The 54,971-nt window shown below is 64.0% G+C and carries 45 protein-coding genes; 23 read left to right on the plus strand and 22 right to left on the minus strand.

The window, feature by feature from the left end:
- Window positions 1-104: 104 nt before the first annotated feature.
- Together F0185_RS31790 and F0185_RS31795 are read right to left on the minus strand one after the other, a co-directional pair.
- Window positions 105-1,490, minus strand: a complete 1,386-nt coding sequence (locus F0185_RS31790; protein WP_167232360.1) for a YfcC family protein — start codon at window positions 1,488-1,490, stop codon at window positions 105-107.
- A complete protein-coding gene (locus F0185_RS31795; protein WP_167232362.1) occupies window positions 1,487-2,605 on the minus strand; it encodes a succinylglutamate desuccinylase/aspartoacylase family protein in 1,119 nt (372 codons plus the stop codon). Before F0185_RS31795 ends, F0185_RS31790 begins: the two co-directional genes overlap by 4 nt.
- Window positions 2,606-2,712: 107 nt before the next feature.
- Between F0185_RS31795 and F0185_RS31800 the strand changes: the two genes are divergently transcribed.
- Entirely contained in the window at window positions 2,713-4,035 is a 1,323-nt protein-coding gene (locus tag F0185_RS31800; RefSeq protein ID WP_229477292.1) for a cyanophycinase, read from the plus strand.
- Between the two features lie 3 nt (window positions 4,036-4,038).
- Here F0185_RS31800 and F0185_RS31805 read toward each other — a convergent pair whose 3' ends face one another.
- The 3 genes from F0185_RS31805 to F0185_RS31815 form a co-directional block, all read right to left on the minus strand.
- Window positions 4,039-5,184: an acetyltransferase domain-containing protein gene (locus F0185_RS31805; protein WP_167232364.1), complete on the minus strand. Its 1,146-nt coding sequence runs from the start codon at window positions 5,182-5,184 to the stop codon at window positions 4,039-4,041.
- A 7-nt stretch (window positions 5,185-5,191) separates the two neighbouring features.
- A complete protein-coding gene (locus F0185_RS31810) occupies window positions 5,192-7,297 on the minus strand; it encodes a TonB-dependent siderophore receptor (protein WP_167232366.1) in 2,106 nt (701 codons plus the stop codon).
- 146 nt (window positions 7,298-7,443) lie between these two features.
- Window positions 7,444-7,872: a Fur family transcriptional regulator gene (locus tag F0185_RS31815; RefSeq protein ID WP_167232368.1), complete on the minus strand. Its 429-nt coding sequence runs from the start codon at window positions 7,870-7,872 to the stop codon at window positions 7,444-7,446.
- Window positions 7,873-7,980: 108 nt separating this feature from the next.
- Here F0185_RS31815 and F0185_RS31820 point away from each other — a divergent pair, with 108 nt between their 5' ends.
- Window positions 7,981-9,411 carry an IgA Peptidase M64 gene (locus F0185_RS31820; RefSeq protein ID WP_370664100.1) on the plus strand — a complete coding sequence of 477 codons (1,431 nt, stop codon included), beginning with the start codon at window positions 7,981-7,983 and terminating at the stop codon, window positions 9,409-9,411.
- A 240-nt stretch (window positions 9,412-9,651) separates the two neighbouring features.
- Window positions 9,652-10,128 carry a hypothetical protein gene (locus F0185_RS31825; protein ID WP_167232370.1) on the plus strand — a complete coding sequence of 159 codons (477 nt, stop codon included), beginning with the start codon at window positions 9,652-9,654 and terminating at the stop codon, window positions 10,126-10,128.
- Between the two features lie 163 nt (window positions 10,129-10,291).
- Here F0185_RS31825 and parC read toward each other — a convergent pair whose 3' ends face one another.
- From parC to F0185_RS31845, 4 genes are all read right to left on the minus strand, one after another.
- Window positions 10,292-12,613 carry a DNA topoisomerase IV subunit A gene (parC, locus tag F0185_RS31830; protein WP_167232372.1) on the minus strand — a complete coding sequence of 774 codons (2,322 nt, stop codon included), beginning with the start codon at window positions 12,611-12,613 and terminating at the stop codon, window positions 10,292-10,294.
- Window positions 12,614-12,692: 79 nt separating this feature from the next.
- A complete protein-coding gene (locus F0185_RS34535; RefSeq protein ID WP_167232374.1) occupies window positions 12,693-13,769 on the minus strand; it encodes a hypothetical protein in 1,077 nt (358 codons plus the stop codon).
- Window positions 13,766-15,475, minus strand: a complete 1,710-nt coding sequence (locus F0185_RS31840; protein WP_167232376.1) for a molecular chaperone HscC — start codon at window positions 15,473-15,475, stop codon at window positions 13,766-13,768. The genes F0185_RS34535 and F0185_RS31840 overlap by 4 nt, the downstream gene beginning before the upstream one ends.
- A gap of 370 nt (window positions 15,476-15,845) precedes the next feature.
- The gene (locus F0185_RS31845) at window positions 15,846-17,843 is read right to left on the minus strand and encodes a DNA topoisomerase IV subunit B (RefSeq protein ID WP_166887286.1); all 1,998 of its coding nucleotides are present in this window, start codon (window positions 17,841-17,843) and stop codon (window positions 15,846-15,848) included.
- Window positions 17,844-18,039: 196 nt separating this feature from the next.
- Here F0185_RS31845 and F0185_RS31850 point away from each other — a divergent pair, with 196 nt between their 5' ends.
- Together F0185_RS31850 and F0185_RS31855 are read left to right on the plus strand one after the other, a co-directional pair.
- Window positions 18,040-18,831 carry a response regulator gene (locus F0185_RS31850; RefSeq protein WP_229477293.1) on the plus strand — a complete coding sequence of 264 codons (792 nt, stop codon included), beginning with the start codon at window positions 18,040-18,042 and terminating at the stop codon, window positions 18,829-18,831.
- A gap of 68 nt (window positions 18,832-18,899) precedes the next feature.
- Window positions 18,900-19,910 (plus strand): gamma-glutamyl-gamma-aminobutyrate hydrolase family protein, encoded by a 1,011-nt coding sequence (locus F0185_RS31855; protein ID WP_167232380.1) that lies wholly within the window; start codon window positions 18,900-18,902, stop codon window positions 19,908-19,910.
- 82 nt (window positions 19,911-19,992) lie between these two features.
- On the opposite strand, the gene F0185_RS31860 is transcribed toward F0185_RS31855, so the two are convergent.
- The 5 genes from F0185_RS31860 to F0185_RS31880 form a co-directional block, all read right to left on the minus strand.
- Entirely contained in the window at window positions 19,993-21,114 is a 1,122-nt protein-coding gene (locus F0185_RS31860) for a YbdK family carboxylate-amine ligase (RefSeq protein WP_167232382.1), read from the minus strand.
- Window position 21,115: 1 nt separating this feature from the next.
- Complete coding sequence (locus F0185_RS31865) at window positions 21,116-22,297, minus strand: cation:proton antiporter (protein ID WP_167232384.1); 1,182 nt, start codon at window positions 22,295-22,297, stop codon at window positions 21,116-21,118.
- A gap of 129 nt (window positions 22,298-22,426) precedes the next feature.
- Complete coding sequence (locus tag F0185_RS31870; protein WP_167232386.1) at window positions 22,427-23,596, minus strand: vWA domain-containing protein; 1,170 nt, start codon at window positions 23,594-23,596, stop codon at window positions 22,427-22,429.
- A 1-nt stretch (window position 23,597) separates the two neighbouring features.
- On the minus strand, window positions 23,598-24,185 hold the full coding sequence (locus F0185_RS31875) for a GNAT family N-acetyltransferase (RefSeq protein WP_167232388.1): 588 nt from the start codon (window positions 24,183-24,185) through the stop codon (window positions 23,598-23,600).
- Complete coding sequence (locus tag F0185_RS31880) at window positions 24,185-25,051, minus strand: AAA family ATPase (RefSeq protein ID WP_167232390.1); 867 nt, start codon at window positions 25,049-25,051, stop codon at window positions 24,185-24,187. Before F0185_RS31880 ends, F0185_RS31875 begins: the two co-directional genes overlap by 1 nt.
- Window positions 25,052-25,227: 176 nt before the next feature.
- On the opposite strand from F0185_RS31880, the gene F0185_RS31885 reads away from it, so the two are divergent.
- The 5 genes from F0185_RS31885 (at window position 25,228) to F0185_RS31905 (ending at window position 30,218) form a co-directional block, all read left to right on the plus strand.
- Window positions 25,228-25,548: a c-type cytochrome gene (locus F0185_RS31885; RefSeq protein WP_126076226.1), complete on the plus strand. Its 321-nt coding sequence runs from the start codon at window positions 25,228-25,230 to the stop codon at window positions 25,546-25,548.
- A 10-nt stretch (window positions 25,549-25,558) separates the two neighbouring features.
- Window positions 25,559-25,900 carry a c-type cytochrome gene (locus tag F0185_RS31890; protein WP_167232393.1) on the plus strand — a complete coding sequence of 114 codons (342 nt, stop codon included), beginning with the start codon at window positions 25,559-25,561 and terminating at the stop codon, window positions 25,898-25,900.
- A gap of 96 nt (window positions 25,901-25,996) precedes the next feature.
- Window positions 25,997-27,517, plus strand: coding sequence for a SulP family inorganic anion transporter (locus tag F0185_RS31895; RefSeq protein WP_167232395.1), 1,521 nt, complete (start codon window positions 25,997-25,999; stop codon window positions 27,515-27,517).
- A 5-nt stretch (window positions 27,518-27,522) separates the two neighbouring features.
- On the plus strand, window positions 27,523-28,692 hold the full coding sequence (locus F0185_RS31900) for a helix-turn-helix domain-containing protein (RefSeq protein ID WP_167232397.1): 1,170 nt from the start codon (window positions 27,523-27,525) through the stop codon (window positions 28,690-28,692).
- A gap of 50 nt (window positions 28,693-28,742) precedes the next feature.
- Window positions 28,743-30,218, plus strand: coding sequence for an amidohydrolase family protein (locus F0185_RS31905; RefSeq protein ID WP_167232399.1), 1,476 nt, complete (start codon window positions 28,743-28,745; stop codon window positions 30,216-30,218).
- A 17-nt stretch (window positions 30,219-30,235) separates the two neighbouring features.
- Here the strand turns inward: F0185_RS31905 and F0185_RS31910 are convergent, their stop codons facing one another.
- The 3 genes from F0185_RS31910 to F0185_RS31920 all read right to left on the minus strand — a co-directional run bounded on the left by F0185_RS31910 (window position 30,236) and on the right by F0185_RS31920 (window position 33,112).
- Window positions 30,236-30,661 carry a DUF1841 family protein gene (locus tag F0185_RS31910; protein ID WP_166871871.1) on the minus strand — a complete coding sequence of 142 codons (426 nt, stop codon included), beginning with the start codon at window positions 30,659-30,661 and terminating at the stop codon, window positions 30,236-30,238.
- A 231-nt stretch (window positions 30,662-30,892) separates the two neighbouring features.
- Window positions 30,893-32,416: an aspartyl protease family protein gene (locus F0185_RS31915; RefSeq protein WP_167232401.1), complete on the minus strand. Its 1,524-nt coding sequence runs from the start codon at window positions 32,414-32,416 to the stop codon at window positions 30,893-30,895.
- A gap of 87 nt (window positions 32,417-32,503) precedes the next feature.
- Window positions 32,504-33,112: an RNA pyrophosphohydrolase gene (locus F0185_RS31920; RefSeq protein ID WP_167232403.1), complete on the minus strand. Its 609-nt coding sequence runs from the start codon at window positions 33,110-33,112 to the stop codon at window positions 32,504-32,506.
- Window positions 33,113-33,316: 204 nt separating this feature from the next.
- Between F0185_RS31920 and F0185_RS31925 the strand changes: the two genes are divergently transcribed.
- From F0185_RS31925 to F0185_RS31940, 4 genes are all read left to right on the plus strand, one after another.
- Entirely contained in the window at window positions 33,317-35,050 is a 1,734-nt protein-coding gene (locus F0185_RS31925) for a proline--tRNA ligase (RefSeq protein ID WP_167232405.1), read from the plus strand.
- A gap of 11 nt (window positions 35,051-35,061) precedes the next feature.
- Window positions 35,062-35,667 (plus strand): lytic transglycosylase domain-containing protein, encoded by a 606-nt coding sequence (locus F0185_RS31930; protein ID WP_166887583.1) that lies wholly within the window; start codon window positions 35,062-35,064, stop codon window positions 35,665-35,667.
- A 433-nt stretch (window positions 35,668-36,100) separates the two neighbouring features.
- On the plus strand, window positions 36,101-37,534 hold the full coding sequence (locus F0185_RS31935; RefSeq protein WP_167232407.1) for an alkaline phosphatase: 1,434 nt from the start codon (window positions 36,101-36,103) through the stop codon (window positions 37,532-37,534).
- Between the two features lie 40 nt (window positions 37,535-37,574).
- A complete protein-coding gene (locus tag F0185_RS31940) occupies window positions 37,575-38,963 on the plus strand; it encodes an alkaline phosphatase (protein WP_167232409.1) in 1,389 nt (462 codons plus the stop codon).
- Window positions 38,964-39,046: 83 nt separating this feature from the next.
- Here the strand turns inward: F0185_RS31940 and F0185_RS31945 are convergent, their stop codons facing one another.
- Together F0185_RS31945 and ffh are read right to left on the minus strand one after the other, a co-directional pair.
- On the minus strand, window positions 39,047-39,460 hold the full coding sequence (locus F0185_RS31945; protein WP_099875175.1) for an SWIB/MDM2 domain-containing protein: 414 nt from the start codon (window positions 39,458-39,460) through the stop codon (window positions 39,047-39,049).
- Between the two features lie 293 nt (window positions 39,461-39,753).
- Window positions 39,754-41,124, minus strand: a complete 1,371-nt coding sequence (ffh, locus tag F0185_RS31950; RefSeq protein WP_167232411.1) for a signal recognition particle protein — start codon at window positions 41,122-41,124, stop codon at window positions 39,754-39,756.
- A 289-nt stretch (window positions 41,125-41,413) separates the two neighbouring features.
- Here ffh and F0185_RS31955 point away from each other — a divergent pair, with 289 nt between their 5' ends.
- From F0185_RS31955 to F0185_RS31985, 7 genes are all read left to right on the plus strand, one after another.
- Window positions 41,414-42,400, plus strand: coding sequence for an ABC transporter substrate-binding protein (locus F0185_RS31955; protein WP_167232413.1), 987 nt, complete (start codon window positions 41,414-41,416; stop codon window positions 42,398-42,400).
- Between the two features lie 122 nt (window positions 42,401-42,522).
- Window positions 42,523-43,326, plus strand: coding sequence for a cytochrome C assembly family protein (locus F0185_RS31960; RefSeq protein ID WP_166887209.1), 804 nt, complete (start codon window positions 42,523-42,525; stop codon window positions 43,324-43,326).
- On the plus strand, window positions 43,323-43,589 hold the full coding sequence (locus F0185_RS31965; RefSeq protein WP_167232415.1) for a PP0621 family protein: 267 nt from the start codon (window positions 43,323-43,325) through the stop codon (window positions 43,587-43,589). The genes F0185_RS31960 and F0185_RS31965 overlap by 4 nt, the downstream gene beginning before the upstream one ends.
- Window positions 43,590-43,592: 3 nt before the next feature.
- Complete coding sequence (locus F0185_RS31970; protein ID WP_167232417.1) at window positions 43,593-45,323, plus strand: sensor histidine kinase; 1,731 nt, start codon at window positions 43,593-43,595, stop codon at window positions 45,321-45,323.
- Window positions 45,320-46,750: a sigma-54-dependent transcriptional regulator gene (locus F0185_RS31975; protein ID WP_167232419.1), complete on the plus strand. Its 1,431-nt coding sequence runs from the start codon at window positions 45,320-45,322 to the stop codon at window positions 46,748-46,750. The genes F0185_RS31970 and F0185_RS31975 overlap by 4 nt, the downstream gene beginning before the upstream one ends.
- 733 nt (window positions 46,751-47,483) lie before the next feature.
- Window positions 47,484-50,441, plus strand: coding sequence for a ribonucleoside-diphosphate reductase subunit alpha (locus F0185_RS31980; RefSeq protein WP_167232421.1), 2,958 nt, complete (start codon window positions 47,484-47,486; stop codon window positions 50,439-50,441).
- Window positions 50,442-50,516: 75 nt separating this feature from the next.
- Entirely contained in the window at window positions 50,517-51,641 is a 1,125-nt protein-coding gene (locus F0185_RS31985) for a ribonucleotide-diphosphate reductase subunit beta (protein ID WP_167232423.1), read from the plus strand.
- Window positions 51,642-51,721: 80 nt separating this feature from the next.
- Here the strand turns inward: F0185_RS31985 and F0185_RS31990 are convergent, their stop codons facing one another.
- The 3 genes from F0185_RS31990 to F0185_RS35260 all read right to left on the minus strand — a co-directional run bounded on the left by F0185_RS31990 (window position 51,722) and on the right by F0185_RS35260 (window position 53,918).
- Complete coding sequence (locus F0185_RS31990; RefSeq protein WP_167232425.1) at window positions 51,722-52,201, minus strand: cache domain-containing protein; 480 nt, start codon at window positions 52,199-52,201, stop codon at window positions 51,722-51,724.
- A 776-nt stretch (window positions 52,202-52,977) separates the two neighbouring features.
- Window positions 52,978-53,769 (minus strand): hypothetical protein, encoded by a 792-nt coding sequence (locus tag F0185_RS31995; RefSeq protein WP_167232427.1) that lies wholly within the window; start codon window positions 53,767-53,769, stop codon window positions 52,978-52,980.
- A 26-nt stretch (window positions 53,770-53,795) separates the two neighbouring features.
- A complete protein-coding gene (locus F0185_RS35260) occupies window positions 53,796-53,918 on the minus strand; it encodes a hypothetical protein (protein ID WP_267876037.1) in 123 nt (40 codons plus the stop codon).
- 107 nt (window positions 53,919-54,025) lie between these two features.
- On the opposite strand from F0185_RS35260, the gene F0185_RS32000 reads away from it, so the two are divergent.
- Both F0185_RS32000 and F0185_RS32005 read left to right on the plus strand, forming a co-directional pair.
- The gene (locus F0185_RS32000) at window positions 54,026-54,556 is read left to right on the plus strand and encodes a YggT family protein (RefSeq protein ID WP_368737893.1); all 531 of its coding nucleotides are present in this window, start codon (window positions 54,026-54,028) and stop codon (window positions 54,554-54,556) included.
- Window positions 54,553-54,852, plus strand: coding sequence for a DUF167 domain-containing protein (locus F0185_RS32005; RefSeq protein WP_167232429.1), 300 nt, complete (start codon window positions 54,553-54,555; stop codon window positions 54,850-54,852). The genes F0185_RS32000 and F0185_RS32005 overlap by 4 nt, the downstream gene beginning before the upstream one ends.
- The last annotated feature ends 119 nt before the right edge of the window (window positions 54,853-54,971 follow it).

Raw genomic sequence — 54,971 nt, forward strand, 5'->3', positions numbered from 1 at the left:
TAAAGCGCCGCCGTTCCCGCGAAGGCGGGAACCCAAGTGTGTCGCGCCGCCCGAGACTGCGGTACGAACTTGGGTTCCCGCCTTCGCGGGAACGACGATGCGCCTTAACTCCAATTCGTCAACGCCGGCGGAATCAGCAACAGCAGCGCCATCACAAAATACGCCAGTTGCAGCGGCACCATCCACTTGGCCCAGGTAATCCACGGAATGCGCGCCAGTGCCAGCACGCCCACCGTCACGCCCGACGTCGGAATCATCGGCAAGGTCAGTTCGCCCAACTGGAACGCCAGCACCGCGGTCTGCCTCGAAATACCCACCAGATCGGCCAGCGGCGCCATGATCGGCATGGTCAGCGCAGCCTGCCCGGTCCCGGAGTGGAGGAAGAAGTTAATCACCGTCTGGATAATGAACATCTTCTGCGCCGCGAATACCGGATTGGCCGACTGCACCAGCGGCACCAGCGCGTGCAGCATGGTGTCGATGATCTTGGCATCCTGCGCCAGGATCATGGTGCCGCGCGCGAGCGCAATCACCAGCGCGGTGCCGACCAGGTCGCGCGCGCCGTGCAGGAAGGCCGCCACGAATTCGTCGCTGTCGAGCCGTCCGATCACGCCGACCACGATCGCCATCACCATGAACAGCGCGGCAATCTCGTTGATGTACCAGCCGAAGTGGATCACGCCGACCACCATGGCCGTCATGAAGCCGATGAACAGCAGCAGCACGATCGCGTGGGTGGGCGTCATGCCGGCCAGGTTGGCCAGGGCGGCGCTGTTTTCCTTGCGCTTTTCGATATCGAGCGCGTAGGAGGGGCTGCGGGTCGGATCCTTTTTGATGCGCGCCGCGTACCACATCAGGAACCCGATGGTGAGGGCGGTGGCCACGAACCAGACGATGAGGCGGTAGCCGATCCCCGAGAACATCTGGATCCCGGCGATTTTCTGCGCCACGCCGACGTTGAACGGGTTTAAGAACGCCGCCGCGAAGCCCACCTGCGCGCTCAGGAACGGAATCGATACGCCGATGATCGAGTCGTAGCCCAGCGCGAGCGCCAGCGGCACGAAAATGAGCACGAACGGAATCGACTCCTCGCTCATGCCGAAGGTGGCGCCCCCCAGCGAGAAGATGGTCACGAACACCGGAATGAGCATCACGCGCACGAAGGCCGAGTGGGTATGCGCGCGCGCCACGCTACGGATCATGGCGTCGATCGCCTCGGTCTTTTGCAGCACCGCAAACGCGCCGCCGACGATCAGCACGAAGCCGATGATCTGGGCCGCCTCGACGAAGCCTTTGATCGGCGCCATCATCAGCGCCACGAAGCCTTGCGGATTACTCTGCACGTACTGGAAGGACGCCGGGTCGATGCGCGGCTTGCCGTCGACCATGATGGTGCCGTACTGGCCACCCGGCACCAGCCAGGTGGCCACGGCGATCATCGCCAGGATCAGGAACAGCAGGACGAAGGTATTGGGGATGCGCAGTTTCATTGGCTGAGCAGCTTTCCGGCGCGGTAGGCCACGGCGCCGGCGACCTTACCGACCGCCATGCCGCGCAGCAGATGGCGGTGCGCGGTGCGCGCGAAAAACACGCCGTCGACAGTGCAGCGCAAGGTGGTGGTGCGCCCGCTGCTTGGCTCGACCAGGTCGGCGATGGCGTCGCCGGCCACCACCTTTTCGCCCAACTGCTTGAGGAACACCAGCACGCCGGCATGCGGCGCGGCGATCGGTTCCACCCCTTCGAGCGGGGTCGGTGCGCACAGGGGGGCGGGCAATGGGGCCAGCGGCATATCGAGCACGCCCGCATGCGCCAAAAACCGCAGCAGGGCGCGCGCGTCGCCCCCGGCCAGATCGTAGTTCACATCGCGCTCGCCGCGCAGTTCCACGGTGGTCGACAGGCAGGCTGGCGGAATCGGAAAAGCCGGGCCGAAGTGCGCCGCCAGGTCCCACCACAGGCGCGAACACGCTTCGTCGAACGGCTCGCCGCCTGCTTCCAGCGCCAGCAGCACGCTGTGCGCCTGCATCAGCGCGGCCAGCGGCGCCACCGCGTCGGCCAGCGGGGTGCCTGCGTAAATATGCAGCACCGCCTCGTTATCGCAATGCAGGTCGAGCACGATGTCGGCGTCGATCGCCATCCCGAGCAGGATTTTCTTGAGCGTGTCGGCGTCGGTTTTCGGCTCCCAGGTGGCGACCGAGTCGCGCGCGTGGGCGCGGATCAGGGCCACGTTGGCATCTTGGTCCGGACCGAGTAAACCTGCCAGCGAGGTTTTCAGGTCCTCCGCCACGTGCTTGTAGGCGCGGTTGAAATTGGTCCCGGTGGACAGGTCGAAACGGCCGAACGGCGCGCCGTGGATGGCTTGCGCCAGCCCGATCGGATTGGCCGCCGGGACCAGGATGATCTCGCCGCGGATCTTGCCGGCCGCGTCCAGCGCCTCCAGCTCTTTGCGCAGGAACTGCGCCACCAGCATGGGCGGCACTTCGTCGGCGTGCAGGGCGGCCTGGATATAGACCTTCTTGCCGGCGCCCGGCGTACCGAAATGAAAACTGGTCAGTTGCGAGGACATGCTGCTGTCCTCAAGGGAGATGCGGTGGGTGTTTGCTTGCATGATCGGGACCGTGAAATGAAGTCAGCCGGAAGTGTGGCATAAAAAACCGCCGCCGCGCCGGGTGCCTTTCTGGAATACGACATATTATTTCTGAGCGGGGTATCATCTTGCCTGCAACTAACATCGGCTGCGCGCTGGCCTGTATTCGCCTGCGCAGCCCGACCTACCGAATAAAGGAAGAACCACCGATGCTGAACCTGGCCCGCCGATACTTACAGTTCCTGTTGCTCGTCCTGCTGGCGGCGGGTCAGGCGCAGGCAGCGACAGCGGCCGCGCCGACCATCCCGCCGGGCGGGCCGAAAGGCTCGCTGGTGATCATCGGCGGCGCGCTGCGCGGCGAGAACGCGGCGGTGTGGAAGCGCATCGTGGAACTGGCGGGCGGCCCGGGTGCGCGCATCGCCGTCTTCGGCTCGGCCTCGGCCAGCCCGGACGTCGCGGGCAAGAACAATATCGAAGTGCTCAACTCCTACGGCGCGGACGCTTTTTTCGTTCCCGTGGCCGTCAAGCTCGAAGGCAGCGACTACCGCATCGCCGCCAACGACCAGGCCATTGCGGACGCGGTGCGCCATGCCGATGGCGCCTATTTCGTCGGCGGCAACCAGGCCCGCATCACCGAAGCGCTGCGTAAAAAAGACGGCAGCAGCACCCGCGTGCTCGATGCGCTGTGGGCCATGTACCGTAACGGCGGCGTCATCGCCGGCACCAGCGCCGGCGCGGCGATCATGAGCGAGACCATGTTCTACGACGCCAGTTCGGTGCTCTCGACCCTCAAGCGCGGCGTGGCCGACGGCATGGAACTGTCGCCGGGCCTGGGTTTTGTGGGCAAGGATGTGTTTGTGGACCAGCACTTGCTGGTGCGCGGGCGCTTCGGGCGCATGCTGCCGGCCATGCTGGCCAAGGGCTACAAGACGGGACTGGGGATCGACGAAAACACCTCGATGATCATTCATGGCAACCGCGATGTGGAAGTGCTCGGCTACAAGGGCGCGCTGCTGATCGACTTGAGCGGCGCCACCTTCACGCCGGGCGACTTCAACGTCAGTAACGCCAGGCTCAGTTACCTCGATAACGGCGACCGCTTCAATCTGCAGAATGGGGTATTTACGCCGTCGCCCGAAAAGCTGGCCAACAAGCTCGATCCGGCCAAGCCGTATTATCGCGGCCCGCTGTTCTTTGCCGATATTCTCGGTAACACGACCGTGGTGGACCTGATGCACCGCCTGATCGACAGCGACCAGGCCGACGCCATCGGCCTGACCCTGGGCAGCCCGCGCGACCTGCAGCCGGAACTCGGCTTTGAATTCCGCTTCAGCCGCACCAAGGAAAGCATCGGCTACGTGTCCGCCATTTCGGATATGAACTCGGTCTTCAACATCCGCCTCGACGTGCTGCCGATCCTGATCCGCCAGCCGCTGTACCAGTACAAGTAAACGCTACAGGTAGCGCACCCAGGCCTGGGTGCTCGCCCGCTTGTAGCGCCCGAACCAGCGGCACGGATAGTACAGCGCCGCGATGACCGCCACCGACCAAAGCCACACTTCCCCGATTCCGCCCGCCTGGTGCGCCTGCCCGCCGGAGAGGGCGGCCGTCAGTCCGCGCAGCGCGAGCAGCAGGTACAGGTGGGACAGATAGTAGAACAGGGGTGCGCCGCCGAAGGTGGCGCAAAAGGCCACCACGCGTTCGTTGGCCACTTCCAGCCACGCCAACGCGATCAACCCAACCCCGAGCGTCATCAGCAAAAAGTTGAACGAGGGCGGGTACTTGGTCAGGTTCAGGAACGACATGACCGTGTGCAGCGGGTCGGCCTGCACGGTCCACGGCAACGCCTCGCCATAGATGTTAAAGCCGCGCAGCAGGGCAAGCAGCGACAGGCAGGCCGCACCCGCCAGCAGCAGGATGCGGCGCCGCGCGCTTGGCTCCACCTTGTTCGAGAACAGCGGGCCGGCCGCGTAGCCGAGCAAGATCACCCCGATCCACGCCAGCAGCGGATAACTGATCTTGACCCGCACCGGGCCTTCGTTCACCAGGAAGCCGCGTTGTTCGAGCACCGTCCAGGCGCCGTGCGCCAGGCTGCCCGGTTCCAGGCCGGGGAAGGACAAGGCGTTGTGGCCGGCGACGATCACGCCGCCGAGCAGCGCGAGCCAGCGCAGCGGCAGTTTGTGCAGCAGGGCCAGCGCGATCATCGACAGGCCGATGACCCAGATCACCTGCAAATACAGCACCGGCGGCGGAAAGTGGCCCGACCACGCAAAACTGACGAACACCAGTTCCAGCACGATCAAGAACAGGCCGCGCTTGAGCAGGAAGCCGCGCGGGCTGCGCGGGCCGGACGCCGGATTGGCGTACAGCCAGGCCGACAGGCCGGTCAGGAACACGAACATCGGCGCGCAGAAGTGCGCCGCCACGCGGCTGAAGAATAGCGACGGCTCGGTCGTGGCCAGGTCGATCGGGTCGCTGACCTGACGGTGCAAGAAGAAGGTTTCGCGCGCGTGGTCGAGCGTCATGATCAGGATGATCAGGCCGCGCATCGCGTCGATGGCGGCGATGCGCCTGGCTGGCGATGCGGCAAGGGTGGTCATGGCGCCCTCAGAAGCTGTAGCTGGCCGTCAGCGTGGCGGCGCGCTCGGCGCCCGGCGCCACCCACACCTGGTTGTACGAGCTCTTATAGTAAGCCTTGTTAAACAGGTTGTCGATATTGAGGGCGATGCGCAGCTTGCGGTACGGCGTCCAGGCCGCCACCAGCTTGACGGTGGTGTAGGCGGGTAGTTCGAAGCTGCTCGAGGCGGCCACGTCGCCCATGCGCTTGCCCACGTAGCTGGCGCCGCCCCCGATACTGGCGCCGGCGTCGCCCAGCGTGAAGTTCGACACCAGCAGCACGTTGGCGCTGTGGCGCGCCACGTTCGGGAAGCGGCTGCCGGTGCGGATGGTCTTGTCGCCCCTGGTGACGGTGGCGTCGGTCCAGGCGTAGGCGGCGGACAGCTGCAGGCCGCGCGCCACCGCGCCCGAGACATCGAACTCCAGGCCGCGGCTGCCCACTTCCCCGGCGGGGATCGCAAAGTCGGCGTTGGCGGGATTGGTGGTCAGGACGTTCTTCTTGTCGATCTTGTACAGGGCGACGGTGCCGCTGAGTTTTCCGTCCAGGGCGTCGGCTTTGGCACCCAGCTCATACGACAGGCTCTTTTCGGCTTCGAACGCGCTGTTGTCGATGCTGATGCCGCTGTTCGGGCGGTAGGCGCGCGCCGCCGTGGCGTACAGCGACAGCGCCTTGGTCGGCTGGTACACCAGGCCCGCGCGCGGACTGCTGGCTTGCAGGCTTTGCGCGCTGCTCGCGCTGTTCGCTTTAAGGCGATTATTGGTAACGCTTTGGTCGGCGCTGTCGTAGCGCACGCCCAGCAGGGCTTTCCACTCGCTTGTGAGGTCGATCTGGTCTTGCGCGTAAAAGCCGTGCGCGCGCTGGCGTTCGAGCGTATCGATCGACAGTGTCAAAGGATCGGCCACGGCGCCGTAGACCGGCTGGAAAATATCGATCGCGTACGGATTAGCGTTCGAAGGATTGCGGCGCAGCTGCACGCGGCGGTCGTCGAAGCGGTAGGCGTCGACGCCGAACAGCACACTGTGGCGCAGGCCACCGGTGGTCAGCTTGCCGAGCAGTTCGACGCGGCCCGACATATCGGTCGCCGAAAAATCGCGGTGGCGGCGCTGGCGGCGCAAGGTGCGCCCGTCGGCCAGCAGGTTGTTGGCCTCCGTCGAAAAGCCGACCAGTTCACTGTCGCGGTACGACAGGCCCGATTGCAGCGACCAGTCGTCGTTCATCGCATGCTGCACGAACAACTGCTGCCCGAGCGACTTGACGGTGACCCGGCCGTCGCCCGGCTCGCCAAGGAAGCGCGATACCGGCAGCGCACCGAGCTTGCCGTTCACCGCCGGCAGGCCGCGGTCGAACGGGGCTTTTTGCTCGGTCGCTTCGATCTCGTACGAGACCGTGGTGTGCTCCCCCGCCAGCCACACGAACGAGGGCGACAGCAGCAGCGTGTCGCGGCGGGCGGTGTCGCGAAAACTGTCGCCTTGCTGCCAGGCGGCGTTGAAGCGGTAGGCCAGGGTGTCGCTCACGGGACCGGTGACGTCCGCCGCCGCGCGGTACGTATTGAAGCTGCCCACCGAGGCGCTGACGCTGCGCTGCGGGACGAAACGGGGCTTTTTGGTGACGATGTTGACCGTGCCTCCCGGCTCGCCACGGCCGTACAGGGCGGCGGAAGGGCCTTTGAGCACTTCGACCGACTGCGTGCTGGCGGTGTCGCGCAAGCCGTTGTAACCGCGGCTGGAACTGAAACCATTGACCAGGAAATCGGAGCCGAAATTGGGGTCGCCCGTGAAGCCGCGCATGGCGTAGCTGTCCCACAGGCCGCCCAGGTCACTCTGGCGCGCAATGCCGCTGGCCAGGTCGAGCGCCCCGGCCAGGGTGCTCACGCCGGCGTCGCGCAGCACTTCGCTGGTGAGCACGCGCACGCTTTGCGGCAGGTCCAGGAGCCGCGCATCGGTCTTGGTCGCGCCGGTGGCCGACAGGCTGCGATAGTGCTCGCGCTGGCCGCCGATGACGACCGTGTCGGTGGGCGCGGGGGCGGCGTCGGCGGCGATGGCCGCCAGCGGCGTGATACTGGCGAGGAGGGCGACGGTGGCGGTTTTGATGTACATGCGTGGATTTCTTCAGGCGTGGGAGGGCCGGGCAAGGCGGGGGGGTAATGCAACTGAGTTGCTATAATAGGTCGGATGCCTCTTTAATGCAATAGGGTTGCGTTAGTACTCCGGCCGATGCCGGCGGCGACACGGTGAAACCGGTGTTACTTGTTCGCGTTACAGATATTGCAGACGCCCTTGATCAGGAAGTCGACCTGCTGGCTGGTAAAGCCGGTGGGCAGGGTAATTTGCGCAGGCAGGGCGATGTCGGTAAAACAGGTCACCATCTCGCAGCGGGTGCACTGGAAATGCGCGTGCTGGTGCCCGTGCTGGCCGGCGCCGGCATTGAAGCGCCAGACCTGGTCGGCGCCGGCGATGCGGTGCACCAATTCGTGTTCGGTCAGCCATTCGAGCACCCGGTACAGGGTGACCGAATCGAGCGCGTCGCCGGCCAGGCCTTCCTGGATGTCGTGGTGGGTCAGGGGCTTGTTTTGCGCCAGCAGGTACGCCAGCACGCGCGAGCGCGGCTTGGTAAGGCGCGCGCCCGTATCGCGGATCAGTGACTCTGCCTGGCTTTCAATCGTTGTGACCATCTTGGCTGGGATTTCAAAGGAAGCGACATGCTACCACGCAGGCGCTGGCCGCAACCACAGCGCCCAGGTTTACAATGCGGGACGATCCACGCTTGCAAGGAAACCGCCATGCCGCTGTCCCCGTTTCGTTTCATGCGCCGCGCCGCCGGCTTGCTGGCGCTGGCCGCCGCCGTCCAGGCGCAGGCCCAGCCGCCGGCCACGGTCCGCGTCGACTACCAGCACAGCGGCAATGCGCTGCTTGAGCAGTACGCGCTCGAACGCGTGCTGATCGAACCGCTGCCGTGGCCCGGCGACCTGTCGCAAAATCTCGACACCAGCAACCGTGGCCAGAACATGGTCGAAGTGGTCGACGCCAAAACCGGCGACCTGCTGTATTCGCGCGGCTTCTCCACCATTTTCGGCGAATGGCGCACCACCGAGGAAGCCAATCGCATCAGCCGCGGCTTCCAGGAGTCGGTGCGCTTTCCGGCGTTCGGCAAACCGGTCAAGGTGCGGGTGCTCAAGCGCGACGAGCGCAATCAGTTTTCGGTCGTGTGGAGCGTCGAGGTGGACCCGGACGCGCCGGACGTGGTGCGCAAACAGGCGCCGGCGCCGGCCAGGCCGATCCCGATCCGCGTCAACGGGCCGTCGCCGGCCAAGGTCGACCTGCTGGTCATGGGCGACGGCTACAGCGCCGGCGAGATGAAAAAATTCGAGGCCGATGCGCGCCGCCTGGCCGATCATCTGTTTACCGTCTCGCCGTTCAAGGAGCGCGCCGGCGACTTCAATGTATGGGGCATCGCGGTGCCGACCATCGAGTCCGGCGTCTCGCGCCCCTCGACCGGCGTGCACCACGCGTCCGCACTGGGCACGCGCTACGACATCTTTGGCAGCGAGCGTTACGTGCTCACGCTGGACAACCGCGCGCTGCGCGACATCGCCCAGCATGCGCCGTACGAGTTCATCGAAATCCTGGTCAATAACGATACCTACGGCGGCGGCGGCATCTTCGGCCAGTTCAGCACCGCGGCGGCCGGCAATGACTGGGCCAATTACCTGTTCGTGCACGAATTCGGCCACCATTTCGCCGGCCTGGCCGACGAGTACTACACCTCGCCCGTGGCTTACCAATCGAGCTCCGGGCGCATGGAGCCGTGGGAGCCGAATGTGACGGCGCTGCGCGACCCGTCCAAACTGAAATGGCAGCGCCACGTCAAGGCTGGCACGCCGCTGCCGACGGCGTGGCCGAAAGCGCAGTACGAAGAGTACGCGCGCGCCTACCAGAAGCGCCGCGCCGCCCTGCGCGCCGCCAACCGGCCCGAGTCCGAGATGAGCGCGCTGTTCCGCGAAGACCTGACCCACACCAATACCCTGTTCGCCAAGGCCACCCACCGGCACGACGTGGGCGCCTTCGAAGGGGCCAATTACGAGGCGACCGGCTATTACCGGTCGGAAATGCAGTGTTTGATGTTCGACCGAAGTGCAAGATTCTGTAACGTCTGTAACGATGGCATCACCACGATCATCGATTTGTACGCAAAGAAGGGGGCTGGAAAATAGGCTGGGGCCTGCAACGGCGGGCGATCCGCGCATTGCGAGGTTCGGTTCGCCCAATTGTAAGTTGCTTTTTGTTAGCTTTATTCTGCGTGCGCTAGCGAACAGACCACCTGTCCAGTAAGACATATTCTGGACACCGTTCCTTGACGAACTATAAAGTTGAGAACGATAGATGGCGAACGGACTTCGGTCCAAAACGTCCACGAATAAGAAACCCCAACCATTCTTCTAAAGGACTACACCATGAACAAATTACTCGTTACCCTGATCGCCGGCCTGTTCGCTACTTCGGTTTACGCACAAGCACCAGCAGCAACCCCAGCGGTTGTGAAAGCTGAAGCCACCGCCAACAAGGACATCGCCAAAGCCGAAGCCAAGGAAGCTAAAGTGATTGCCAAGTCGGATGAAAAAGTAACCAAAGCATCCGCTGACGCTACCGAGAAAAAGACCAAAGCCCACTCGAAAGCCGTCAAAGCGCACGCTGAAGCGACCACCGACGTGGCTAAAGCCGATCCGGAAGACAAAATGAAAGCCGAAGCCAAGGCCGAGAAAAAAGTCGCCAAAGCCAATCTGAAAGCCGAGAAAAAAATGATCAAGGCCGACGAAAAAGCTGAAAAAGTTGCTGTAGAAGCCGGCGCCGACAAGGCAACCGCTGCTGCAAAAACCCACGAAGCGAAAGTTGAAGCCGTTTCGGACGTGAAAAAAGCTGCTGCTAAGTAATTATCCAGTTCACCCTCTTGCAGGGTGATGGATGTGAAAGCGGGGCAAGCGTTGTTTGATTGGGGTCTGACCTCAATTAAGCAACACTTGCCCCGCTTTTGTTCGTGTACGTCCTTCCCGCTTGCGCGGGAAGCGGTCTCCGGCGGTGCCGGAGACGACGCTATCAGCCGATCGGTGTCAGCGACATCACCTTGATCTTGGCTGCCAGCGCCTTGCCCTTGCGCGCCCGCTTGCCGAAGTGGACCGCCAGGCCGGATGCCGACAAGTCGACCGCGCGCGGCTTGGCGCCCGCCCAGGTTCCGTGTACGGTCACGCCTTTTTGCGAAATCGGCTGCACCGCCAGCAGCTTTTCCTTCTCATCGAGCTCGATCAGGATCACGCCACGCCCGCCGTTGGTCAAGGTCTTGAGTTCATCCATCCCGAACACCAGCAGCTTGCCGTTTTCTGTCAGGCAGGCCACCGCGCTCGCATTGGCCGCGATCACGCGCGGCGGCAGCGGTTGTGCGCCTTCGTCGAGCGTGATGAAGGACTTGCCGCCTTTGAGCCGGCTGACCATGTCGCCCGCCTTGGCCGCAAAACCATAACCGGCGTTCGACGCCATCAGCAGCATGGTCTGGGCGCTGCCCGCAAAAAAGTGCGGGATGCGCGCGCCGTTCGGCACATCGACCAGGGTGGTAATCGGCACGCCATCGCCGCGCGCTCCCGGCAAGGCCGCCACCGGCACCGAATACACCTTGCCGTTGTCGCCGAAGCCGAGCAGGATGTCGGTGGTGCGGCATTCAAAGGCCGCGTACAGCGAGTCGCCCGCCTTGAAGGTGAACTGCGCCACGTCGTGTCCCACGCCGGTACGCGCGCGCACCCAGCCTTTGTCGGACACGATCACCGTCACCGGCTCGTCCACCACTTTTTGCTCGGCCACCGCGCGCTGCGCTTCTTCGATCAAGGTGCGGCGCGCGTCGCCGAACTGCTTGGCGTCGCTTTCGATCTCGCGGATGATCAGGCGCTTCATGGTCGACGGGTTCTCGAGGATGTCGCGCAGGCTGCCTTCTTCCTTGCGCAGTTCCGCCAGCGCCTGCTGGATCTTGATCGTCTCCAGGCGCGCCAGCTGGCGCAGGCGCAGTTCCAGGATGTCTTCGGCCTGGATGTCGGAGAGATTGAATTCGGCGATTAGCGCTTCCTTCGGCTCGTCCGAATTGCGGATGATGTGGATCACCTTGTCGATATTGAGCAGGACCGCTTCGCGTCCTTCCAGGATATGAATGCGGTCGTTGACCTTGCCCAGCCTGAATTCGGTCCGGCGGCGCACCGTCACGAAGCGGAAATCGATCCACTCCTGCAGGATTTCGGTCAGCCCCTTCTGGCGCGGCCGGCCATCGCCGCCGATCATCACCAGGTTGATCGAGCTGGACGACTCGAGCGAGGTATGCGCCAGCAGCATCAGCATGAATTCGGTCTGGTCCTGGTTTTTCGACTTCGGCTCGAACACCAGGCGCACGGCGGCGGCGCGGCCCGATTCGTCGCGGATCGCGTCGAGCGAACCGAGAAAGGTCTGTTTCATGGCCAGTTGCTCGGGCGAGAGCGCTTTTTTACCGAGCTTGATTTTCGGGTTGGTCAGCTCTTCGATCTCTTCGAGCACCTTTTGCGACGACACGCCCGGCGGCAGTTCCGACACCACCGCCTGCCACTGGCCGCGCGCCAGTTCTTCGATCTTCCAGCGCGCGCGCACCTTCATCGACCCGCGTCCGCTGGCGTACATGTCGGCGATCTGCCCCGGCGGCGTGATGATCTGGCCGCCGCCCGGGAAATCCGGCCCCGGAATAATCGCCATCAGTTCGGCGTGGGTGATCTTCGGATTGCGGATCATGGCCACCGTGGCGCGCGCCACTTCGGTCAGGTTGTGCGAGGCGATTTCGGTCGCCAGGCCGACCGCGATGCCCGAGGCGCCGTTCAACAGCACCATCGGCAGGCGCGCCGGCAGCGTTTTCGGTTCGGCGTGTTCACCGTCGTAGTTGGGCTGGAAGTCGACCGTGCCTTCGTCGATTTCTTCGAGCAGCAGCTTGCCGATGGGCGTCAGGCGCGCCTCGGTGTAGCGCATCGCCGCCGCGCCGTCGCCATCGCGCGAGCCGAAGTTACCCTGGCCGTCGATCAGCGGGTAGCGCAGCGAAAAGTCCTGCGCCATGCGCACCAGCGCGTCGTAGATCGACTGGTCGCCGTGCGGGTGCAGTTTTCCCATGACGTCGCCGACTACGGCGGCCGACTTGCTTGGCTTGGCGCTCGCGCCCAGTTTCAGCTCGTTCATGCGGTACAAAATGCGGCGCTGCACGGGCTTTTGGCCGTCGCACACGTCGGGCAGGGCGCGGCCCTTGACGACCGAGACGGCGTAATCGAGATAGGCGCGCTCGGCGAAGGTCGACAGGGTCAGCGTTTCGGTGTCTTCCGGCGGTGGCGGCGGTGGCGGGTCAAACAGATTGGTTTGTGAGGACATGTACGTAGGTGCTTATGCGTAGGTGCTAAGTAAAAAAGGAGTGTGTTGGTTCGGGTGCCTGCGTGGCGGGGGGCGACTCTTACGCCGACCAGCCCCTGCCGCGGACCACGGCGACCCAGTGTTCGACGATATCGGCATCGAGTTTGAGGTCGAGCATGTCGCCATGGTAGCAGTGGACATGTTCGAGCAGTTCGCGCATGCGCTCCGTGAAGGCGGCGTCCGGATACCTGCCGATGACGCCGCGCGGGTCGCCATCGAGCAGTGCGCGCACCACCTCGTCTTCCAGCGCGAGCTGGCAAAAGTGGGCGTACGAGCGCTGGGCGCGCAGGCGCGCCAGCATCATGCCGGTTTCGTCGGGCATCTGGCGGCCCACGAAGCCGGCGTCGTCGACCCAGTTGAAATGGCCCGCCATCGCCTCGCGGAAGTCGTCTTCGCAGCCTTCGCCGGCGCAGTACTGCACGGCGCACTCTTCGAAGTGGTCGCGCACGTCGATGTTGAGCAGTTCCTCGCCGGCGAACAGCTGCGCCAGATGCTCGCGCGGGTTGCTGTGCGCGCGCGTCAGGAACGCGGCCCAGACGCGGCGCGCCTGGATGATCGTGGTGTCGGGACCGGCGCCGGGCAGGGGCGCCGGCAGGATCTCGGGCAGGCGATATTGCTCGGGCTTCGGACGCGGGCGCGGCGGCGGCGCGGGCGGCTCGAACGCCGGCGCGGGTGGTTCGAACGCCGGCGCCGGGGCCGACGCTTCGGGCGGCGGCGCGGACGGATCGACTTCGTAGCAAGCGCTGTAGACCGGCGCATCCGGATCGAATTCGTAGGCGGCCACGTACACCGGCGCCTCGTCTGGCGGCGGCGCCGGTGCGGGCGGCGCGTCCGGATCGAACTCGTAGGCCGCCACGTAGACCGGCTGCTCGCGATCGTCCTGGCCTTGCCCGGTCTCGCGCGCCTCGACGCGCGGGGCCGGCTGCTCGTCGTCCGGCCAGTCCAGGTCATTGGCCTGGCGCGCCAGTTGCAGCGCGGCCTGGTAAGCGTCGTTGAGAACCTGGAAGGCGACCGGATCGTCCTCGGGACGGGTGACCTTCAGCCTGGCCGCGTAGGCGCGCTTGATCGCGCGCTCATCGCGGCTGGCCGTCATTCCGAGCACGCTCCAGACGTTCATAAAAAGGAACTCCCGCCCAGCTCACGCATGACTTTTGTCAGCGTTTCGTGGGCGCGCCGCATGGCCGTGGGCTGCTGCGTATTGAGCACGCCCGTAAAGGCGGCGATATGCTCGGCCAGGTAGGCGCGTTCCTGGCCCAGCAACTGCTCGTAGAGGCGGTCGGCCTGGGCCAGCAGGGTGCGGTTTTCGATCTTGTCGCGCGGGTGGATTTTCAGTTCGTTCAGTTCGGCCAGGCGCTTGGCTACTTCGGCCTGGGTCATCACGCCGGCGTTCTCGGTGATGACCAGGGTGTGCTTCTCCAGGCTTGGCTGGAGCGTGATTTCCGCTTCCAGCACGCCGCTGATGTCATACGTGAAGCGCACGTCGGCACTGACTTCGCCCGAGCGTTTCGACTCGATCGGGAAGGCCAGCTTGCCGAGAAAAACATTGTCCGACACGCGGCGCGACTCGCCCTGGTAGACATGCACCACCAGTTCTTTCTGGTAGTCGTTGATGGTGGTGATCGACTCCACGCGCGAGACCGGCACGGTCGAATTGCGCTCGATGATGGGCAGGTAATGGCCGCCCTCGTACTGGTTCGGACCGATTTCGCGTGCGATCGAGATACCCAGCGAATAGGGCGCCACGTCGGTCATCACCACTTCGGCAAGGGCCGCGTCGCGCGCCATCAGGCCGGCCTGCACGGCCGCGCCCAGCGCGATGGCCTGGTCGGGATCGAGATTGATCGACGGGAAGCGCCCGAACATGCGCGAGACCATCTTGCGCACCAGCGGCATGCGGGTGGCGCCGCCGGCCAGCACCACCGAATCGAGTTCGGACGCCTTGATGGTGGCGTCGCGCAGCGCGCGTTCGACCGGGCCGCGCAGGCGCTGCACCAGGTGGTCGCACAGCAGCACGAACAAGTCTTCGGTCAGCTCCAGGCTGTATTCCTTGCCGGCGCTGGTGTAGGCCATGCGCGCGGTCAGGCTGTCGGACAGGGCGCGCTTGGCGCGTTCGGCTTCTTCGCGCAGGCGCTGGCGCTGGGTGCCGTTCAGTTCCGCGCCGTTCAAGTCCTTGGACAGGCCGCTGCGCGACAGGAAGGCCTCGACCAGCACGCTCGCAAAATCTTCGCCGCCCAGGAAGTTGTCGCCGGCGGTGGCGCGCACTTCCATCACCCCCTCGAACAGTTCGAGGATGGAGACGTCGAAGGTGCCGCCGCCCAGGTCGAAGACGAGGAATTTGGTTTCGCGCTTGCTGTCCTGGATGCCGTAGGCCAGCGCCGCGGCGGTCGGCTCGTTGAGCAGGCGCTCGACGCGCAGCCCGGCCAGCTGGCCGGCCACCCGGGTCGCCTTGCGCTGGGCGTCGCTGAAGTAGGCGGGCACGGTGATGATGGCTTGCGTGACCGTTTCGCCGAGCCAGGCTTCGGCGTCTTCTTTCAGTGCGCGCAGCACCATCGACGACAATTCCTCGGGGCGGAACTTGCGCGCCCCGAGCTGGGTTTCGCGCTCGCTGCCCATGTAGCGCTTGAACAGGGCCGCTGTCATGTGGGGGTGGGTCTGCAGGCGCGCGCGCGCCGCTTCGCCGGTCAGCACGGTGCCATCGTCATCCATGCCGACGCAGGATGGCGTCAGGAAGCTGCCCAGTGCATTGGGAATGAGGTGCGCCTTGCCGTCGCGCCAGACTGACGCGAGACTATTGGTGGTGCCGAGGTCGATTCCGATAATCATGGTTCAGTGTCCGTTTGCGCCGCCGCAGCGTCGCGACAGCCGGTTTTACAACTAAATCAGAAATTGCAAAGTGCAAAAACGGGGGCAAACCGGGGTCTGACCCCGGTTTTTCAGTTGGGGGTCAGACCCCGGTTTGCCCCCGTTTTTGCACCTCACTGTGTTGCAAAAGCGGTGGAGAACCGGGGTCAGACCCCTTAACTGTTGCAAAGCCGGCGAAAAACCGGGGTCAGACCCCTAACTGTTGCAAAGCCGGCGAAAAACCGGGGTCAGACCCCTAACTGTTGCAAAGCCGGCGAAAAACCGGGGTCAGACCCCTAACTGAAGAACCGGGGTCTGACCCCGATTTTTCACCGGCTTTGCAACAACAACATCAAATGTCGGCTTCGGTTTCGTTGCCGTGTTCTTCGATCCAGGCGCGGCGGGCGGCGGCTTCGCCTTTGCCCATCAGCATATTAAAGCGCGCCGAGGCGTCGATGTGGCTGAAGTCGCCCAAGGATACCGGCAGCAATCGCCGCGTGTCCGGGTTCATCGTGGTTTCCCACAGTTGTTCCGCGTTCATCTCGCCCAGACCCTTGAAGCGCGAAATGCTCCAGCTGCCTTCTTTCAAGCCTTCTTTCATCAGCTTGTCCTGGATCGCCACCAGCTCGCCATCGTCGAGCGCGTACAGCTTCTGGATCGGCTTCTTGCCGCGCGCCGGGGCGTCGACCCGGTACAGCGGCGGGCGCGCCACGCAAATGTGGCCGGGCGCGAACAGGGCCGGGAAGTGCTTGAAGAACAAGGTCAGCAGCAATACCTGGATGTGCGAGCCGTCCACGTCCGCATCCGACAGGATGCAGATCTTGCCGTAGCGTAGGTTTGAGAGGTCGGGCGTGTCGCCCACGCTGTGCGGATCGACCCCGATCGCCACCGCAATGTCGTGGATCTCGTTGTTGGCGAACAGGCGGTCGCGGTCGGTTTCCCAGGAGTTGAGCACCTTGCCGCGCAGCGGCAGGATGGCCTGGAATTCCTTGTCGCGCCCCATCTTGGCCGAACCGCCCGCCGAGTCGCCCTCGACCAGGAACAGTTCGTTGCGGCCAATGTCGCTCGATTCGCAATCGGTCAGCTTGCCCGGCAGAACGGCCACGCCCGAGGATTTTTTCTTTTCGACTTTTTGCAGCGAGCGCAGGCGCGACTGGGCCTGGCGGATCACCAGTTCGGCCAGCTTGCGGCCGTATTCGACGTGCTGGTTCAGCCACAGTTCGAGCGGCGGCTTGGCGAAGGTCGAGACCAGCCGCACCGCGTCGCGCGAGTTCAGGCGTTCCTTGATCTGGCCCTGGAACTGCGGATCGAGCACCTTGGCCGATAGCACGAAGGAGACGCGCGCGAACACGTCTTCCGGCATCAGCTTCACGCCTTTCGGCAGCAGCGCGTGCATCTCGACAAAGCTCTTGACGGCGCCGAACAGGCCGTCGCGCAGGCCCGATTCGTGGGTGCCGCCGTTCGAGGTTGGAATCAGGTTCACGTACGACTCGCGCACCACCGCGCCTTCTTCGGTCCACGCCACCACCCAGGCCGCGCCTTCGCCTTCGGCAAAGCCGTCCGACTCGCCGTTGGAATACTGGGCGCCTTCGAACACCGGAATGACGGTGTCGCCGCTGGTACTTTGCGCCAGCATTTCATTGAGGTAGCCGCGCAGGCCTTCGTCGTACTTCCAGGTCGTCACGTCGCCGGTCTTGGCGATGGTGAGGGTGACCGTCACGCCGGGCAGCAGCACCGCCTTGGAGCGCAGCAGGCGCGCAAGCTCGACCTGCGAGATCGCCGGCGAATCGAAATACTTCGGGTTCGGCCAGGCGGTCACGCGGGTGCCGCTCTTCTTGCCGTCGCGCGGCGCCGGGATCGACGCCAATGGCTCGATCACGTCGCCGTCGGCGAACACCATCTTGTGCAGGCCGGTGCCGTTGTCTTCCTTGCGCCAGACCGTGATTTCCAGGCGCGAGGAGAGCGCGTTGGTCACCGATACGCCCACGCCGTGCAAGCCGCCCGAGAAGGCATACGCGCCGCCCGAACCCTTGTCGAATTTGCCGCCCGCGTGCAGGCGCGTAAAGACGATTTCCACCGTCGGCACGCCTTCTTCGGGATGCAGGCCGACCGGGATGCCGCGGCCGTCGTCTTCGACCGTGATCGAGCCGTCCGCATTGACCGTCACGCCGATATTCTTGCAATGGCCGCCGAGCGCTTCATCGGAGGCGTTATCGATCACTTCCTGGATGATGTGCAGCGGATTTTCCGTGCGGGTGTACATACCCGGACGCTGTTTGACGGGTTCGAGTCCCTTGAGGACCCGGATGGAGGATTCGCTGTAGTCGGATGCAGGTTTTTTGGTGGCCATATCTAAGTTCTTTATGCGGATGCCTGCGCATTCTATCTTGTCAGCCGGAAAAGAAGCCAAATTTGAGCACGCTGAATGTGCTTGCCAGCCCGCACGATTGTGGTTAGATTTGTACGCACACCAACAGGTGTGGTCAAAAATATTCCATAAGTTGCTAAAAATGCATTCAAAAAGGCAGTCTCTGAGCGTTCGCCTGTTGGGCTTTCCTTCTTCCGAAGGGGCCGAGCTGGGGACGGCGCTGGCGCATCCCCCGCGCGACGGCCCGTCGTATTCTTGCTTGCTGGGCGATAGTTTGCAAGAGCCGGACCTGATGATTGCCAACGGCGACGACCTGAGCGCCCTGGCCGCCTTGCTGGCGTGGCAGCCGGATGTGCTGCGTCCCGGCCTGGTGATCGGCTCGGCCGGGATGGAATTTCCGTGCGCGCAGCTGGCGCGGCCCCTGGACATGTTCCAGATGTTCAAGATGCTCGCCGAGCTGGGACGCAAACGCGCCGAGGCGGTGAAAAACATGCCGGCCCCCGTCGCGGAGCCGCAGCACGAGCGGCGCCGCCGCATCCGCCTCGATCTCGATGTCACCGACCCGGCCGAGTTTATCAAGATGCGGCGCCCGGCCCCCGCCGGCGCGGTGCTCATCGTCGACAAGCGCGGCGCGCTGCGCGACCATGTGGCGCGCCTGCTCGCGCCGCACCAGGTGGCGGTGGAGTGGACCGAAAGCGCGGTGGCGGCGGTGCGCCTGTGCGCCGAGACGCCGGTGGCGGTGGTGATGATCAATACCTCCACGCCCGGCGTCGATCCGTATGCGCTGTGCAGCGAGATCAAACGGCAGGACGGGGCCGAACGGATCGCCGTGGTGCTGCTGGTGAACCAGGCGTCCGGCTACGATACGGCGCGCGCGCGCGCGGCCGGGGTGCGCGGCCTGCTCGACAAGCCGATGGCCGACCGCCATCTGCTGGCGGCGCTCAAGAAGCTGCTGTCGCTGCCGGCTTAGGAAGTGGCGGTCACAATTTTGTTACAACTTTGAATCGTGCGCCCGCATGGGAGCGCTATATTTAAGGCATGCCCGATACCGACAAGCCCCTGTTGCCCACCGCTGTTCCCGATCCTGTTCCCGCACCCGTGCCCGGGCAGGATGCCGACGGCGGCATTCATGCCCCCCGCGTTCCCGACCGCCGCGCCGCCGACGCCCTGCCGCGCTACCAGAAAGACAGCGACACGCCGCTGGCCCTGGCGCGCCGCGTGCTGGCCTCGCGCTGGCGCAACCTGCGCGACAAAATCGGCCGCGACTTCATGCGACGCACCTTGCGCATCGGGGTCTCGGCGCGGATTTTCCATCCCGAGCCTGGCTCGACTGGCCTGCGCAGCAAGAATTTGCAGTACCTGGAAGAGTCGATTGCGCAGTGGGTGATGTCGCGCGATGTGCTGGTGTTTATGATTCCGACGGTCAACACCAACGGCTTGCTACATCCCAGTAACATCACCTTGCGCCATTACGCGCGCCATCTCGACGGGCTGGTGCTGCAGGGCGGGGCCGACGTGTCGCCGCAGACGTATTCGGAAAGCCCGACCCGGCCCGAATGGAGCGGCGACCGCGCGCGCGATGTGTACGAACTCGAACTGCTGCACGAATTCGTCGATGCGGGTAAACCGGTGCTGGGTATTTGCCGGGGGTGCCAGTTGATCAATGTGGCGTTCGGGGGGACTTTGTACCAGGACGTGGCGACCAATGTGCCGGCCGCGCACGCGCACGTGCACAGCGATTACGACGCGCACCGGCACAAGGTGATTTTTCCGTCGGGGTCGTCGCTGGGGCGCATGTTCCCGGACGTGCGACGGCCGGTGGTCAATTCGATTCACCACCAGGCGGTCAAAGACCTGGGGCGCGATATTTTGGTGGAGGCGATGTCGGATCCGGATGGGATTATCGAAGCGATCCGCTATCAACGGGCCAATTTCGTGATGGGATTGCAGTGGCACCCGGAGTTTCACCGGGCCGGCGGGGTCGATTTACTCGATTGCACGCCGATCCTGGACGAGTTCTTGCGGGCGGCGCGCGAGACGCGGCTTTGAACGTCGTGTAGCTACTTCCCTCATTCTTCCACTACCCCCGTCGTTCCCGCCGAGGGCCGCCTTGGCGCGGGAACGACGTAGGCTAGCGCTTGCCCCTGAAGCGCCGGATCGCCGCATTGACCATGCCTTCCGCGCTCCCCTGTTCCTCGTACTGCCTTCTCAAATACGTCGCGTCGCTGGCCTCCTGCGCCGCCGTCGACAAATGCCGCAACGCGCCCAGGCTCCCGAGCGCCTCGCCATGCGGCTCCATCTTCCTTAACGTCGTCAGGATATCCTCGCGCAGCGACATCGTCTCGTAGGTCTTCGGATGGGTAATCGCCCCATCCAACCCAAAGCGGCACGCCTGGAAGCGGTTGAAGTTATACACAAGATAGTCATCCTCCACCGGCGGCTCTTCGCGCCGCTCCAGCAGATGGCGGCACAGCGCCTGTAAATACCCGGCCAGGGCCGCCGCCCGTTCCACCGTCAGCGGCGTGTCGCACACGCGCAGTTCGATGGTGCCGTATTCCGGCTTGGGCCGCACATCCCAGTAAAAATCCTTCATGCTCTTGATGATGCCGGTGCCTTCCATCTTCGCAAAGTACACATTCGCAAATTCGTCCCAGCTCAATGTAAACGGCGCGCGCCCGCTCATCGGAAACGCAAACACCGAATTCAAACGCGCCGAATCGAACAAACTGTCGTGCCCCTGCACGAACGGCGACGAGGCCGACAGCGCGATAAAGTGCGGAATATACCGGTTCAGCGAATGCAGCAAGAACATCGCATCGTCGCCCGAGGCGCAGCCGATGTGCACGTGCTGCCCGAACACCGTGAACTGCTTGGCCAGGTAGCCGTACAGGGACGAGAGCTCCTGGAAGCGCTGCTTCGGATAGATTTTCTGCTCCGACCAGTGCTGGAACGGATGCGTGCCGCCGCCGCACAAGCCGATATTGAGCCGGTCGCCGGCAGCGACCAGGATGTCGCGGATCTCCAGCAGTTCGGCCAGCAGCGGCAGGTGGCTCGAATGCACGCTCGAATTAATCTCGATCATGCTCTCGGCGATTTCGGGCGTCACATTGCCGGGGAAGGGCTTTTGCGCGAGCAGGTGCAGCAGGTCGGGACTGGCGGCGGTCAGGTCGAAGTTCGACAGGCTGACCAATTGCAGCTCCAGTTCCACGCCAAAGGTCAGTGCCTTGGAAGTGGCAAACGGTTCAAGCGCCATCTCAGGCCTCCGTGGTTTCGCGGGCCCAGATCAGGGCGCGCTGGATGATAATGGGGCCGAATACTTCGAGCATCATGGTCACCGCGGCCATCGAGCGCAGTTCCTGCACGTCGATCCCGCGCGAACGCGCATGCTCGAGCAGCAAAATGACGAACACCGACACCGGCGCGAGCGCAAGGCCCGTCAGCGCGCCCTTGCGCCACGATATGCCGGACAGCTGCGAGAATACCGTCACGCCCAGCGTCTTGGTGAGCAGGCGCACGATCACCACCGTCACCGCCAAGGCGCCGCCGGCCATCAGTTCGCGCCATTCCAGGGTCGAGGCGGCGTACACGAACAGCAGCACGGTCAGCAACTCGCCGAGCGCGCCGAAATTGCGCTGCGCGCCGCTGAAGGCCACGCGCCGGTGGCGCGCCGTCAGGCCGAAGGCCAGGGTGGCCATCACCGGCGAGAGGTGCATGGTGTAGGTGATCGAGACAATCAAGATGACGGCCAGTGCAAAGGCCACCGTGGCGTCCTGCGCCAGGTTGCCGAGGTGGCGCAGCATGGCCGGCACCACCACCCCGAACACGGCGCCGATGACGCCCGAGATCAACAGCGCAACCAGGCTGTTAATGGTGGCGTCGCCGATGTCCGACGAACTGTGGAACAGCCAGAAGCCGACGATCACGTTAAACGTAAACACCGACAGCACGCAGTTGATCGCCGACAGGTGCAGCACCCGTTCGGTCACCTGGCCGGAGCTGCGCTGTTCATTGATGATGCGTACCACCGTGGCGGGCGAGGTGGACATGGCGAGCGAGGCGAGCATCAGCGCCGTCATGGTGGTTACGCCGAACCACAGGGCGACGAAATACACGGCCACAAAGGTGCCCAGCGCTTCGACCAGCGAGGCCATGGCGAACCAGGGATTCATGCGCAGCCAGCGCAGGTTGATGCGGTAGCCAAGTTCGAACAAAATCAGGCCGAAGGCCACGTCGGCCATGAACAGGACCGTGCCCGTTCCGGAGGTCGATGCGGGCAGCACGCCGATCTGGGTGCTGGCCAGCGCAAAACCGACAATGCCGTAGAAGCTGATGCGCGGCAGGCCGGTCCAGCGCTTGCCGAATTCGCCGGCCATCCAGGCGATACAGATCGCGAAGGGCCAGGCGAGATTGGTGAGGATCGTCAGCAGATCGGGCATGAATTCCTTTCGTTCCACCGGTCGATGGGTGCGCCAAGATTCTACAAGACGAGGCCGTGCGCACGATTCCGCATAACGAAAAATATTGCCCAAAGTACAAGTTGGCGCTCCGGGCGGCGTCGCAAAAAGCTATTTGCTCAAGGTGCGCATGGCGCGCTCAAGGCCGTCGATCGTCAGCGGGAACATGCGGTTGCTCATGATCTGGCGGATCACCGAAATCGACTGGCGGTACTGCCACACGCCTTCCTGCTCGGGATTGAGCCAGGCGAACTTGGGGAAGGCATGGCAAAAACGCGCCAGCCAGGCGGCGCCGGCTTCTTCGTTGTTGTATTCGACCGAGCCGCCCGGATGCAGCACTTCGTAGGGACTCATGGTGGCGTCGCCGACGAAAATGAGCTTGGTGTCGGCCGGGTACTTGCGCAGGATATCCCAGGTCGGAAAGCGCTCGGCGTTGCGGCGCCGGTTGTTCTTCCACAGGTAGTCGTAGACGCAGTTATGGAAGTAGAAGAACTCCATGTTCTTGAATTCCGTCTTCGCCGCCGAAAACAGTTCTTCGGTGCGTTCGATATGGTCGTCCATCGAGCCGCCCACGTCGAGCAGCATCAATACCTTCACCTTGTTGCGGCGCTCGGGCCGCATCTTGATGTCCAGGAAGCCGGCGTTGTTGGCGGTGGCGTGGATGGTGGCGTCGAGCGCCAGTTCATCTTCGGCGCCTTCGCGCGCGAACTTGCGCAGGCGGCGCAGCGCCACCTTGATGTTGCGCGTGCCCAGTTCGCGTTCGGCGTCGTAGTCGCGGTAGGCGCGCTGTTCCCACACCTTGACGGCGGTGCGGTTGCCGCCCTTGCCGCCGATGCGCACGCCTTCCGGATTGGTGCCGCCGTTCCCGAACGGGGAAGTGCCGCCGGTGCCGATCCATTTGCTGCCGCCTTCGTGGCGCTCTTTTTGTTCCTTGAGCAGTTCGTTCAGACGGTCCATCAACTTGTCGTAGCCGAATTTTTCGAGCTGGCGTTTCTGCTCGTCCGACAGTTCGCGCTCCATGCGCTTGACCAGCCAGTCGAGCGGAATGGCGGCATTGGTCTCGAAGGCGGCATTGATGCCCTTGAAGTACTGGGCAAAGGCGCGGTCGAATTTGTCGTAGTGCGCTTCGTCCTTGACCAGGGTCAGGCGCGATACATAATAGAAGTCGTCCATCGATGCGCCGACCACGTTGCGCTGCATCGCTTCAAGGAGCGTGAGGAACTCCTTGATCGTGACCGGGATCTTGGCGTCCTTGAGGGTAAAGAAGAAGTCGATCAGCACATCAGGCTCCCGCGCGTTGCAGCTGGTAGTGCAGGTGCGACTTGATTTCGGGCCATTCGCCGCGCGCGATGCTGTACATGACCGTGTCGCGCACGGTGCCGTCGCGGCGCACGGCGTTGTGGCGGATCACGCCATCTTTTTTGGCGCCGAGGCGCTCGATGGCCGCCTGCGAAGCGTGGTTGAAGTTATCGGTGCGCAGGCCGACCACCGCGCAGCCGAGCGTGTCGAAGGCGTGCGAGAGCAGCAGCAGTTTGCAGCTGGTGTTGACATGGCTGCGCTGGCGGCTCTTGGCGTACCAGGTCCAGCCGATGTCGAGCCGGTCGACCTTGGGCAAAATGTCGTGGTAGCTGGTCGAGCCGACAACGTGCCCGCTGCTGATGTCGATCACGGCGAAGGCCAGCCGGTCGGGCGTCTCGAGGGCATGGCCGATGTACTGCTCCACGTTGTGCGGCTCCGGCACCGAGGTGACGCGGATGTTCCACAGTTCGCCGTCGGCGGCGGCCGCGCGCAGGCCCTCGGCGTGCGCCAGCGACAGCGGTTCCAGGCGAACCCCGTTGAACTCGAGGGTGAGGGCGTCGACCTGGATCATCAGCGGTTGGTCCGCGACATGTAGACCAGGCGCTCGAACAGGTGCACGTCCTGCTCGTTTTTCAGCAGGGCGCCATGCAGCGGCGGCACGATGGCCTTGGCGTCATTGCTGCGCAGCGCTTCGGCCGGGATGTCTTCGGCCAGCAGCAGCTTGAGCCAGTCCAGGAATTCCGAGGTCGAGGGCTTTTTCTTCAGGCCCGGCACGTCGCGCACTTCGTAGAAGCTTTGCAGCGCCTGCGCCAGCAGGTCTTGTTTCAAGGTCGGGTAATGCACCTTGACGATCTGCTCCATCGTGTCCTTGTCGGGGAATTTGATGTAGTGGAAGAAGCAGCGGCGCAAGAACGCGTCCGGCAGTTCTTTTTCATTGTTCGAGGTGATGATCACCAGCGGGCGGTGCTTGGCCACGACCATTTCGCGCGTCTCGTAGACGTAGAACTCCATGCGGTCAAGTTCGCGCAGCAGGTCGTTGGGGAACTCGATGTCGGCCTTGTCGATTTCGTCGATCAGCAGCACCACCGGCTCGGGCGCGGTAAAGGCCTGCCACAGCACGCCCTTGACGATGTAGTTGTGGATGTCGCGCACGCGCTCGTCGCCGAGCTGCGAATCGCGCAAACGCGACACCGCGTCGTACTCGTACAGGCCTTGCTGGGCCTTGGTGGTGGACTTGATATGCCACTGCATCAGCGGCATGTTCAGGGCGGCCGCGACTTCTTCGGCCAGCATGGTTTTGCCGGTACCCGGCTCGCCCTTGATCAGCAAGGGACGCTGCAAGGTGAGGGCGGCGTTGACCGCCAGTTTCAGGTCGGCGGTGGCGACGTAACTGTCCGAACCCTGGAAGCGGTGCGCCTGCGAAGTCGATGCGTGCATGTGCGTGTATGGTCAAAAGTGGAATTATTTCGAGTATATGCCAGAACCGGAAGGGCGGCACTGCAACACCGTGGAAGTGGACGCGTCACGTCAGTTCGGTTAAACTCTCAGGTTGATAGTGCAAAACATAATAAGTTTGCACGTGCGATACCCGATTATCACTTACCCTCGCCACCATGAAAAAACTCATCGCACTCCTCGTGCTCGCCTGCGTCGCGAACGTGTCCGCCGCAGCGGACATCGTTGGAAACGCCAAGGCTGCCAAAGTTGAACAATGTATCGGCTGCCACGGCATCCCCGGTTACAAAGCGACTTTCCCCGAAGTCTATCCGGTGCCGATGATTGGCGGCCAGTCGGCCAAGTACATCGAAAACGCGTTGAACGCCTATAAAAAGGGCGACCGCAAACATCCTTCGATGCGCGGTGTGGCCGGCAGCATGACCGACCAGGATATCGCCGACGTCGCTGCCTACTACTCGCAGCAAGTGAAAAAATAAGGACAGAGCCATGAAAAAACTGATGATCGCCCTGTTCTGCGGCGCTGTATCCCTGAGCGCAACCGCCGGCGGCAATATCGCCAATGGCGAAGCCCTGGCCAAGAAATACAACTGCGCGTCCTGCCACGGCGCCGACTACACCAAGGCGACCGACCCGAGCTACCCCAAGCTGGCCGGCCAGCACGCCGAATACCTGAAGCACGCTTTGACCGCCTACAAGCGCGGCGACGGCCCGAACGGCCGTAACAACGCCATCATGGGCGGCTTCGCCAAGCCATTGTCCGGTAAAGATGTCGAAGACCTGGCAGCTTACCTGCACAGCCTTCCTTCGGGACTGGTGCTGCAGCGCTAAGCGGCACCCACCCGCAGCACCCCGGGCGCCTTCCACCTTCTCTTTATCGGGAAGGGGAGGGCGTTTTGTATTGGTCCCCCGCTTACGGAGCCGCGTTTGCCTGCCTTGTCGCCCCACTACCTCAAATCGAACCTGCTCAGCGGCCTGACCGTGGCGCTGGCCATGGTGCCGGAGGCGATCGCCTTTGCGCTGGTGGCGCATGTGTCGCCGCTGACCGGCCTGTACGCCGCCTTCATGGTGTCCTTGATTACCTCGGCCATCGGCGGGCGGCCGGGCATGATTTCGGGCGCAACCGGTGCGCTGGCGGTGGTGATGGTGGCGCTGGTGGTCTCGCACGGGGTCGAATATCTGTTCGCCACGGTGGTGCTGATGGGTTTTTTGCAGCTGGTGTTCGCCGCCGCGCGGCTGGGTAAATTCATCCGCATGGTGCCGTATCCGGTCATGCTCGGCTTTGTGAACGGGCTGGCGATGGTGATCTTCATGGCGCAGTTCGGGCACTTCAAGGTGCTTGGTGCCGACGGCGCGCAGCACTGGATGGTTGGCGCGCCGCTGTATACCATGCTCGCCCTGGCGGCGCTGACCATGGCCGTGATCTACCTGCTGCCGCGCGTAACGCGCGCGATTCCCTCGACCCTGGCCGCCATCCTGCTGGTGTCGGTGCTGGTGGCGACCTTGGGTATCGATACCAAGACGGTGGGCGACCTGGCCTCGATCAAGGGCGGCCTGCCGGCCTTTCACCTGCCCGACGTGCCGCTCAATTGGGCGACCCTGCGCATCATCTTCCCGTACGCGCTGGTGCTGGCCGCGGTGGGGCTGATCGAGTCGCTGCTCACGCTCACCCTGATCGACGACATGACCGACACGCGCGGCCAGCCGAACCGCGAAAGCATGGCGCAGGGCGTGGCCAACGTGGTCACGGGCCTGTTCGGCGGCATGGGCGGCTGCGCCATGATCGGCCAGAGCATGATCAACGTGAACAACGGCGCCACCGGGCGCCTGTCGGGCATCGCCACCGCCGTGTTCCTGCTCTCGTTCATCCTGTTCGCGTCCGCATGGATCGAGCGCATTCCACTGGCCGCCCTGATCGGCGTGATGTTCGTGGTGTGCCAGAAAACCTTCGCCTGGGGCAGTTTTCGCCTGTTCGGCAAGGTGCCGCGCGCCGATATCGCGGTCGGCCTGCTGGTCGCCGTGCTGACCTTGATCTTCGACCTGGCCATTGCGGTGGTCGCCGGCGTGATCGTCTCGGCGCTGGCGTTCGCGTGGGAGCACGCCAAGCGCATCCGGGTCGGCATCCATCCGGACCAGCAGGGCGCCAAAGTGTACGCACTGGAGGGAACGCTGTTTTTCGCCTCGGTGGCGCAATTCAGCCAGCTGTTCGCGCCCAAGGACGACCCGCAGGACGTGGTGGTCGATTTTGCCCGCGCGCGCGTGGTCGATCATTCGGCGATCCAGGCCATCGACGCGCTGGCGCTGCGCTACCGCCAGGCCGGCAAGCGCCTGCACCTGCGCCACCTGAGCCCCGATTGCCGCGAACTGCTGGAGAATGCGCGCGACATGATCGAGGTGAACCTGGCCGAGGACCCGCGCTACCACGTCGCCGACGACAAGCTGGCCTGAGCATCATGACGCAAAGCGCGCTCTCCGTACTCCTGCTGCTGGCGATGGGGCAGGGCGTGTTCCTGGCGATCGCCTTGCTGGCGGCGCGCCAGGCCGAGCTGCGCGGGGCCAACCGCCTGCTGGCGGCGCTGCTGCTGGGGAGCGTGGCGGTCATCGGGCACGCCTGGCTGGGCATCAACCATTTATATACGACCTATCCGCACAGCGCCCTGGCGATTGCCACCATTGGTTTGCTGAGCGGGCCGCTGCTGTATTTATATCTGCGCAGCGCGCTGACCGAACGGCGCCTGGCCGCGCGCGACTGGCTCCACGGCGCGCCGTTTTTGCTGGCGACAGTGGCCATGCTGCCGTTTTACCTGCAAAGCGCCGCGGCCAAGCTGGCCTGGATGCAGCACCGCCCGGTGCTGCCCTGGTATATCGGGCTGTCGGTGCTGGTCAAGACGGCGATGTTTGTCTGTTATGTCGTCGCCAGCTACCGCCTGATGCGCGGCGCCGCCGGCGGTCCGCTGGCCGGCGGCCTGGCGCGGCTGGCCAAGATCTGGGTGATCGGCGCCGCTGGCAGCGTGGCCGCCTTCGGCATCGAATTTTTCGACGTGGCGCTGCCGCTGTCGTCGGACGCGCTCGGCGCCATCGCGCTGGCCTGTTTTGTCTACGCCACCGCGTTCCTGGCGATTCGCCTGCCGCTCGGGTATCGCGCGCAGGTGCCGATACCTGCGCCGTTGCCGGAACCGGGACCGGAACCGGAACCGGAACCGGCGCCGCGCTACGCCAACAAACGGCTGTCGGAACCGGACCGCGCCAGCTTTCTCGATGCACTGAAACGGTGCATGGAAGTCGACCAGGTGTATCGCAACGGCGAACTGACGCTCGACGAACTGGCCGCGCTGCTGGCCATGACGCCGCACGAACTGTCGCAGCTGATCAACGATGCCTGTGGCGTCAACTTGCAGGAATACCTGAACCGCTACCGGGTCGATGCGCTCAAAGTGGCTTTGCTGGCGCCCGGGCAGGCCAATGCCAGCATCCTCGAGCTGGCGCTGGCGTGTGGCTTTAATAGCAAGACCACCCTGAACCGCGCATTCAAGAAGCAGACCGGCCTGACCCCGTCCGAATTTCGCCGTGGCGGCGCCAGGACAGGTGCCGAATCATCATCCGGGACGACTCCTCCGGGCTAAGTCGTGAAAATGGGTCCATTCGCCCCTTCACTTACCGCCACGGAGATTTGATGAAACCTACCCTGTTGCCGGCCTTTCTGGCCTCCCTGCTGCTGTGCACCCCGGCCATTGGCGCCGGCACGATCTGGATTTCGAACGTCAAACTGGTCTCGCCCGAAAAGCTCGACCGCGTCGAAACGGGCGCTGTGCTGATCGAGGACGGGCGCATCGCCCGGGTTGAGCGCGGCCCGTCCAGCCCCGCCCCGGCCGGCGCCAGCGTGGTCGATGGCAAAGGCTACTACCTCACCCCGGGCCTGATCGACTCGCACGTGCACCTGCACGCCGTGCCGGGCATGAGCATGGAGCAGGGCGCGTCCGGCGACAGCATGGCCCAGGCCTACTTCCGCCAGCTGCCGCGCTCCTTCCTGTATTACGGCTTCACCACCGTGATCGACCTGGCCGTGTCGGATTACGGCGTGATCGAGCGCTTGCGCAAGGCGCCGCTGCATCCCGATGTATTCCATTGCGGCGAGCCGCTGGTGCTGGCCAACGGCTACCCGATGTCGTTTTACGCGCCCGATAAACGCTTCCAGAGCTTCGGCAACTACCTGTTCGATCCGGCCATGCCGACCGCGGTGCCGGAGCAGTTTGCGCCCTCGGCGCACACCGTGGCGGCGGGGGTGGCGCGGGTGGCCAAGGCCGGCGGCATCTGCGTGAAAACCCACTTCGAGCGCGGTTTCGGGGCCAATCGCAACCTGCCGGTGATGAGCCCCGCCAAATTTGCCGAAGTGCGGGCCGCGACCACGCAGGCCGGCAAGGTGCTCGTCACGCACGCCAATTCGTTCGAAGCGCAGTCGTTCGCGGTGGCCGGGCGGGCGGACGTGCTGGCGCACGGCATGTGGCACTGGGGAGCGCTGAACGGGCGGCCCGGCCTGCCGCCGGAGATCAAGGCGCTGCTCGACAAGATCGTCGACCAGCGCACCGGCTACCAGCCGACCATGCAGGTGCTGTATGGCTTGCGCGCGTATGTGGAGCCGGATTATCTGAACGATCCCGCCTTGCGCAAGGTGGTGCCGGCCTCGCTGCTGGCCTGGTTTTCAACGCCGCAAGGGCAGTGGTTCAAGCCGGAAGTGACCGACGGCGAGGAGGACGCCGCCGTGATGCAGTCGATGGAAGGGCCGCTGCGGCGCCAGCGCGCGGTGGTGGCCTACCTGGCCGGGCGCGACGCCAACTTCGTGTTCGGGTCCGATACGCCGTCGTCGCCGACCTATGGCAATTTACCGGGCTTGAATGGCTATCGCGAGATGCGGCAATTGCACGCGGCGGGCATGTCGCTGGCGCAGATTTTCAAGGCGGCGACCATCAACAATGCACGCACCTTCAAGCTCGATGGAGAACTGGGATCGATCGAAGTGGGCAAGGCGGCCAACCTGCTCTTGATGAAAACCTCGCCGCTGGAGGATGTGAGCGCATATGACAGCGTGCTGACGGTGTGGGTGCGGGGCGAGCAGACGGCGCGCGAGGCGCTGGCGGCGGATAACAAATAGCGTGAGCGCGGACCGGATCAAGCGCAGCGCGCACGCACGCATTCGACGTAGGCCACGCTGTCCGGCGGCACGCCGTTGCGCTGCGAGGTCCAGATCATCTGGCCCAGGCATTCCATGATCTCGTGATGGGCGTCATGCGCCCCCAAACGTTGGGTGAGCGCGTTGCAGGCGGCCCGGATTCCCGGCGGCTGGTCGATCGACACCTGCTCGGCGATCGACAGATGCATCGACAAGTGCAGGAACGGATTGGCCTGCCCGCCCTCGACCGAGTAATCGCGCGCCAGCGCCGCTTCGGCGTCGGACAGCACGTCGGCATATTCGGGATGCTGGACGATCCAGTCGGCGGCGATGGCGTCCATCGGGCTGAGGATCTCGCCGCTGCGCTGCTTGCGGTAGGCTTCGCAGAAAAAACGGCGAACGTCGTCGGAGGAGGGGGTAAACATGATTGGCGGGGCGGGCAAATGAGTCAGGCCACATTGTACCGCCATCGCCGCGCCCTCGTCGCTGCGGCTAGCAGCCTGTCGGACTTGGGATCGTCGGCTGCAAAAATACCTGGGACGGTCCATATTCTGCCGCTTTCTCGGCCAATAGCTCGCTATTGGCACTGCGAAATCGTCAAAATCTGGCCTCGCCCAGCTATTTTTTCGCTTCGACTCCCCAAGTCCGACAGGCTGCTAGTTCTTCCTCGGCTTGCAGGCGTCGCTGATGCTTTCCATGGTCTGGTGCGCGAGCGCCAGCTCGCCCACGCTGCGCTGCAGGGACGCGATGTAGCCACCGGCCTGGCAGAGGCGCGCCCGCTCCTGGGTGCTGCCGTCGCGGGCGGCGGCCATCAGCGCGGCGGCGTCGATCCGGCCCAGGTAGAAGGCGGCCACCGGCGCCGGCCAGCGCGTGTCGGTGGCCGCCGCCAGCTCGCGTTTGGCGGCTTCGCGCTCGCCGGCCTCGACCTGGGCCAAAAATAGTTCCAGGTCCAGCTCGATCTTGTCGGGCTTGCCGGCCAGGACGGCGCGCAGGCGCGTGACCGCCTCCTGCGGCTTGCCGGCTTCGCGCAGCAGGCGTGCCGTGAGCAGCAGCGCGGCCGGATGGTTCTGCGCGGCCGCCTTGTCGAGCCACGCACGGGCCTCGATCTGGTCTTTGGGCAGGCGCGCGCCATTGTAGTAGTCGCGCGCCAGGATGTACTGGGCGTCGGCGTTGCCGCCGTCGGCCTCCTTGCGCACCAGGGCCAGGTTGCCGCTGCCCGGCTTGGCGAACATCTCGCCGCCCAGGTAGCTCAGGTAAACGCGGCGCTGGCTGTTGGCAAACAAGACCCGGTGCGCGCGCAGGAAGTCGGTGCCGAGGATGACATCGACCTGCCCGTACTCGCGGTTGAGCGATTCGGCGATGGCGATATCGGCATTGCGCACTGTCTCGTCGCCGATGGTGAAGGTCTTGAAGACGGCGTTCCAGCGCGCCGCCCTGCCGCCGCCGGCGCCGATGAAAAAGCCGTTGCGCTTCACGTCCGCCATGTCGGTGGTGACGCCGGCGCGCCGCGCCGCGCTCTGGGTAATTGAGCTGACGCCCGCGCCGGTGTCGAGAATCGCCGAGAGCGTCACGCCGTTGACCCGCACCTCCACCTGCGGCGTGCCCGCCTTGCGGCTGGCGCCTGTCATCGGCACCATCATGGCCTGCGCGTCCCAGTACGACAGCAGATTGTCGTCGTTGCAGTTCTCGCTGCGGTGAAAACGCAGCACCTTGTCGGCCAGGGCCACTTCGAGATCGGACTGCATCAGGAAGTCGGCGCCGACGATCGCGTCGTACCAGGGCGTGGTGCCCATCTGGCCGAGGACCGGCAGGGTGATCTTGCCGCCGCCGCTCGGGCCGACGGTGAAGTCGTCCAGGCTCGCCAGATACAGCGCGCTGCTGCCGCCCGTTCCCAGCACTTTACGGCCGCCGCCCGAGCGCAGCGCCAGTTTGCGGTTTTCGGCGCCGGTGCGGGTCAGCATGGTCATGAAGGCGCCGGTATCGAGCAGCATGAGCGCCGGCTTGCCGTTGATGCTGCCTTGCACGGCCGGCTGCAGCGCCAGGCCGCGCAAGGTGATCGGCAGCTCCTGTTGCTGGACAAATTTGCAGGTGGGGGACGGCGCGGCAAAGCCGGTGGCGGGCGCCGCGCCGCACAGCACGGACAGAAGCAGGGCGCAACAAGGGAGGCGGAAGATAGGCATGGCAGGGATTATACGCGATCAAATTGCATAAAATGCAACGTTCCAGGCGGAAAAACGGCGCCGTGAAGCGCCGTTTTGGGTCGATTGCTAGTCCTTGCTCGGCACCAGCACCAGTTCCGGTTCCGGGGCGCAGGGCTGATCCGGGGCTGGCTGGCGCGGGGCGTGCGGCTGGCGCAGGTAACGCGCCGTGTGGCGCCGTTCGTGCGTATGGCCGCCGTTGGCCGGCCAGGTCAGGAAACGCGACAACTCCTGCAAGGCACGCTGGTACACATCACGCTTGAACTCGATGACCACATCGAGCGGCACCCAGTAATCGTGCCAGCGCCAGGCGTCGAACTCGGGATGGTCGGTCAGGCGCAGGTTGACGTCGTTATCACGGGCACACATGCGCAGCAGGAACCAGATCTGCTTTTGCCCGCGGTAATGACCGCGAATCTCGCGCTTGATAAAATGGTCGGGTACTTCATAGCGCAGCCAGTCGCGGGTACGTCCCACAATCTTCACATGCTCCTGACGCAGCCCTATTTCTTCCTCCAGTTCGCGATACATTGCCTGTTCCGGTGTCTCACCGTATTTAATGCCCCCTTGCGGGAACTGCCACGAGTGCTCGCGCACCCGCTTGCCCCACCACACCTCGTTATGGGCGTTTAGCAGGATGATGCCGACGTTGGGCCGGAACCCTTCACGATCGAGCATAGTGCACCTCGAAACTTTCTGCCAGCGCGCGCCTTCTTTACATATTTACCCACAAATTCTGGTCCCCGCCCGGCTTTCGGGGTACGAAAACGGCAGGAACCGCGTCAAACGGGTCCATTTGTATAAGATTTGGACGCATCAGCCAGCTAATCCTTTAAAATTAGGTTGATTATAACCCTCTCTTTTTAAAAAGAATTCACCGATATGCGTGCCTCCCGTTTTTTTATTTCAACTTTAAAAGATGCACCTTCCGACGCTGAAATCGTCAGTCACCAGCTGATGATGCGCGCAGGAATGATCAAGCGCCTCGGCTCCGGTATCTACACCTACATGCCGACCGGCCTGCGCGTGATCCGCAAGGTCGAAGCGATTATCCGTGACGAAATGAACAAGGCGGGCGGCATCGAACTGCTGATGCCGCTGGTGCAGCCAGCCGAGCTGTGGCAGGAAACCGGCCGCTGGGAAAAGATGGGTCCGGAACTGATGCGCGTGAAAGACCGCCACGGCCGCGAATACGCGATCCAGCCGACCTCGGAAGAAGTCATCACCGACGTGGTGCGCTCCGAGATCAAGTCCTACCGCCAGTTGCCGCTCAATTTCTATCACATCCAGACCAAGTTCCGCGACGAGCGCCGTCCGCGTTTCGGCCTGATGCGCGGCCGTGAATTCACCATGAAAGATGCGTACTCGTTCGACCGCGACGAAGCGAGCATGAAGGCGTCGTACAAGATCATGTACGACGCCTACACCGCCATTTTCAACCGCTTCGGCTTGACATTCCGTGCGGTGGCGGCCGACAACGGCGCCATCGGCGGCTCCGGCTCGCACGAATTCCACGTCATTGCCAGCACCGGCGAAGACGCCATCGTCTACTGCCCGACGTCCGACTACGCGGCCAACATGGAAGCGGCCGAAGCGCTGCCGCTGGCCGCCGCGCGCGCCGCCGCCACTGCGCCGCTCACCAAAACCGCCACCCCTGGCGCGACCAAATGCGAAGCCGTGGCCGAGATGCTCAAGCTGCCGTTGAACCAGACCGTCAAGACCATCGCCCTGACGGTCGAAAAAGAAGTCGCCGGCAAGCAGGTGCTGGAAAACTGGATGCTGCTGCTGCGCGGCGACCATGATCTGAACGAAATCAAGGTCGGCAAGGTACCTGGCCTGGCCGGGCACCGCTTCGCCACCGAAGCCGAGATCCTGGCCTGCTACGGCAGCATTCCCGGCTACCTGGGGCCGATCGGCACCAAGCAGCCGGTCACCATCGTGGCCGACCGCACGGTTGCCAACATGGCCGATTTTGTCTGCGGCGCCAATGAAGAAGGCTTCCACTACACGGGCGCCAACTGGGTGCGCGACCTGCCCGAAGGCTTGGTGGCCGACCTGCGCAACGTGGTCGAAGGCGACGCCTCGCCGGATGGCAAAGGCGTGCTGGCGATCGAGCGCGGCATCGAAGTCGGTCACGTGTTCCAGCTCGGGACTTCCTACTCCGAGAGCATGAAAGCGACGTTCCTGGACGAAAACGGCAAGCCTGCGCCGCTGCAGATGGGTTGCTACGGGATTGGCGTCACGCGCATCCTGGGCGCGGCGATCGAGCAGAATTTCGACGACAAGGGCATCATCTGGCCGGCCGCGATCGCGCCGTTCGAAGTCGTCCTGTGCCCGATGGGGATGGACCGCAGCGAGATGGTCAAGACCGAAGTCGAGAGCCTGTACGCGGCGCTGCAAGCGGCGGGCGTGGACGTCATCGTCGACGACCGCGGCCTGCGTCCGGGCGCCATGTTCGCCGACTGGGAACTGATCGGCGTGCCGCACCGCGTGGTGATCGGCGAGCGTGGCCTGAAGGAAGGCAACCTCGAATACCAGGGCCGGCGCGATCTTGAAGCGACCGCCGTGCCGGTGGCCGGCATGGCCCTGTTCATCAAAGGCAAATTGAGCCAGTGAGCGCTTCGGTCATGGTGAATGGACTGGCGCAGGCGGTGCTGGTGGCCGGCCTGCTCTGGTCCTGGGCCGCGTGGGCCGGCAACCAGAAAGAGGAGGCGATGGCCGACTCGGTGCGGGTGGCCTTGTCGAACGCGATCAAGGACACGCGTCCGCCGCAGCCCGTGTTTCGCGACGAGGCGGGGCGGGTGCGCTACCAGCAATGGCTCTCGACCATGTCGGACCGGCTCAAGCGCAAGCTGCCGGACGACCAGGTGCGGCTCGAATTCCTGCAATCGGTCTGGTACGAATCGAACCGTGCCGGTCTCGATACGGGCATGGTGCTGGGGCTGATCCAGGTCGAATCGGCGTACCGCAAGTACGCGGTATCGATGGTGGGCGCGCGCGGCTACATGCAAGTGATGCCGTTCTGGACCAACGCGATCGGCGACAGCGACCGCAGCAAGCTGTTCAATATGCAGACCAACCTGCGTTACGGCTGCTCGATCCTGCGCATGTACCTCGACATCGAAAACGGCAACCTGTACCTCGCGCTGGGCCGCTACAACGGTAGCCGAGGCAAGCCCGCCTACCCCAACGCGGTACTCGCCGCCTGGGAAAAGTGGAAATTTCCTACCTAAAAACTCAGACCCCACCTACAACCGGGGTCTGACCTCTGATTCGAAATATTTCCCAGCCTCACAACCGGGGTCAGAGCTTTAATCTGAAACTAATTGCCAGGCTAGCGCATCGCAAGGATGCCAATTGAAACGAAAAACCGTCTTTCTCCTTGGGGGAGGGGCGGTTTTGACCTTTACGGTAGTTTACGTTCGCCTCAAACGCGAGCTTGCATGAAATCTTTCGAATTAAAGCTCTGACCCCGGTTGTAGGAAGTTTGGAGGGCGGTTGTAGGCGCTTTAGCCGAAAGTTTCGAATCAGAGGTCAGACCCCGGTTCGGGACTAGATGATCAGCTAGCTATCAAGTTTTGCAGGTGAGTAGCTGTTGAAGTCCGGCACCACGGCGGCGGTCGGGGGTGTAGACTGCCATTTTTCTCAGAGCTCACGAAAGTGCACATGCGATTGACTCTTCTTGCCGCAGCGTCCGCGCTGGCGGTGTTGTCGGGATGCGCCAGCGTCCAGCCGCCGTCCCAGGCCACCGCCCACGCGCCAGCCAGAAACATCATCTTCTTCCTCGGCGATGGCATGGGCATCAATACCCTGACCGCCGCCCGCATCTACGCCGTCGGCGAAGACGGCGAGCTGACCCTCGATACCTTGCCCGAGTCGGCGTTCGTCAAGACGTTCTCGAACGACGCCCAGGTCACCGACAGCGCCGCGTCCATGTCGGCCTATATGACCGGGGTGAAGGTCAATAACAATGTGTTGTCGATGAGCTCCGATACGCCGGCCAGCGCTCCCGCGCTTGACGCCTCCGGTAACAAGCTGGCCGGCCGCTGCGGCGCCGGGCGCCCGGTCGCCACCCTGGCCGAACTGGCCAAACAGCGCGGCATGTCGGTCGGCGTGGTCACCACGACCCGCGTGACCGATGCCACCCCGGGCGCGGTGTTCGCGCACGTGTGCCATCGCGCCATGGAGAACGATATCGCCGCCGCCCTCGTTCCCGGCGGCGCCGGCTACAACGCGGCCCTCGGCGCGCGCGGCCTCGATGTGCTGCTCGGCGGCGGCAGCGACTATTTCACCAGCACCGCCAAAGGCGGCAAGCGCAGCGACGGGCGCGACCTGCTGGCCGAACTGGCCGCGCAGGGCGTGCGCACCGTGTCCGACAGCGCCCAGTTGAACGCGGTCGATGCCAGCGCCGGCGCTCCGCTGGTCGGCCTGTTCGCCCCGCACGACCTGAGTTTCGATTCGATGCGCGATGCGGCCAAACAGCCATCCCTGCCCCAGATGGCCGGCAAAGCCATCGGCATCCTGGCGAATAATCCGAAGGGGTTCTTGCTGGTCGTCGAGGGCGGCATGATCGACCTGGCGCTGCATAACTCGAACGCGCGCCGCGCCCTGCAGGAGACGGTCGTCTTCGACAATACCCTCAAGGCGGCCATCGCGCAGATGCGCTCGATCGATCCGGACTTGAAGAACACCCTGATCGTGGCCACCGCCGACCATGATCATTCGCTGCTCCTGAACGGTTATGCGCGCCGCACCGGCAAGACCACGCCGAGCGAACCGGGCGTGCTGGGATTGATGCGCCGGGTCGATAACAACGAGATCAAGCTCGATGCCGATGGCGCGCCATTTACCATCATCGGCTTCGGTAATGGCGAGCACCGGGTGCAGGGCAGCCGCGGCGCCGCCCCGCACCTGACCAGCGCCCAGGTCAGCGCCGACGACTACCGCCAGGAGGCGGTGGTGCGCACCGAGCCCGGTTACGAGACGCACAGCGGCACCGATGTGTACCTGGGGGCGATCGGCGCGGGCGCCGCGCGCTTCGGCGGCACCATCGATAACACCCGCGTGTTTGAACTGATCAAGGCGGCCGCCGGCTGGTAAGCGGCGCCCCCTTTGTAAAGTCACCATAATGAGAGTCACCATGACGCCTTCCCGCTTTCCCTTGCTCCTGCTGGCCGCCGCGTGCGCGCTGGCGCCATCCCTGGCCGGAGCGGCCCCCCAGCCTGCCGCCAAGAACATCATCTTCTTCCTCGGCGACGGCATGGGCCCGACCACCATCACCGCCGCGCGCATCTATCGCTACAAGGAGGAGGGCTTGCTCCACTTCGAGCGCATGCCGCATTCGGCGCGCATCAAGACCTATTCGAACGATGCCCAGACCACCGACAGCGCACCGTCGATGGGTTCTTACATGACCGGCATTAAGATCAATAACGATGTGATCTCGATGGCCGACGCCAAGCCGTTCGCCCCGCGCAAGGATGGCAACGGCAACGCCACCATCGACGCCTGCCCGGCCGGGAACGGGCGCGCGGCGGCCACCATCCTCGAACTGGCCAAGGCGGCCGGCAAGTCGGTGGGCTCGATCACGACCACGGAGCTGACCCACGCCACGCCGGCATCGACTTTTTCGCACGTGTGCGAGCGCGACATGGCGTACCAGATCGCCGCGCAGGTGGTGCCGGGCGGCGCCGGCTACAATCCGGCCTTGAAAGACGGGGTCGATGTGCTGATGGGCGGCGGGCGCAATCACTTCACGCCGTTCGACGCGGCGCGCAATGCGCTGGGCCGCGCCGACGGGCGCGACCTGATGGCCGAACTGGCGGCGCAGGGCTACACGGTGGCGGCGAATGCGGATCAGATGCAGGCCGCGCCAGTCGGTAAGAAATTCGTCGGCATCTACAGCGACGTGAGCCACCTCGATTACGCGCTGGCGCGGCGCGCCGGCCAGCCGCCGCTGGCGCAGATGACGGCCAAGGCGATCGATCTGCTGGCGTCCAATCCGAAGGGCTTTTTCCTGATGGTCGAAGGCGGCAAGATCGACCATGCGCTGCACGATACCAACATCAAGAACGCGCTGGCCGAAACGGTCGATTTCGACGACGCCATCAAGACCGCGCTCGACAAGATGGAGGCGCTCGACCCTGGCCTGCGCAATACGCTGCTGGTGGTCACGGCGGACCATGATCACACGATCGTGATGAACGGCTATGCCAAACGCGGCAACCCGATCCTCGACCTGGTGCGCAATGTGGACGATGGCGCGCCGGCGCGCGATGCCGATGGCAAGACCTTTACCACCTTGGTGTTCGGCAATGGCCCGAACCGCCCGCATCAACGGCTTGACGTCGACAGCTCCACGGCGCTGGGCGACGCCTATCACCAGGAGACCGGGGTGCGCCTCAAGGGCGAGACCCATGGCGGCGGCGATGTGAAGCTGTTCGCCACCGGCGCCGGGGCGGGCGTGTTCAAGGGGACCATGGAAAACACCAAGGTGTTCCACCTGATGAAGGCGGCCTTCGGTTTCTGAGGTGTTGACGCGACCCGCAAACAAAAAGCCCCGTTCGCGAGAACGGGGCTTTTTGTAATCCGGCTTGGACAGGCGAACTGTTTTTATTTCAGATGGTCGGAAATGAGTTTGGTCATTTCGAACATCGATACCTGCGCTTTGCCGCCGAAGACTGCTTTGAGCTTGTCGTCAGCATTGATCATGCGGCGGTTGGCCGCGTCTTGCAGATCGAGCTTCTTGATATAGTCCCAGACTTTCTTGGTCACTTCGGTGCGTGGCAGCGGCGTTGCGCCAACCACGGCTGCCAGGACGGCGGACGGAGTCATCGCCTTCATGAAGGCGGCGTTCGGCTTGCGTGGGGCTGCTGCTGGTTTTTTTGCGGCTGCTGCTTTTGGTGCTGCCGCAGCTTTTGCTGGAGCGGCTTTCTTCGCTGCTGCTGGCTTTGCCGCTGCGGCTGGCTTAGCTGCGGCGGCCTTTTTTGCTGGCGCTGCTGCTGGGGTTTTTTTGGCTGTTGCCATCTTCAAGCCTCCTTAACGAACACATGGGAAATTGCGCAATTCATCGCACGGCTTATATTGGTGGGGATTTACCGATGACGCAAGTGTTTTTCAAGAATTTTTCGGCGTTTTCATAGGGAAAAGGCAGAACGATGGCCCGAGAAGGCCGATTTTGACGATTCGTCTCCCCCGCGCAGGCGGGGGGCCAAGTTGGCTGCTTAGCGAAGAACTTGGACCCCCGCCTGCGTGGGGGCGACGGTTTGACGGTTAACCACTGCGCAAGCGCTGTCTTTGCACGAGCCGCCGAGGGGCGCTTAGCGCATCCCGCCCGGCATCATGCCCTTCATCGAGCGCATCATTTTCATCATGCCGCCGCCTTTGAATTTCTTCATCATGGCCTGCATCTGGTCGTATTGCGCCAGCATGCGGTTCACTTCCTGCACCTGTACGCCGGCGCCGGCGGCGATGCGGCGCTTGCGCGTGGCCTTGATCAGTTCCGGCTTGGCGCGTTCCTGCGGCGTCATCGAGTCGATGATGCCGACCATGCGCCGTACCTGCTTGTCGGCCTGGTCCATGTTGGCGCCGCCGGCCGCCTGCTGGAACTGGGCCGGCAATTTGTCGATCAGGCTCGACATGCCGCCCATCTTCTTCATCTGGCCCAGCTGCGACTTGAAGTCGTTCATGTCGAAGCGACCGCCCACCTTGATCTTGTTGGCCAGGTCGGCCGCAGCCTTGCTGTCGACGCCCTTGCGCGCTTCTTCCACCAGCGCCAGGATGTCGCCCATGCCCAAGATACGGTTGGCCATGCGCTGGGCGTCGAAGGCTTCCAGGCCGTCGAGTTTTTCGGATACGCCGGCAAACTTGATCGGTTTGCCGGTAATGTGACGCACCGACAGCGCCGCGCCGCCGCGCGAGTCGCCATCGAGCTTGGTGAGCACGATGCCGGTCAGCGGCAGCGCGTCGTTAAAGGCCTTGGCGGTGTTGATCGCATCTTGCCCCAGCATGGCGTCGACCACGAACAGGGTTTCGATCGGGTTGACCGCCGCGTGCACGGCCGAGATTTCCTGCATCATCGCTTCGTCGATGCCCAGACGGCCGGCGGTGTCGATGATCAGCACGTCGTGGTAGTGCTTCCTGGCCCAGTCGAGCGCGGCCAGGGCGATGTCGACCGGCTTGTCGGTGGCGGCGGACGGGAAGAAGTCGGCGCCGACCTGCTTGGTCACCGATTCGAGCTGGGCGATCGCGGCCGGACGGTAGACGTCGGCCGAGACGGTCAGGACCTTTTTCTTTTTCTCTTCCTTGAGGTACTTGGCCAGTTTGCCGACGGTGGTGGTTTTACCCACACCCTGCAAACCGGCCATCAGGATGATCGCCGGCGGCTGCTGGGCAAAGCTCAGCTGCGACGCTTCGGGACCCAGGTCGGCTCCCATCAGCGCGCCCAGCTCGCGCTGGACCACGCCGACCAGGGCCTGGCCCGGGCTGAGCGAGGCCAGTACTTCTTCGCCGAGGGCTTTTTCCTTGACCCGGCTGATGAACTCGCGCACGGCGGGCAGCGCCACGTCGGCTTCGAGCAGGGCCAGGCGCACTTCGCGCAGCATCTCGGCGGTATTCGATTCGGTCAGACGCGCCTCACCGCGCATGGTCTTGACGACCTTGGCAAGGCGTTGGGTTAAGTTATCTAGCATGGCAGACCTGACTAATATATAGGGCGATGCCGGCACGCGCCGGTTGTGGCGTCATTTTACCCTATGTCCGAAGGAAAAAAGACCGGCGCCGGGCCGGCCGGCGGAAGGGCGCGCGCGCGCTCGCTGCCGGTGGCGCCGCCACATCACGGTCTCTTTCGCAGGCGCCGGCCAGTCTTTTTGCGCACACAGCTTGCGCCCGTCGTGGGACGGCGCGGATTTGGCGCGATACATTTCCTGTGCGCAATCAAAAGCGCCCCCATCGACTCTGCATCACTGACCGGAGATTGGCATGACAGGCAAGCTTCTTTGCAACACCCTCAGAACGACCCTGGCGCTGGCGGCCCTGTGCGTCGCCGCTGGCAGCCAGGCGCAGGAGGTGGTCCGGCTCGGCAACCTCAAACTGGCGCATTTCGGCGCCGTCTCGTACATCAAGGAAATCGCGCCGTCCTGCGGCATCCGGGTCGAAGAGAAAATCTTCGCCAAGGGGCTCGATGTGATGCAGGCCATCATCGCCGGCGAGCTCGATGTGGGCGCGACGGCGTCCGAGGCCGCCATTTCGGGGCGCGCCAGCGGGGCGCCGATTGTCGTGGTGGCCGGTTTCGCCAGGGGCGGCGCGCGCTTGGGGGCGCGCGCCGGGCTGGGTGTGAAGGGCATGCGCGACCTGCAAGGCAAGAAGGTGGGCGTGACGCGCGGCGCCATCCAGGAAGTGCTGCTGATGGCCAAGCTGCAACAGCACGGCATGAGCGCCGACAGCGCCCCCGGCAAGGATGTGCAGCTGATCTACCTGCCGTTCGCCGACCTGAACCAGGCGCTGATGGGCGGCAATATCGACGCCATGATGCAGTCCGAGCCGCAATCCTCGCAAGCGATCAACAAGGGGTTCGGGGTGGAAGTGCTGAAACCCTACGATACCCCGATCGGCGAGCCGGTGCGCACCATGGTGATGACCGAAGCTTTCTATGGCGGCAAGCGGGCGTTGGCCGAGAAATTCATGCGCTGCTTCGTGCAGGCCACGCGCGCCTTCATCGGCGAGCCGGCGCTGGCCGAAAAGTATGTGCGCGAAACGATGTTCAAGGGCCAGATCAGCAAGGACGACTTCGCGGACGCGATCGCCAATTCGCCGTATGCGTTCGATGTGACGGCCGCCCATATCCAGGTCACCACCGACACCATGCTCAAGACCGGGGTGGGACGCATGGCGCGCCCGCCGCTGGCGACCGACTGGGTGCGCACCGACCTGCTCGAGGCGGCCAAGAAAAGCGCGGGCATGAAGTAGCTGCCCAACGCAGGCGTCCAAGGTCGGCGTCCAATGTCGGCGCCCGACGCCGCGTTGGGCATGGCCGCCATCGATTCGAACGCCGTCCCCGCCGGCACGCGCCGATAGTGTAAACTTGCACAATGCAGACTTACTTACTTATCGCAGCGGCGCTGCTGTACGCGGTGTGCGCCCTTCTTCCCTCGCCCCGGGGTTCGCTCATCTCCGCCGTCACGGCCGTGGCCTGGCTGCTGCATGGCGCCGCCCTGTGGCTCGACATGATGGCGCCCGGCAGCGTGCGGATCGGCTTCGCGCTGATGATTTCGGCCGCGCTGTGGATCTCGGTGGCGGCCTACTGGATCGAAAACCGCAATTTCGCGCTCGACGGCCTGCGCCGCCTGGTGATGCCGTGCGCCGCCGCCGCCGCGCTGCTGCCGGCCGTGTTCCCGGGCAGCGTGCTGCTGCTCGAAGGGCGCGCGCCGGCCTTCGGCTGGCATATCGCGGTCGCCATCCTGGCCTACAGCACGCTGACCATCGCCGCCTTCCACGCGGTCCTGATGGCGCTGCAGGAAACGCGCCTGCATGCGCGCAACCCGCAAGCCGGCTGGCTGGCCAGCGCGCTCGACCAGCTGCCGGCCCTGCTGACCATGGAAAAATTGCTGTTCCGCCTGATCTGGATCGGTTTCGTGCTGCTCAGCCTGACCGTGCTGTCGGGGATCGTGTTCTCGGAACAGTTGTTCGGCACCGTGCTCAAGTGGGATCACAAGAGCGTCTTTGCGCTGCTGTCGTGGTTCCTGTTCGCCGCGCTGCTGGCCGGGCGGCGCTGGCGCGGCTGGCGCGGCAAGACCGCGCTGCGCTTCACCCTGGCCGGTTTCGCCACCCTGGTGCTGGCCTATGTCGGCAGCCGTTTCGTTCTTGAAGTAATTTTGCACCGGGGCCTGGCATGATGCGCATTCTGTTCTGGATCGGCTTGATCGTGCTGGTCATCGCGGCCATTCGCAGCAAGATTCGCGGCAAGCTGCGCGAGATGACGCCGCCGCCCGGGCATCCCGGCTATCCCGGCGCCGGGCCGCAGGCGGCGCCGACGCGCGAACTGGGCGCCACCGTCGAGTGTGCGCACTGCCATGTGTATTTCCCGGAGTCGGAAGCGGTCACGGCCAACGGCCGCGCGTACTGCAGCGCCGAGCACGTCAACCTGCCGCCGGCCTGACCGATGTCGTTCTGGAGCGGCTTGTCGGCCGAGTCGCGCGAAACATTCTGGCGCTCGCTGCAGGCGCTCTCCGCCACCCGCATCGTCATTTCGCTGGTGCTGCTGGCCTACCTGATGTTCGAGCGCAGGGATGCACCGACCGCCGGCCACTATCTGTATACCGAAACCTGCATCGCCTACCTGGTCATGTCCGGCGCCTTTGCGCTGGCTTGCCTGTACGTGCGCACCCGCTTCCTGGCGCAGGTGGTGGTGCAGATCGCGGTCGACATCGCGGTCATCTCGGTACTGTACATGGCCGGCCAGGAGGGCCGCGGCAGCCTGGTGATCCTGTACCTGTTCCCGCTGGCCGGGGCCGCGATCCTGGCGCCGCGCGTGCTGGCCCTGTTTTCGGCCGCGCTGGTCACCATGTTCCTGCTGCTCGACTCGGTGTACCAGATGTTCATGGGCACGAACGGCATGCCGGTCACCCAGGCCGGCCTGTACGGCGGCGCCTTCTTCGCCATCGTGATGGTGGTCAGCCGCCTCGCCGCCAAGCTGATCCGGCAGGAAGAACTGGCCGCGCGCCACGGCGCCGATCTGCAGATCCAGCTGGCGATCAACCAGATCGTCATCGCCGACGTCGCCGACGGCATTCTCGTGGTCGACCGCGACGGCCACATCTTTGCCGGCAACCCGGCCGCCCAGCAGATGCTGGGGCTGGCCAACGGCGACAGCGGTTTTGCCCTGTCCGAGGTGGCGGCGCTGGAACCGGTCGCGTTTGCGTTTTCCGAGTGGCAGCAGCAAGTCGGGCCGGCCACCGTGAGCGGGGCCCCGCGCGCCGCCTTTGTCACGGTCAAGCCGTATCGCGACAGCGGCGGCGGCCACGCCGGCACGGCCGCCTGGAGCGGGCGGCGCGACCTGGCGGCCCACCTTAAGCTGCGCTTTGCCCGCGTCGACACGGTCGAGGAGGCCTCCGAGCGCTGCGTGATCTTCCTGCAGGATGTCACCGCCATCGAAAACCAGGCCCAGGAACTGAAACTGGCCTCGATGGGACGGCTCACCGCCAGCATCGCGCACGAGGTGCGCAATCCCCTCTCGGCCATCGGCCACGCCACCGCGCTGCTGGCCGAAGACTTGCACGAGCCGGGCCAGGCGCGCCTGCTCAAGATCGTCGGCGACAATGTGGCGCGCGTCAACCGCATGGTGGAAGACATACTCCAACTGTCGCGCAAGGTCCAGCCCAATAGCGAGCCGTTGTTGCTCGGCCCGTTTTTGAATGAGTTGAAGACCGAATTTGATGAAACCCAAGGGGTTGCCAATGATATAGTGTGGCTAGGCAACACCGGAGCCGTGCCAGTGCGTTTCGACGCGCTGCACCTGCGCGAAGTGGTGATCAACCTGCTGACCAATGCGCTGCGCTACGCCAGTGGCGGGGTGGGCAGTATCCGGGTGTACGTCGTCACCGATACGGCCGGCGGCATGGAGCTGCACGTGCAGGACGACGGTCCCGGCATCACGCCGGACGTGCGGGCGCACCTGTTCGAGCCGTTTTATACGACCTCGAGCAAGGGGACCGGGCTGGGGCTGTATTTGGCGCGCGAGCTGTGCCTGAACAACGCGGCGATGCTCGATTACGAATACCGCTTCGATGCCAGCGGCGCCGGCGTGCGGGCGGCCAGCGGCCGCTTTGTGATTTCGTTCGCGCAGCCGCTGGGCGCGCGCGGCGCTACTGCTAACAGAAAGGCAACAACATGACATCACCCCGCGTACTGGTCGTCGATGACGAGGCCGATTTACGCGAACTGCTGGAAATCACGCTGGTCAGGATGGGGCTCGATGTGGACAGCGCCGAAACGCTGCGCGAGGCGCGCGCCTTCCTGGCGCAGAACGATTACGCCCTGATCCTGACCGACATGCGCCTGCCCGACGGCCTGGGCCTGGAACTGGTGCAGGAAGTGGGCGCCTCCAACAAGTCGACCCCGATCGCGGTCGTCACCGCTTACGGCAGCGCCGAAAACGCGGTGGTGGCGCTCAAGGCGGGCGCCTTCGATTACGTTTCCAAGCCGGTGGTGCTGGACGACTTGCGGGTGATGGTGCAGTCGGCCTTGCGCCTGTCGGCGCCGTCCAGCCAGGCCGGCAGCCCGGCGGCGGCCGGCACCGCCTCGCGCCTGATCGGCGAGTCGGCCGTGATGCAGTCGCTGCGCAACCAGATCGAGCGCCTGGCGCGTTCGATGGCGCCGATCGCCATTACCGGCGAGTCGGGCAGCGGCAAGGAACTGGTGGCGCGCGAAATCCATGCGCGCAGCTCGCGCGCGGGCAAGCCTTTTATCGCGGTCAACTGCGGCGCGATTCCCGAAGCGTTGATGGAAGCGGAGTTTTTCGGCTACCGCAAGGGCGCGTTTACCGGCGCGGCCGACGAGCGCGACGGATTTTTCCATGCGGCCAACGGCGGCACCCTGATGCTCGACGAAGTGGCCGACCTGCCGTTGGCGATGCAGGTCAAGCTGCTGCGCGCGATCCAGGAGCGGCGCGTGCGCAAGATCGGCGCCACCAGCGAGGAGCCGGTCGACGTGCGCATTATCAGCGCCACGCACCAGAACCTGGCGCAGTGCGTCGAGACCGGCAAATTCCGGCAGGATCTGTTTTACCGCTTGAATGTGATCGAACTGAGCGTACCGCCGCTGCGCGAGCGGCTCGACGACCTGGGCGTGCTGGTTGGCGGCATGCTGGCGCGCCTGGCGGGAGCGGGGCAGCCGGCCGCGCTCGGGCCGCAGGTGCTCGATACCTTGCGCACGTATTCGTTTCCGGGCAATGTGCGCGAACTGGAAAATGTGCTGGAACGGGCGCTGGCGTTTGCCAATGACGGCGTGATCGAGGTGGGCGACTTGTCGCTCAAGGGCGCGCGGGTGGCCGAGCAGGCGCCGGCGGCCGAGGCGGTGGCGCAGGTGGCGCCGGCGCCGCCGGCAGGCGCCGCGCCGCTGGCCCGGTTCAGCCCTGGCGCCCCGGCCGAGCTGCCCAGCAGCCTGCCCGATTACCTGGAACAGGTCGAACGCGAGATCATCTTGCGCGCGCTGACCCAGACCCAGTTCAACCGCACCCAGGCGGCTTTGCTGCTGGGGATCAGTTTCCGGCAGCTGCGCTACCAGATGCAGAAGCTCGATATCCAGGAGCCGGAAGGGTAGTCGGCCCGGCCCCGAATTGCCTTGTTTGCAGGTGCATCGCTGTTCGCGCCTCACCAGTTCCAACTTTACCTGGCGAACTCGGAGCCGTCTCCCCCGCGCAGGCGGGGGTCTATACCACCTATGAGCAGAGGTGCTATGGACCCCCGCCTGCGCGGGGGAGACGGTGAATGTGCCGGGTGAAGCGCTCGCGAGCGACGGTGAATGTGCAGGGTGACGCGCTCGCGAGCGACAAACTTGGGTTCCCGCCGATGACGCCGACGCCCGCTCCCCCCACGGTTTATAATACTGCCCCGCGACCCGAAAACGGCAAGCGTGCGGGCGTGCGGCTGCCGCAAAAAATGGCAGTCGTTAGTACCTGCTAACCGGGCAGTCCTTCCTGTGGCCTGACTCAAAAAAGTCAAGCGAAGCACAGGAAAATATTGCTACTTAATTCTATTGCCACTCCCGGAGTGAGGTACTACAATTAGTCCCAGAATCGAGCAATCGACTAGATATAGTGGTTTTTAGCGCTCTGCCACCGATTGGTCGGCCCCTTAATACAGTACGGCACGCAGCACGGCAAGTCTAGTTCTTAACGCACTCAACCCACCATCGCGCGTCACGACGCCGGCCTCGGATTCCAGGCCGGCGGGGTAGTTTTTTGTTTTTACATTTGTTGGGGACGGTTGATCGACGCCGTCCACTTGATAACAACCGGCGGCAGACCAAAGCCCGCCGCTCCAGGAGGTCCCACATGCAAACATCCCAAGATTCTTCGATTAACCAATTGCACGTCACACCTGGAGCAGCCGCTCCGGCCTCGGCCACCAGCGCCGCCGCTGTCGCCTCCCGCGGCGACTATCGCATCATCCGCCGCAACGGCGCCGTCGTCGCATTTGAACCATCGAAGATCTCGATCGCCGTCACCAAGGCCTTTTTGGCCGTGAACGGCGGCCAGAGCGCCGGTTCCGCGCGCGTGCGCGAACTGGTCGAGCAACTGACCGAGAACGTGGTGTCGGCCCTGATCCGCCGCCAGCCATCGGGCGGCACGTTCCACATCGAAGACGTGCAGGACCAGGTCGAACTGTCGCTGATGCGTTCGGGCGAGCACGACGTGGCGCGTGCCTACGTGCTGTACCGCGCCAAGCACATGGAAGAGCGCCGCCTGCAGAAGGAAGCGCTGGGCGGTTCGGCCGACGTGGCCGCCCCGCAAATCCACGTGCTTGAAAACGGCCAGCGCCGCCTGCTCGACATGAACCAGGTGCGCGACCTGATCGCCGCCGCCTGCGTCGGCCTGGAAAAACACGTCGACGCCGACGCCATCCTGGCCGAAACGGTCAAGAACCTGTACGACGGCGTGCCGGTCGAAGAGCTGCACAAGTCCGCCATCCTGGCTGCGCGCGCGCTGATGGAAAAGGACCCGGCTTACTCGCAGGTCACCGCCCGCATTTTGCTGCACACCATCCGCAAGGAAGTGTTCTGCGAAGAAGTGCCGCAAGCCAAAGCGGCGGCACACTATATCGAGTACTTCCCGAAATACATCGCCAAGGGTATCGAAAACGAGCTGCTGGACCCGGTCCTGGCCACTTTCGACCTGGCCAAGCTGGCCAAAGCCCTGGTCGCCGACCGTGACTTGCAGTTCGGTTACATCGGCCTGCAAACCCTGTACGACCGTTACTTCCTGCACGTGCGCGACGTACGCATCGAAATGCCGCAGGCGTTCTACATGCGTGTCGCCATGGGCCTGTCGCTGCGCGAAGAAAACCGCGAAGCGCGCGCCGTCGAGTTCTACAACCTGCTGTCGTCGTTCGACTTCATGAGCTCGACCCCGACCCTGTTCAACTCCGGCACCCTGCGCTCGCAACTGTCGTCGTGCTACCTGACCACCGTCTCGGACGACCTGGAAGGCATCTACGACGCGATCAAGGAAAACGCGCTGCTGGCCAAGTTCGCCGGCGGCTTGGGTAACGACTGGACCCCGGTGCGCGCGCTCGGCGCCCACATCAAGGGCACCAACGGCAAGTCGCAAGGCGTGGTGCCGTTCCTGAAAGTGGTCAACGACACCGCCGTGGCGGTCAACCAGGGCGGCAAGCGCAAGGGCGCGGTATGCGCCTACCTGGAAACCTGGCACATGGACGTGGAAGAATTCCTCGACCTGCGCAAGAACACCGGCGACGACCGCCGCCGCACCCACGACATGAACACGGCCAACTGGATTCCCGACCTGTTCATGAAGCGCGTGATGGAAAAGGGCGACTGGACCCTGTTCTCGCCATCCGAAACGCCCGACCTGCACGACAAGGTCGGCAAGGCTTTTGAGGCAGCCTACACCGGCTACGAAGCGAAAGCGGCCGCCGGCGAGATCCGCGTGTTCAAGAAGATCGCCGCGCTCGACCTGTGGCGCAAGATGCTGTCGATGCTGTTCGAAACCGGCCACCCATGGATCACGTTTAAAGACCCATGCAACATCCGTTCGCCACAGCAACACGTGGGCGTGGTGCACAGCTCGAACCTGTGCACCGAGATTACCCTGAACACCAACGAGTCCGAAATCGCGGTCTGCAACCTGGGTTCCGTGAACTTGCCGGCGCACATGAAAGAAGGCAAGCTCGATCCGGTCAAGCTGCAGAAAACCGTGCGCACCGCGATGCGCATGCTCGACAACGTCATCGATATCAACTACTACGCCGTCGAAAAAGCGCGTAATTCGAACATGCGCCACCGTCCGGTGGGCATGGGGATCATGGGTTTCCAGGATTGCCTGCACATGATGCGCGTGCCTTACTCGTCGAACCAGGCTGTGGAATTTGCCGATTCGTCGATGGAAGCGGTGTGCTACTACGCCTACCTGGCCTCGACCGAGCTGGCCGAAGAGCGCGGCCGCTACGAGTCGTACAGCGGCTCGCTGTGGGACCGTGGCATCCTGCCGCAGGATTCGGTCAAGCTGCTGGCCGACGAGCGCGGCGGCTACCTGGAAGTGGACATGTCCTCGGCCATGGACTGGACCGTGGTGCGCGAGCGCATCAAGCAGTTCGGCATGCGCAACTCGAACTGCGTGGCGATCGCCCCGACCGCGACCATTTCGAACATCATCGGCGTGTCGGCCTGCATCGAACCGACCTTCCAGAACCTGTATGTGAAGTCGAACCTGTCCGGCGAATTTACCGAGATCAACTCGTACCTGGTGCGCGACCTCAAGGCCCGCGACCTGTGGGATGAAGTCATGATCGCCGACCTGAAGTACTTCGATGGCTCGCTGGCCAAGATCGACCGCATCCCGCAAGACCTGCGCGACATCTACGCCACCGCGTTCGAAGTCTCGCCGAGCTGGCTGGTGGAAGCGGCCTCGCGTCGCCAGAAGTGGATCGACCAGGCCCAGTCGCTGAACATCTACATGGCTGGCGCGTCCGGCAAGAAGCTGGACGAAACCTACAAGCTGGCCTGGCTGCGCGGCCTGAAAACCACGTATTACCTGCGCACCATCGCGGCGACCCACATGGAAAAGTCGACCTCCAAGACCGGCGCGCTGAACGCGGTGGCGGTGGACGGCGGCATGTCGGCCCACGCCATGGGTGCGGCGGCCGATACGGCGGCGGCGGCTGCCGCGGCGACGGCGGCATCGGTAGCCGCTGCGGCGGCCGAGGAAGAGGGCGCGGCGTGCTACCTGCGTCCGGGCGACGATGGCTTCGAGGAATGCGAAGCCTGCCAGTAATAGCTGGTACCGAGGTGGAGCGCTGCGGCGCTCCACGCAAGACCGAATTGAACACAGACGAAAAGAGGAATCACCATGTTGTCCTGGGACGATGAAACAGCCAGCGCGCCAGCCGCGCGCCCCGTGCCGCCGAATGGCGCCGTAGCGGGTACCGAACCCGTAGCCGACGCCGCATTGGTCGCCAAGCGCGTCCACGCCGACGACAAGCGCATCATCAACGGCAAGACCGATGTGAACCAGCTGGTCCCGTTCAAGTACAAATGGGCGTGGGACAAGTACTTGGCCGGTTGCGCCAATCACTGGATGCCGCAAGAGGTCAACATGCAGCGCGACATCGAGTTGTGGAAAAATCCCAACGGCCTGACCGACGACGAGCGCCGTTTGGTAAAACGCAACCTGGGCTTCTTCGTGACCGCCGATTCGCTGGCCGCGAACAACATCGTGCTCGGCACCTACCGCCACATCACGGCGCCGGAATGCCGCCAGTACCTGCTGCGCCAGGCCTTCGAGGAAGCCATCCACACCCACGCCTACCAGTACATCGTGGAGTCGCTGGGCCTGGACGAAGGCGAGATCTTCAACGCCTACAACGAAGTCAAGTCGATCCGCGACAAGGATGAATTCCTGATTCCGTTCATCAACACGCTGACCGATCCGGCTTTCACCACCGGCACCGTGGAAAACGACCAGAAGCTGCTCAAGTCGCTGATCGTGTTCGCCTGCCTGATGGAAGGGCTGTTCTTCTACGTCGGCTTCACCCAGATCCTGGCGCTGGGCCGCCAGAACAAGATGATGGGCGCGGCCGAGCAGTACCAGTACATCCTGCGCGACGAGTCGATGCACTGCAATTTCGGCATCGACCTGATCAACACGATCAAGATGGAAAACCCGCTGCTGTGGACGCCGGCCTTCCGCGAAGAGATCAAGGTGTTGTTCCTGCAAGCGGTCGACCTGGAGTATGCGTACGCCGAAGACACCATGCCGCGCGGCGTGCTGGGCCTGAACGCGACCATGTTCAAGGGTTACCTGCGCTTCATCGCCAACCGTCGCGCCCAGCAGATCGGCCTGGACGCGCTGTTCGCGCACGAGGAAAACCCATTCCCGTGGATGAGCGAGATGATCGACTTGAAGAAGGAACGCAACTTCTTCGAGACGCGCGTGACCGAGTACCAGACCGGCGGCGCGCTGAACTGGGAGTAACACCGGGAACGCGGCCAGACTGCCGTCCCCTCAGTAAAAAAGCTCCCCTCGGGGAGCTTTTTGCATTCCGCGTCCGCGCCTCAGGACTTGCCGGCCTTGTACACGCCGCAGGCGAAGTACACATCGTCGACCCGCTCGATATAGGTGCTCTTCGATTCCAGCGCGCCGCTCTTGGCGTTGGGCCACTTGTACTCGACCCAGCCCTTGCCATCCTTGGCGGCCACTTCGCGGAAGCGGCGCGTGAAATACACGCCGTCGACGTCGCGCAGCTCGCCCAGTTCCTTGCCGACCAGCTTGGCGTTGGCGCCATGCGCCGTCACTGGTCCCGGTGCGACGGGCGCGACGAACAGATACAAGTCCTTGCTTTCAAACATGCCGGTCTTGCCGTTAATCTCGGAGGCGGTCTTGTCCATGCCGTTCGCCTGGTAATAGGCGATCGCCTTTTTCACGAGGGCCACCGCTTCCTCGCTGGTGCCGCGTTCCGCCGCTTGCGCCGCTCCGGCCGCCGCCATCAGCGTTGCCATGCCGGCGATGGCGAGCCACTTGACTAGTTTGTTCATCGATCTTCTCCCGTCTTGTTATGGTCGCCACGCGGCGCCTGAAACGATGCTATGCCAGCGTCGACCGCGGCACAAGCGCGCACGCGCGATGCGCGCCGTGGAGCGTCACGGCGCGCGCCAAATCGTTTACATCAAGCGACACGGTGCGTGCGCGGGCGCGGTCATCGCGTGTGCGTTTGCGCGAATACGTCTCGCAGTAGCAACGAACAGCGTGTGCTGCGCGCGTCGCGGCGCGCCTGACGCATTCGCGCGCGTGCGCCGCCGCGCAGCGCGCATTGGTGCGCGCCGCATGGCGCCGGCGGCCTCGGCGCGATCCGCGCCGGCATCGTCGCGCATCGCATAGCGCCTTTAGGTACGGCATGTCTGCGTTGCGCGGTGGAGCGCGAGCGCAGCTCCCGGGCCGCATCGACAGGCGGTGCCGCGCGCACCTTCGCGCCGGCGCGCGGCATGATGATGCGCAGACGCGTGCACCACGCGAAAAAAAAAGTCAAACAAATGCTGTGTGCCAGTTGCGCACTGACAAGGTTTTCGTGTACTTTACGTGATTGAATTTGTCAAAACGTGAACACGGTGATGCAAGCCGCGCGCGACGACAAAATCATCGATCAAAATGGGACGCTGATTCAAACAGATATGCGCTTAAACTTCTGCAAAAGACAAAGCCGCACTGCCTGATCCGGTTCAGGCATGGCGGCTTTTTCTTTTACGGTTGTGGGCTCTTGATGCGGACAGCGAACCATGAACACCGTATCCGTCGTCTCTGTTTTCAGAAACGACTATAGCTGAAGCGCTGCAAACTTGAGGAGTTGCAGCAGTTCAGCTGGTGCCGAATTCATTAGCATAAACACCGAACACGTTTGTGCCGATGAATAATTCGCCTGACCTCCAGTTACGGGTCGGACGGGTTTTACATCTTGTAGCGTGATTTTTTCCCATCGCAGATGAAGGAGAACCCAAATGGCAACAGCCGCTAAGAAACCCGCAGTAAAGAAACCAGTTGCGAAAGCCACTGCCGAGAAACCAGCGAAGAAAGTCGCAGCGAAAGCAGTTGCAGCGAAAGCAGTCGCAGCCAAGCCAGCCGCGAAAGCCGCAGCGAAGCCTGCAGCCAAGCCGGCAGCGAAAAAGGTTGCAGCGAAAGCCGCAGCCAAGCCAGCAGCGAAGCCAGCAGCTAAAAAAGCCGCAGCCAAGCCAGCAGCGAAAAAAGCCGTAGCGAAATCGTCGGCCAAGCCAGCAGCCAAGTCGGCAGCGAAGCCAGCGGCCAAGCCGGTAGCGAAGAAAGCCGCCGCTAAATCGGCCGCCAAACCTGTCGCCAAGAAAGCAGCAGCAAAGCCAGCAGCCACCAAAGCCGCAGCCAAGCCAGCCGCCAAAAAAGCAGCAGCGACGTCGACCGCCAAGAAACCAGCAGTAACTAAAGCAGCAGCAAAGCCAGCAGCGAAAGCAGCAGCAAAGCCAGCAGCAAAAAAGGTGGCGGCTAAGCCAGCAGCAAAAAAGCCGGTTAAGGCTGCGGCAACGCCAGCAGCCAAGCCAGCGGCAGCGCCAGCGGCAATTCCTGCCGTGCCAGCAGCCAAGCCGGTCGTAAAGAAAGCAGCAGCGCCTAAGAAGGCAGCTGCGCCGAAAGCCGACGCAGCATCGAAGCCAGCGGCAGCTCCTGCACCAGCAGTGGCGGCGCCGGCTCCGGCGCCAGCGGCGAAAACTGTGTTGGCTCCGGCAGCAGCATGGCCTTTCCCGACCAGCAGCCGTCCGTAACAGGTTGTTGGGCCTGGATCAGGCAAAATACCGCTGTGTGACTTGATTCACACAGCGGTTTTTTTTTAAGGAGAGCACGTGTACAGTATTGTTCAGTTGATCGTCGACACCATCGCCACCATCCTTGGTGGGGTCCTGTTACTCCGGTTCTGGATGCAGGCGATCCGCGTGCGTCCGCCGCCGCAGATCGGGCAATTTATCTTTACCCTGACCGATTGGATGGTGCTGCCGATGCGGCGCATCATTCCTGGCGTGGGCGGCTATGACTGGGCCAGCCTGATCGGCGCTTTCCTGGTGGTGGCGCTGGCGACGTCGGTGATCCTGTTTTTTGGCGCCTCGTTCGAGCTGGTGGCCATCATGTCCCTGTACACCTTCCTGACCTGGATACTGTACGGCTTCATGGGGACGCTGTTGATCGAGGTGGTGCTGAGCTGGGTCAACCCGCAGGCGCCGATGGCGCCCTTCGTCCAGGCCCTCAACGACCCGCTGCTGCGCCCCTTGCGCAAGGTGGTGCCGCCGATCGGCGGGATCGACCTGTCGGTGATGGTGGCGTTGATCCTGATCAAGATCGTGCATCTTTTGGTGCAGATGCTGTTCGGGCTGCGATGAGTCGTGCCTGGTGCTCGGCGCTGCCGGGCGCGCTGCGGCTGGCGGTGCAGATCACGCCGAACGCCAAGAAGACCGAGGTGATCGGCGTGCACGACGACGCGCTCAAGCTCAAGTTGCAGGCGCAGCCGATCGAAGGCAAGGCCAACGAGGCCTTGATCAAATATTTATCGGGAGAATTGGGCGTGCCGAAAAGCGCGCTCACGATCACGCACGGCCTGAGCAACAAACGCAAGCTGATCGAAGTGGTGTCAAGCAGCCTCACGCCCGAGCAAGTCGCACAGATCCTGTTGAAATGAAGCCAGCAATTTCTTAACCGGGGTCTGACCTCTGATTAGAAATCTTTCGAATCAGAGGGGAGACCCCGGGGGAGCGCCTTAGAAGCGGTAGCCGCACGCGGCGTCGGACGTGTCGGCGG

Origin of the sequence: Massilia rubra (assembly GCF_011682065.1) — a bacterium.
Taxonomy (GTDB): domain Bacteria; phylum Pseudomonadota; class Gammaproteobacteria; order Burkholderiales; family Burkholderiaceae_D; genus Telluria_A; species Telluria_A rubra.

Bases quoted from the DNA above. Each gene is read 5' to 3' on its own strand.
- parC (WP_167232372.1), bottom strand. From the start codon at position 12,613: ATGTCCTCACAAACCAATCTGTTTGACCCGCCACCGCCGCCACCGCCG.
- F0185_RS34535 (WP_167232374.1), bottom strand. From the start codon at position 13,769: ATGAACGTCTGGAGCGTGCTCGGAATGACGGCCAGCCGCGATGAGCGC.
- F0185_RS31975 (WP_167232419.1), top strand. From the start codon at position 45,320: ATGACATCACCCCGCGTACTGGTCGTCGATGACGAGGCCGATTTACGC.
- F0185_RS31790 (WP_167232360.1), bottom strand. From the start codon at position 1,490: ATGAAACTGCGCATCCCCAATACCTTCGTCCTGCTGTTCCTGATCCTG.
- F0185_RS31815 (WP_167232368.1), bottom strand. From the start codon at position 7,872: ATGGTCACAACGATTGAAAGCCAGGCAGAGTCACTGATCCGCGATACG.
- F0185_RS31915 (WP_167232401.1), bottom strand. From the start codon at position 32,416: ATGCCTATCTTCCGCCTCCCTTGTTGCGCCCTGCTTCTGTCCGTGCTG.
- F0185_RS31890 (WP_167232393.1), top strand. From the start codon at position 25,559: ATGAAAAAACTGATGATCGCCCTGTTCTGCGGCGCTGTATCCCTGAGC.
- F0185_RS31825 (WP_167232370.1), top strand. From the start codon at position 9,652: ATGAACAAATTACTCGTTACCCTGATCGCCGGCCTGTTCGCTACTTCG.
- F0185_RS31935 (WP_167232407.1), top strand. From the start codon at position 36,101: ATGCGATTGACTCTTCTTGCCGCAGCGTCCGCGCTGGCGGTGTTGTCG.
- F0185_RS31845 (WP_166887286.1), bottom strand. From the start codon at position 17,843: ATGGCCACCAAAAAACCTGCATCCGACTACAGCGAATCCTCCATCCGG.
- F0185_RS31865 (WP_167232384.1), bottom strand. From the start codon at position 22,297: ATGCCCGATCTGCTGACGATCCTCACCAATCTCGCCTGGCCCTTCGCG.
- F0185_RS31920 (WP_167232403.1), bottom strand. From the start codon at position 33,112: ATGCTCGATCGTGAAGGGTTCCGGCCCAACGTCGGCATCATCCTGCTA.
- F0185_RS31930 (WP_166887583.1), top strand. From the start codon at position 35,062: ATGGTGAATGGACTGGCGCAGGCGGTGCTGGTGGCCGGCCTGCTCTGG.
- F0185_RS31945 (WP_099875175.1), bottom strand. From the start codon at position 39,460: ATGGCAACAGCCAAAAAAACCCCAGCAGCAGCGCCAGCAAAAAAGGCC.
- F0185_RS31940 (WP_167232409.1), top strand. From the start codon at position 37,575: ATGACGCCTTCCCGCTTTCCCTTGCTCCTGCTGGCCGCCGCGTGCGCG.
- F0185_RS31885 (WP_126076226.1), top strand. From the start codon at position 25,228: ATGAAAAAACTCATCGCACTCCTCGTGCTCGCCTGCGTCGCGAACGTG.
- F0185_RS31905 (WP_167232399.1), top strand. From the start codon at position 28,743: ATGAAACCTACCCTGTTGCCGGCCTTTCTGGCCTCCCTGCTGCTGTGC.
- F0185_RS31875 (WP_167232388.1), bottom strand. From the start codon at position 24,185: ATGATCCAGGTCGACGCCCTCACCCTCGAGTTCAACGGGGTTCGCCTG.
- F0185_RS31960 (WP_166887209.1), top strand. From the start codon at position 42,523: ATGCAGACTTACTTACTTATCGCAGCGGCGCTGCTGTACGCGGTGTGC.
- F0185_RS31970 (WP_167232417.1), top strand. From the start codon at position 43,593: ATGTCGTTCTGGAGCGGCTTGTCGGCCGAGTCGCGCGAAACATTCTGG.
- F0185_RS31900 (WP_167232397.1), top strand. From the start codon at position 27,523: ATGACGCAAAGCGCGCTCTCCGTACTCCTGCTGCTGGCGATGGGGCAG.
- F0185_RS31925 (WP_167232405.1), top strand. From the start codon at position 33,317: ATGCGTGCCTCCCGTTTTTTTATTTCAACTTTAAAAGATGCACCTTCC.
- F0185_RS31855 (WP_167232380.1), top strand. From the start codon at position 18,900: ATGCCCGATACCGACAAGCCCCTGTTGCCCACCGCTGTTCCCGATCCT.
- F0185_RS35260 (WP_267876037.1), bottom strand. From the start codon at position 53,918: ATGCTGCTGCCGGAGCCAACACAGTTTTCGCCGCTGGCGCCGGAGCCG.
- F0185_RS31910 (WP_166871871.1), bottom strand. From the start codon at position 30,661: ATGTTTACCCCCTCCTCCGACGACGTTCGCCGTTTTTTCTGCGAAGCC.
- F0185_RS31810 (WP_167232366.1), bottom strand. From the start codon at position 7,297: ATGTACATCAAAACCGCCACCGTCGCCCTCCTCGCCAGTATCACGCCG.
- F0185_RS31985 (WP_167232423.1), top strand. From the start codon at position 50,517: ATGTTGTCCTGGGACGATGAAACAGCCAGCGCGCCAGCCGCGCGCCCC.
- F0185_RS31980 (WP_167232421.1), top strand. From the start codon at position 47,484: ATGCAAACATCCCAAGATTCTTCGATTAACCAATTGCACGTCACACCT.
- F0185_RS31880 (WP_167232390.1), bottom strand. From the start codon at position 25,051: ATGCACGCATCGACTTCGCAGGCGCACCGCTTCCAGGGTTCGGACAGT.
- F0185_RS31805 (WP_167232364.1), bottom strand. From the start codon at position 5,184: ATGACCACCCTTGCCGCATCGCCAGCCAGGCGCATCGCCGCCATCGAC.
- F0185_RS31840 (WP_167232376.1), bottom strand. From the start codon at position 15,475: ATGATTATCGGAATCGACCTCGGCACCACCAATAGTCTCGCGTCAGTC.
- ffh (WP_167232411.1), bottom strand. From the start codon at position 41,124: ATGCTAGATAACTTAACCCAACGCCTTGCCAAGGTCGTCAAGACCATG.
- F0185_RS32005 (WP_167232429.1), top strand. From the start codon at position 54,553: ATGAGTCGTGCCTGGTGCTCGGCGCTGCCGGGCGCGCTGCGGCTGGCG.
- F0185_RS31955 (WP_167232413.1), top strand. From the start codon at position 41,414: ATGACAGGCAAGCTTCTTTGCAACACCCTCAGAACGACCCTGGCGCTG.
- F0185_RS31795 (WP_167232362.1), bottom strand. From the start codon at position 2,605: ATGCAAGCAAACACCCACCGCATCTCCCTTGAGGACAGCAGCATGTCC.
- F0185_RS31820 (WP_370664100.1), top strand. From the start codon at position 7,981: ATGCCGCTGTCCCCGTTTCGTTTCATGCGCCGCGCCGCCGGCTTGCTG.
- F0185_RS31965 (WP_167232415.1), top strand. From the start codon at position 43,323: ATGATGCGCATTCTGTTCTGGATCGGCTTGATCGTGCTGGTCATCGCG.
- F0185_RS31990 (WP_167232425.1), bottom strand. From the start codon at position 52,201: ATGAACAAACTAGTCAAGTGGCTCGCCATCGCCGGCATGGCAACGCTG.
- F0185_RS31860 (WP_167232382.1), bottom strand. From the start codon at position 21,114: ATGGCGCTTGAACCGTTTGCCACTTCCAAGGCACTGACCTTTGGCGTG.